This window comes from Sphingobium fuliginis (genome assembly GCF_004152845.1).
Taxonomy (GTDB): domain Bacteria; phylum Pseudomonadota; class Alphaproteobacteria; order Sphingomonadales; family Sphingomonadaceae; genus Sphingobium; species Sphingobium fuliginis.
Genome location: NZ_SEON01000008.1, coordinates 168,579 through 225,131, shown reverse-complemented (window position 1 = coordinate 225,131; position 56,553 = coordinate 168,579). Strand labels below are relative to the sequence as shown.

At 65.4% G+C, this 56,553-nt stretch carries 55 protein-coding genes and 1 pseudogene (2 of these 56 running past the window's edge); 38 read left to right on the top strand and 18 right to left on the bottom strand.

Features of this window, described 5'->3' with window-relative positions:
* Positions 1-738: the 5' portion of a S8 family serine peptidase gene (locus EWH10_RS18335; RefSeq protein WP_130030152.1), read on the bottom strand. It extends 1,350 nt beyond the left edge of the window; the window shows 738 of its 2,088 coding nt (coding positions 1-738); the start codon lies at positions 736-738; its stop codon lies off the left edge, out of view.
* A 94-nt stretch (positions 739-832) separates the two neighbouring features.
* On the bottom strand, positions 833-3,790 hold the full coding sequence (locus EWH10_RS18330; RefSeq protein WP_011627729.1) for a Tn3 family transposase: 2,958 nt from the start codon (positions 3,788-3,790) through the stop codon (positions 833-835).
* A gap of 139 nt (positions 3,791-3,929) precedes the next feature.
* Here EWH10_RS18330 and EWH10_RS18325 point away from each other — a divergent pair, with 139 nt between their 5' ends.
* Positions 3,930-4,523 carry a recombinase family protein gene (locus EWH10_RS18325; protein ID WP_013039114.1) on the top strand — a complete coding sequence of 198 codons (594 nt, stop codon included), beginning with the start codon at positions 3,930-3,932 and terminating at the stop codon, positions 4,521-4,523.
* A 32-nt stretch (positions 4,524-4,555) separates the two neighbouring features.
* Here the strand turns inward: EWH10_RS18325 and EWH10_RS18320 are convergent, their stop codons facing one another.
* Complete coding sequence (locus EWH10_RS18320) at positions 4,556-4,864, bottom strand: TniB family NTP-binding protein (RefSeq protein WP_229742689.1); 309 nt, start codon at positions 4,862-4,864, stop codon at positions 4,556-4,558.
* Entirely contained in the window at positions 4,791-6,191 is a 1,401-nt protein-coding gene (locus EWH10_RS18315; RefSeq protein WP_004212864.1) for a Mu transposase C-terminal domain-containing protein, read from the bottom strand. Before EWH10_RS18315 ends, EWH10_RS18320 begins: the two co-directional genes overlap by 74 nt.
* A gap of 191 nt (positions 6,192-6,382) precedes the next feature.
* Here EWH10_RS18315 and EWH10_RS18310 point away from each other — a divergent pair, with 191 nt between their 5' ends.
* Positions 6,383-6,955 (top strand): recombinase family protein, encoded by a 573-nt coding sequence (locus tag EWH10_RS18310; RefSeq protein WP_009824027.1) that lies wholly within the window; start codon positions 6,383-6,385, stop codon positions 6,953-6,955.
* 289 nt (positions 6,956-7,244) lie between these two features.
* A complete protein-coding gene (locus tag EWH10_RS18305) occupies positions 7,245-8,447 on the top strand; it encodes an aspartyl protease family protein (protein WP_013039112.1) in 1,203 nt (400 codons plus the stop codon).
* Here EWH10_RS18305 and EWH10_RS18300 read toward each other — a convergent pair.
* Positions 8,441-8,857, bottom strand: coding sequence for a MerR family transcriptional regulator (locus tag EWH10_RS18300; protein WP_004212867.1), 417 nt, complete (start codon positions 8,855-8,857; stop codon positions 8,441-8,443). The two genes, EWH10_RS18305 and EWH10_RS18300, sit on opposite strands and share 7 nt — an antisense overlap.
* 78 nt (positions 8,858-8,935) lie before the next feature.
* Between EWH10_RS18300 and EWH10_RS18295 the strand changes: the two genes are divergently transcribed.
* The 13 genes from EWH10_RS18295 (at position 8,936) to EWH10_RS18235 (ending at position 23,580) form a co-directional block, all read left to right on the top strand.
* On the top strand, positions 8,936-9,562 hold the full coding sequence (locus EWH10_RS18295) for a cation efflux transmembrane domain-containing protein (protein ID WP_004212870.1): 627 nt from the start codon (positions 8,936-8,938) through the stop codon (positions 9,560-9,562).
* On the top strand, positions 9,562-11,529 hold the full coding sequence (locus EWH10_RS18290; RefSeq protein ID WP_004212871.1) for a cytochrome c/FTR1 family iron permease: 1,968 nt from the start codon (positions 9,562-9,564) through the stop codon (positions 11,527-11,529). Before EWH10_RS18295 ends, EWH10_RS18290 begins: the two co-directional genes overlap by 1 nt.
* Positions 11,530-11,602: 73 nt before the next feature.
* Positions 11,603-11,899 (top strand): hypothetical protein, encoded by a 297-nt coding sequence (locus tag EWH10_RS18285; RefSeq protein ID WP_007406840.1) that lies wholly within the window; start codon positions 11,603-11,605, stop codon positions 11,897-11,899.
* Positions 11,900-11,959: 60 nt separating this feature from the next.
* Positions 11,960-13,237, top strand: a complete 1,278-nt coding sequence (locus EWH10_RS18280; RefSeq protein WP_013039111.1) for a TolC family protein — start codon at positions 11,960-11,962, stop codon at positions 13,235-13,237.
* Entirely contained in the window at positions 13,237-14,415 is a 1,179-nt protein-coding gene (locus EWH10_RS18275; RefSeq protein ID WP_004212877.1) for an efflux RND transporter periplasmic adaptor subunit, read from the top strand. The genes EWH10_RS18280 and EWH10_RS18275 overlap by 1 nt, the downstream gene beginning before the upstream one ends.
* Positions 14,416-14,418: 3 nt before the next feature.
* A complete protein-coding gene (locus EWH10_RS18270; RefSeq protein WP_004212878.1) occupies positions 14,419-17,664 on the top strand; it encodes an efflux RND transporter permease subunit in 3,246 nt (1,081 codons plus the stop codon).
* Between the two features lie 53 nt (positions 17,665-17,717).
* Positions 17,718-18,206, top strand: a complete 489-nt coding sequence (locus EWH10_RS18265) for an SRPBCC domain-containing protein (RefSeq protein ID WP_013849881.1) — start codon at positions 17,718-17,720, stop codon at positions 18,204-18,206.
* On the top strand, positions 18,203-18,580 hold the full coding sequence (locus EWH10_RS18260) for a hypothetical protein (RefSeq protein ID WP_009824022.1): 378 nt from the start codon (positions 18,203-18,205) through the stop codon (positions 18,578-18,580). The genes EWH10_RS18265 and EWH10_RS18260 overlap by 4 nt, the downstream gene beginning before the upstream one ends.
* A gap of 47 nt (positions 18,581-18,627) precedes the next feature.
* Positions 18,628-19,041, top strand: a complete 414-nt coding sequence (locus EWH10_RS18255; protein ID WP_004212881.1) for a hypothetical protein — start codon at positions 18,628-18,630, stop codon at positions 19,039-19,041.
* A 3-nt stretch (positions 19,042-19,044) separates the two neighbouring features.
* Positions 19,045-19,731, top strand: coding sequence for a ZIP family metal transporter (locus tag EWH10_RS18250; protein ID WP_004212882.1), 687 nt, complete (start codon positions 19,045-19,047; stop codon positions 19,729-19,731).
* Positions 19,728-20,336: a cation efflux transmembrane domain-containing protein gene (locus EWH10_RS18245; protein WP_004212885.1), complete on the top strand. Its 609-nt coding sequence runs from the start codon at positions 19,728-19,730 to the stop codon at positions 20,334-20,336. The genes EWH10_RS18250 and EWH10_RS18245 overlap by 4 nt, the downstream gene beginning before the upstream one ends.
* Positions 20,333-22,834 carry a heavy metal translocating P-type ATPase gene (locus EWH10_RS18240; protein ID WP_004212886.1) on the top strand — a complete coding sequence of 834 codons (2,502 nt, stop codon included), beginning with the start codon at positions 20,333-20,335 and terminating at the stop codon, positions 22,832-22,834. Before EWH10_RS18245 ends, EWH10_RS18240 begins: the two co-directional genes overlap by 4 nt.
* Positions 22,831-23,580 carry an HAD-IIB family hydrolase gene (locus tag EWH10_RS18235; RefSeq protein ID WP_004212890.1) on the top strand — a complete coding sequence of 250 codons (750 nt, stop codon included), beginning with the start codon at positions 22,831-22,833 and terminating at the stop codon, positions 23,578-23,580. The genes EWH10_RS18240 and EWH10_RS18235 overlap by 4 nt, the downstream gene beginning before the upstream one ends.
* Before the next feature lie 196 nt (positions 23,581-23,776).
* On the opposite strand, the gene EWH10_RS18230 is transcribed toward EWH10_RS18235, so the two are convergent.
* Positions 23,777-26,668 (bottom strand): Tn3 family transposase, encoded by a 2,892-nt coding sequence (locus EWH10_RS18230; RefSeq protein WP_130030151.1) that lies wholly within the window; start codon positions 26,666-26,668, stop codon positions 23,777-23,779.
* A gap of 125 nt (positions 26,669-26,793) precedes the next feature.
* Here EWH10_RS18230 and EWH10_RS18225 point away from each other — a divergent pair, with 125 nt between their 5' ends.
* Together EWH10_RS18225 and EWH10_RS18220 are read left to right on the top strand one after the other, a co-directional pair.
* Positions 26,794-27,414 (top strand): recombinase family protein, encoded by a 621-nt coding sequence (locus EWH10_RS18225; RefSeq protein ID WP_008832583.1) that lies wholly within the window; start codon positions 26,794-26,796, stop codon positions 27,412-27,414.
* Entirely contained in the window at positions 27,411-27,941 is a 531-nt protein-coding gene (locus tag EWH10_RS18220) for a GNAT family N-acetyltransferase (protein ID WP_007686150.1), read from the top strand. The genes EWH10_RS18225 and EWH10_RS18220 overlap by 4 nt, the downstream gene beginning before the upstream one ends.
* A gap of 66 nt (positions 27,942-28,007) precedes the next feature.
* Here EWH10_RS18220 and EWH10_RS18215 read toward each other — a convergent pair whose 3' ends face one another.
* The 7 genes from EWH10_RS18215 to EWH10_RS18185 form a co-directional block, all read right to left on the bottom strand.
* Positions 28,008-29,270 (bottom strand): hypothetical protein, encoded by a 1,263-nt coding sequence (locus tag EWH10_RS18215; RefSeq protein WP_007683327.1) that lies wholly within the window; start codon positions 29,268-29,270, stop codon positions 28,008-28,010.
* 281 nt (positions 29,271-29,551) lie between these two features.
* A complete protein-coding gene (locus EWH10_RS18210) occupies positions 29,552-29,956 on the bottom strand; it encodes a copper-binding protein (protein WP_130030150.1) in 405 nt (134 codons plus the stop codon).
* Positions 29,953-33,096, bottom strand: coding sequence for an efflux RND transporter permease subunit (locus EWH10_RS18205; RefSeq protein WP_130030149.1), 3,144 nt, complete (start codon positions 33,094-33,096; stop codon positions 29,953-29,955). Before EWH10_RS18205 ends, EWH10_RS18210 begins: the two co-directional genes overlap by 4 nt.
* On the bottom strand, positions 33,093-34,583 hold the full coding sequence (locus tag EWH10_RS18200; protein ID WP_007406384.1) for an efflux RND transporter periplasmic adaptor subunit: 1,491 nt from the start codon (positions 34,581-34,583) through the stop codon (positions 33,093-33,095). Before EWH10_RS18200 ends, EWH10_RS18205 begins: the two co-directional genes overlap by 4 nt.
* Positions 34,580-35,842 carry a TolC family protein gene (locus tag EWH10_RS18195; RefSeq protein ID WP_013039107.1) on the bottom strand — a complete coding sequence of 421 codons (1,263 nt, stop codon included), beginning with the start codon at positions 35,840-35,842 and terminating at the stop codon, positions 34,580-34,582. Before EWH10_RS18195 ends, EWH10_RS18200 begins: the two co-directional genes overlap by 4 nt.
* Positions 35,843-35,905: 63 nt before the next feature.
* A complete protein-coding gene (locus EWH10_RS18190) occupies positions 35,906-36,163 on the bottom strand; it encodes a hypothetical protein (protein ID WP_007683334.1) in 258 nt (85 codons plus the stop codon).
* Between the two features lie 77 nt (positions 36,164-36,240).
* The gene (locus tag EWH10_RS18185; protein ID WP_007406428.1) at positions 36,241-36,603 is read right to left on the bottom strand and encodes a hypothetical protein; all 363 of its coding nucleotides are present in this window, start codon (positions 36,601-36,603) and stop codon (positions 36,241-36,243) included.
* Between the two features lie 261 nt (positions 36,604-36,864).
* On the opposite strand from EWH10_RS18185, the gene EWH10_RS18180 reads away from it, so the two are divergent.
* The 20 genes and pseudogenes from EWH10_RS18180 to EWH10_RS18075 form a co-directional block, all read left to right on the top strand.
* The gene (locus EWH10_RS18180) at positions 36,865-37,203 is read left to right on the top strand and encodes a hypothetical protein (protein ID WP_007406371.1); all 339 of its coding nucleotides are present in this window, start codon (positions 36,865-36,867) and stop codon (positions 37,201-37,203) included.
* A gap of 140 nt (positions 37,204-37,343) precedes the next feature.
* Positions 37,344-37,823: a heavy metal-responsive transcriptional regulator gene (locus tag EWH10_RS18175; RefSeq protein WP_007406417.1), complete on the top strand. Its 480-nt coding sequence runs from the start codon at positions 37,344-37,346 to the stop codon at positions 37,821-37,823.
* Positions 37,820-38,041: a hypothetical protein gene (locus EWH10_RS18170; protein WP_007406426.1), complete on the top strand. Its 222-nt coding sequence runs from the start codon at positions 37,820-37,822 to the stop codon at positions 38,039-38,041. The genes EWH10_RS18175 and EWH10_RS18170 overlap by 4 nt, the downstream gene beginning before the upstream one ends.
* Positions 38,042-38,100: 59 nt before the next feature.
* Positions 38,101-38,421, top strand: coding sequence for a hypothetical protein (locus EWH10_RS18165; protein WP_007406382.1), 321 nt, complete (start codon positions 38,101-38,103; stop codon positions 38,419-38,421).
* Positions 38,422-38,444: 23 nt separating this feature from the next.
* Positions 38,445-40,355, top strand: coding sequence for a 2Fe-2S iron-sulfur cluster-binding protein (locus EWH10_RS18160; RefSeq protein WP_013039106.1), 1,911 nt, complete (start codon positions 38,445-38,447; stop codon positions 40,353-40,355).
* The gene (locus EWH10_RS18155; RefSeq protein WP_007406424.1) at positions 40,355-41,083 is read left to right on the top strand and encodes a hypothetical protein; all 729 of its coding nucleotides are present in this window, start codon (positions 40,355-40,357) and stop codon (positions 41,081-41,083) included. Before EWH10_RS18160 ends, EWH10_RS18155 begins: the two co-directional genes overlap by 1 nt.
* Positions 41,080-41,802: a hypothetical protein gene (locus EWH10_RS18150; protein ID WP_007406380.1), complete on the top strand. Its 723-nt coding sequence runs from the start codon at positions 41,080-41,082 to the stop codon at positions 41,800-41,802. The genes EWH10_RS18155 and EWH10_RS18150 overlap by 4 nt, the downstream gene beginning before the upstream one ends.
* A complete protein-coding gene (locus tag EWH10_RS18145) occupies positions 41,789-42,232 on the top strand; it encodes a DUF1622 domain-containing protein (protein ID WP_007683337.1) in 444 nt (147 codons plus the stop codon). The genes EWH10_RS18150 and EWH10_RS18145 overlap by 14 nt, the downstream gene beginning before the upstream one ends.
* Before the next feature lie 14 nt (positions 42,233-42,246).
* Entirely contained in the window at positions 42,247-42,687 is a 441-nt protein-coding gene (locus EWH10_RS18140) for a four-helix bundle copper-binding protein (protein ID WP_007683338.1), read from the top strand.
* A gap of 131 nt (positions 42,688-42,818) precedes the next feature.
* Positions 42,819-43,109 (top strand): hypothetical protein, encoded by a 291-nt coding sequence (locus tag EWH10_RS18135; protein WP_013039105.1) that lies wholly within the window; start codon positions 42,819-42,821, stop codon positions 43,107-43,109.
* A gap of 333 nt (positions 43,110-43,442) precedes the next feature.
* Positions 43,443-43,844 carry a hypothetical protein gene (locus tag EWH10_RS22050; RefSeq protein WP_013849877.1) on the top strand — a complete coding sequence of 134 codons (402 nt, stop codon included), beginning with the start codon at positions 43,443-43,445 and terminating at the stop codon, positions 43,842-43,844.
* 442 nt (positions 43,845-44,286) lie between these two features.
* Positions 44,287-45,807, top strand: coding sequence for an aldehyde dehydrogenase family protein (locus EWH10_RS18120; protein ID WP_007683341.1), 1,521 nt, complete (start codon positions 44,287-44,289; stop codon positions 45,805-45,807).
* Positions 45,808-45,833: 26 nt separating this feature from the next.
* A complete protein-coding gene (gene adhP, locus EWH10_RS18115) occupies positions 45,834-46,859 on the top strand; it encodes an alcohol dehydrogenase AdhP (RefSeq protein WP_007683342.1) in 1,026 nt (341 codons plus the stop codon).
* 25 nt (positions 46,860-46,884) lie between these two features.
* Positions 46,885-48,591 carry a copper resistance system multicopper oxidase gene (locus EWH10_RS18110; RefSeq protein WP_007683343.1) on the top strand — a complete coding sequence of 569 codons (1,707 nt, stop codon included), beginning with the start codon at positions 46,885-46,887 and terminating at the stop codon, positions 48,589-48,591.
* Positions 48,588-49,574 carry a copper resistance protein B gene (locus EWH10_RS18105; protein WP_009823975.1) on the top strand — a complete coding sequence of 329 codons (987 nt, stop codon included), beginning with the start codon at positions 48,588-48,590 and terminating at the stop codon, positions 49,572-49,574. The genes EWH10_RS18110 and EWH10_RS18105 overlap by 4 nt, the downstream gene beginning before the upstream one ends.
* A complete protein-coding gene (locus tag EWH10_RS18100) occupies positions 49,568-50,809 on the top strand; it encodes an MFS transporter (RefSeq protein WP_007683345.1) in 1,242 nt (413 codons plus the stop codon). Before EWH10_RS18105 ends, EWH10_RS18100 begins: the two co-directional genes overlap by 7 nt.
* 79 nt (positions 50,810-50,888) lie before the next feature.
* A complete protein-coding gene (locus EWH10_RS18095; RefSeq protein ID WP_130030148.1) occupies positions 50,889-51,326 on the top strand; it encodes a DUF411 domain-containing protein in 438 nt (145 codons plus the stop codon).
* A 384-nt stretch (positions 51,327-51,710) separates the two neighbouring features.
* The gene (locus EWH10_RS18085) at positions 51,711-51,974 is read left to right on the top strand and encodes a type II toxin-antitoxin system RelB/DinJ family antitoxin (protein ID WP_004212689.1); all 264 of its coding nucleotides are present in this window, start codon (positions 51,711-51,713) and stop codon (positions 51,972-51,974) included.
* A complete protein-coding gene (locus EWH10_RS18080) occupies positions 51,961-52,242 on the top strand; it encodes a type II toxin-antitoxin system YafQ family toxin (protein WP_130030147.1) in 282 nt (93 codons plus the stop codon). The genes EWH10_RS18085 and EWH10_RS18080 overlap by 14 nt, the downstream gene beginning before the upstream one ends.
* Before the next feature lie 401 nt (positions 52,243-52,643).
* Positions 52,644-52,958: pseudogene (locus EWH10_RS18075) on the top strand (CorA family divalent cation transporter); the annotation flags it as partial.
* Between the two features lie 62 nt (positions 52,959-53,020).
* Here the strand turns inward: EWH10_RS18075 and EWH10_RS18070 are convergent.
* From EWH10_RS18070 to EWH10_RS18050, 5 genes are all read right to left on the bottom strand, one after another.
* Positions 53,021-53,428: a response regulator gene (locus tag EWH10_RS18070; RefSeq protein WP_007683354.1), complete on the bottom strand. Its 408-nt coding sequence runs from the start codon at positions 53,426-53,428 to the stop codon at positions 53,021-53,023.
* An 81-nt stretch (positions 53,429-53,509) separates the two neighbouring features.
* Positions 53,510-54,133, bottom strand: coding sequence for a response regulator transcription factor (locus EWH10_RS18065; RefSeq protein ID WP_007683357.1), 624 nt, complete (start codon positions 54,131-54,133; stop codon positions 53,510-53,512).
* Positions 54,123-55,658 carry a two-component system sensor histidine kinase NtrB gene (locus EWH10_RS18060; RefSeq protein ID WP_130030146.1) on the bottom strand — a complete coding sequence of 512 codons (1,536 nt, stop codon included), beginning with the start codon at positions 55,656-55,658 and terminating at the stop codon, positions 54,123-54,125. The genes EWH10_RS18065 and EWH10_RS18060 overlap by 11 nt, the downstream gene beginning before the upstream one ends.
* 58 nt (positions 55,659-55,716) lie before the next feature.
* Positions 55,717-56,190: a DUF305 domain-containing protein gene (locus EWH10_RS18055; RefSeq protein ID WP_013039091.1), complete on the bottom strand. Its 474-nt coding sequence runs from the start codon at positions 56,188-56,190 to the stop codon at positions 55,717-55,719.
* 90 nt (positions 56,191-56,280) lie between these two features.
* On the bottom strand, positions 56,281-56,553 hold the end of the coding sequence (locus tag EWH10_RS18050; RefSeq protein WP_030541627.1) for a copper resistance protein B. It continues 846 nt past the right edge of the window; only the last 273 of its 1,119 coding nucleotides appear in the window; its start codon lies beyond the right edge, outside the window; it ends in the stop codon at positions 56,281-56,283.

Here is a 56,553-nt window from a genome sequence, read left to right as displayed (position 1 = left end):
CGTGTACGGAGTCTGCTGCCGCAGCGCTGCCTCGATCGCAGCGCGTTCGTAGAGCGCGCCGTAGCCAAAGGGCGCGGTGGGACTGTTGACGCCGCCCTGATGCCAGATCGCTTCGATACGGCTGCCGTTGGCGCTGCGGAAGTTGAGGTGCGCAAAGTCGCAACCGTAGTCGATGATGCCGACGACCGCGCCGGCGCCGCCGCGCGTGCTGAGCCCGCCACCGAGGCTTGCCGGGTCGCCGCGCGCCTGGGGCACGCTCGCGCTGAGCGCCGGGCGCAAATCCTGTGCGGCCTTCAGGCTGAGCACGAACGGCTGGCGCCGCACCGCCTCGATCCTGGCTAACGGGATGCGCCCCGTGACGATGGCCCCGTCGCTGTCCTGATTGGCGGGCAGGGCGACGCCGGGGCGCACCTCGCTCAGCGCCTCCCATGCCGCCACGTCGGAGACGCGAGCGAGAACCGCTACCTCGCCCGGGACCGTCGAGGCGGTGGCTGCCGTGGTGCCCCCGCTGCGGCGGATGGCGACCAGCTTCTGCAAACGCGGGTCGAGCGTGGGCGCTTCCGCCACTGCGATGGCCGTCGGGACGAGCGTGATATTCGGGTCCGGTGCCGCCTCGCCGGCGGCAACGGCTGCTGCTACGTTGGGGAGATCGTCGGTCGCATCAACGGCGCCGCCGCCAGCATCGCCGACCGCCGCTCCGACGCCGGGAACCCTGCGGGGCCGATCCTGCGTGTTCATCGCTCTCTGCTCCTCCGGCTAATATTTGACGCCTATAGGGGTGACTACACGAAAGTGACGCATCCGCACGCTAAGCGCGAACGTATGGTGAACGTTACGCGGCGAGCAACGAACTGATGGCGCGCAGTGGCCGCAGGACATCCGGATCGGGCCGATCTTCAACATTCCAGCTATAGTCGCCGGTGAGCGAGATATGTTCCCAGCCCAATGGCGCGACGTGACGTGCGATTTCGTCGGGCGTGCCGATATCAGCCAGCGCCACTTCGAGATAGCGGGTGTTCCACAGGATGATGGCGGCGACGAGCAGGTTGAGGCCGGAGGCGCGATAGGTCTGGTTCTCGAACCGCCGATCACGCAATTCGCCGAGCTGGTTGAAGAAGAGCGCGCGTGCGAGCGCGTTGCGGGCCTCGCCCTTGTTGAGGCCCGCCTGGGTACGCCGGCGCAGATCAATGTCGCGCAGCCAGTCGAGCATGAAGATCGAGCGTTCGAGGCGGCCCAGCTCGCGCATCGCGAGGGCCAGTCCGTTCTGTCGCGGATAGGCGGACAGGCGGCGAAGCATCGCCGAAGCGGTGGCGGTGCCGGTGCGTATCGATGTGGCGAACCGCAGCAGTTCATCCCAATGCGCCGCGACATGACCCAATGCGATCGGTTCGGCCGTCATGCCGGCAAGCAAGGGGCCGGCTTCCTGGCCGGGAAGGAGGTGCAAACGACGCTGCTTGATGTCGCGCAGGCGCGGCGCGAAGCGGTAGCCGAAGAAGGGCATAAGGCCGAACACATGGTCCGATGCACCGCCTGTATCGGTGTAGTGCTCCTCGATTGTCAGGCCGGTCTGCTGATACAGCAAGCCATCCAGCACATAGGGAGCTTCGCCGGCGGTCGCCGCGATTACCCGGGTCGCGAAGGGGTCATATCGATCCGAGACATGGGTGTAGAAGGCAACGCCCGGTTCGTTGCCGCTGCGCGCGTTGATGTCGCCGATTGCGGCGCCACGGCCCCCGGCATGGAATTGCTGTCCGTCGCTCGACGAGGTGGTGCCGTCTCCCCACAGCGCGGCGAGCGGCATGGCGCGATGGGCGTCGATCAGCCTTCCCAGCGCTTCACCATAGGCGGCCTCGCTGATGTGCCAGTCGTGGAGATGGGCGAGCTGGCGCAGGCTTGCGCCTCGGCAGGTTTCCGCCATGCGTGTGAGGCCGAGATTGATGCCATCGGCAAGGATGACGGTGAGCAGCGCATTGCGGTCGTCGGCCTCCCGGCCCGAACGCCGATGGATGAAGCATTCGCTGAACCCGGTCCAGGCATCGACCTCAAGCAGGAGATCGGTGATCTTCACGCGCGGCAGTCGGTCATAGGCAGCGCGACGGGCAATCTCGGTGGCGGGTGGCGTTGCCGCTTTCAGCGGCGAGATGATAAGGCCGCTTTCGTCAAGCCTGACCTGGGGCAGCTCGCCCTGTCGGGCGAGGACCGTCACCTGTTCGATCGCCGTGTCGAGCCTGGCGCGCCTTTCCTCGATATGACGATCGAAGTCCGTTTCGATGGCGAGCGGCAACGGCCCCTTCTCGCGAAGCGCGTCGAAGGTGGCCGGCGGGATGAGGTAGCTATCGAAATCGCGGAACTGGCGGCTTCCCGAGACCCATATGTCTCCCGCTCGCAACCGCTCCCGTAGCTGGGACAAGGCGCATAGTTCATAGGCGGCGCGATCGACGATGCCGTCCCGCAGGACGAACGGCCGCCATGCGGAGGGCACAAAGCGCAGCGGCACGCGATCAGGCAAGCGCCGTTTGCCGGTCCGGTATAGCTCCGCGATGATGGTAAGCGCCGACAGGAGTCCCTGCACCGCACCGGCGCCGCGAAATTCGAAGGTGTTGAGAAAGGCACCGGCAAAGAGCTTCACCGTGCGATGCCGCTCGATCAATTCAGCGGTGCGATCGACGGTTTCCGGTCGCCCGAGTACTTCGGCCCGCGCGACCGCCACGGCGAAGCGCTGCCAATCCAGCGCCTCGATCTGCGCCAGAGAGTCCACACCGTTGGTGCGCGCTTCGATGAGAATGCGGCAAGACCCTGTGAGCGTCCGGAGATGGCCTTGCAACTCGCGCACCGTCTTGAGGGCTTTGTCACGGGTCCGGTTCTCGGCGCGACGCGACATGCTGCCCAACAGCTTGTCGAACATCGTCAGGGTGGCATCGGTCAGGCTTTCCTCAAGACGGATGCCCTGCGCCGCCAGCGTCGCATGGCGGCGCAGGGCATTGAGTTCGCCAAGGTGCTGGGGTGTGATCCGGCTGCCTTCGTCCGCCAGCCTGTCAAAAGTCAAAGCCGGGATCATGTCGGCACGGGCGCGATCGAGATCCAGCGCGCGGATATGAGTGAGCCGTTCGATCAGGCGTAGGATGTTGCGCGCTGCCGGCGACTGTGGTGCATTGCGCAGCCAGGATAGCCATGTCGCGGCTTGCCCTGTTCGTCGGGCCAGCAGATCGTCCAGCCCCTGCAGCGTATCGGGCCGCAGGCCGTTCGTGAGCACTTCATAGGTAAGCTGTTCGGCCTGCTGGCGAGCACGCCGGAGTACCGCTTCGAGAACCGATGAAGAAGGCAGGAGGATCTGCCGGCGCCGAAGTTCGTCAACGATGACCCCCGCCATCTGGCCGGGGTGGACGATGGTCTGTGCGATCGGGATCGAGAATGCGACAACTTCGTGGAAAGCCTTGCGGTCGAAAATCCTGAACCCGTGCGATCGTCGGATTTCAACGAGATGTTCGCGACGGGTCTGGTCCCGATGGGCATAGTCCGCGAAGGCTTCGGGCGCGACGCCGAGTTGCTGCGCCACATAGGCGAGCACAGGAGCGGGCGGGACTTCACCCGCTTCCAGCGCACGGCCAGGCCATCTCATATAGAGTAGGAGCATCGCGTAGCCGAGCCGGGTGGCATCGCCGCGACGGCGGCCGACAATTTCCAGGTCGTCACCGGTCAGCGTATAGTGCCGCGCAATCTCGCGCTCATCGAGCGGCGCGCCATAATGCCCTGCCCAGATTTCCGCGCTCACCAGTCGCCGTCTCGCCAAGCACTATCTCCTTCCGCGTCCTTGTCCGTCAGACGGTCCTCTGGCGGCCAGCAGGAATATGTCCGTTAACTCTGGACCTATAACGGCGATTCGGACAAGATCAGATAATGATGGGAAAACGGACAGGATTGGGCTGCATGTGGCGTTGATCGGCTATGCGCGCGTCTCGACGGCAGACCAGAAGCTCTCACTCCAGCTCGACGCGCTGAACGCGGCCGGGTGCGACCGGATATTCGACGATCACGCATCTGGTGCAAAAGCCGATCGGCCCGGCCTGGCCGAGGCGCTCGCCTATCTGCGCAGCGGCGACACGCTGGTGGTTTGGAAACTCGACCGTCTTGGGCGCTCGATGAGCCATCTGATTGAGAAGGTCGGCGAGCTAGCGACGCGAGGTATCGGGTTCCGCTCGCTCACCGAGAACATCGACACCACCACTTCGGGCGGGATGCTGGTGTTCAACATCTTCGGCTCGCTTGCCCAGTTTGAGCGCGATCTGATCCGGGAGCGCACCCATGCAGGCCTCAAGGCCGCTCGCGAGCGAGGTCGCCCCGGTGGGCGGCGGCCAGTGGTCACACCTGACAAGCTCCGCAAGGCGCGCGAACATATCGCTTCCGGCCTCACAGTTCGCGAGGCCGCCGCGCGCCTCAAGATCGGCAAAACCGCCCTCTACAAAGCCCTCGAAGCCACGGAGAAGAACACAAAGTCCCAGCGTTCCCGGTCCGTTCGCTCTTAGCGTGCAGATAAGTCACTTTCGTGCAGTCACCCCTAGAAGACGGCGCGGCAGCGAGCGACCTTTTCGCCAAGGAGCGCGGCAATGGGACGGAGCGCGGCATATTCCCCCAGGTCGGGGAAGCTGGAAAACTCGCGCGCCGATCGCGTCTTTCCGACGCCCGGCCGGCCATGACACACGCCGATATAGCGGTAGTGCGCGCAGGCTTCGGCAAACTCGACGAACCGGGCATGTTCGCGGGTCGCCAGGAACGGCTGCTCGACCAGGAACTCAATCGTCAGCGGCGTAGAGCCGGAGCCCTCGGTAGGTGGTGGGCCGGGAAGCCGTATCCTCTTGGTCGCCATCGAAGGTCTCCGTGGGGGCAGGCACCTGCTTGTCGCGCTCCTTCGCGCCGCGCCGGGCGCGCTGGATCGCGCGCAACGACGGGTGCCCAGCGTGCTCGGAGCTGAGCGCACGGCAGACGAACCGGCCCTGGTGGTAGACGTGGATCTCGGTCAGGTCGCGGGGGTCATAGACCGCCTCGACCTGCTCGCCGACGAAGGCCGCGAGCGTGGGTTCGACATAGCGCCTGCCCATCAGACGGATGCCGTCGCGCAGCACTTTACGGGGCTTGGGCACGTGCACGAGCAGCATGTCGAGCTGTTCAAGGCTGTCGGGCATTGCGGGCAGGAACCCGCCCTTCTGCCAGCGCGTGATCGGCGGTTCGCCGGTGCTGCCATGCGGGCGACGATGATAGACGCCGCACACGAACGCCTCGAAGCGGGCGCGCAGCTCGTCGAGCGTGAGCACTGGCGCCGACAGCGGCTTGCCCGCGATCAGGTGGCCGGGCAGGTCGGGCAGGAACATGTCGTTGATGGTGCGGAACAGCCGCTCGATCTTGCCGCGCCCGCGAGGACGCCCCGGCAGCGAATGGATGAGGCGGATTTTGAGGGCGATGCACGCCTGCTCGATATGCTCGGAGATGAAATCCGAGCCGTTGTCGACGTAAAGCTGTTCGGGAATGCCGCTGACGATCCATTCGGGATTGGGCTTGCGCCAGATCGCCTGCCGCAAGGCGAGCGCCGTGTTGAGGGCACTGGGGGCATCGAGGCTGAGGAAGTAACCGGCGATGGCTCGGCTGTGATCGTCAACGATGACGGTCAGCCAAGGACGCACCGGGGTTCCGGCATCATCGAGCACGAGAATGTCGAGAACGGTATGATCGGCCTGCCACATCTCGTTCGAGGTCGCGGCTTCGCGCCGATGCACTAGCTCGTGCTGGTCGCGGTAGACGGCCGGATCGGAGGCTGCGGCGATCTGGCTTGCCGGTATCGCCCTGACGACACGCGCGACGGCCGCATAGCTGGGGGTTCGGTGTCCATGCGCGATGGCGAGTTCCTGCACCTTTCGGTGAATGGCGGCGACCGGGGGTCGCGGGCGCTTGGTGGCGAGAGTGCGGGTCAGTTCGACCAGATGTTCCGGCAGGTGCAGCCTGCCCCGATCGTTGCGCGGCAGACGCGCGAGACCGGCAAGTCCTTCGGCACGGTAGCGCCCGAGCCAGCGCTGCAACGTCCGCTCGCTCAGCGTGCCGGTGCGGGCGAGGTCCGCGAGCGGGATGCCATCGGCGAGGTGCGGTTCAAGGACGCGGTAGCGCTCGATCGCCAGCGGCGGGACAAGCGCCGGATGCGTCACCGCCGACGGTCCGTGTCGCAGGTAAGGAAAACGGAGATTTGCCTGCCCATCGCCATGCGAGTCCGCTCGCGTTGCCAAACCGGCCTGTTCGACGTAAATCTACCCGGTAAAGAAAACTAGGGCAACATAGACCTGCCGATGACGACTTTCTTCCCAAACCGCGCCCGATCGGGGCGCCACCGGCCCTACGCATGAAAATCGGTTACGCCCGCGTATCGACCGCCGAGCAGAACCTGGACCTCCAGCGTGATGCGCTGAAGGCTGCCGGCTGCGAGAAGGTCATCACCGACAAGGCCTCCGGGGCGACTGCCGCTCGCCCTGGATTGGAAAAGGTGAAGGAGCTGCTTCGCGCCGGCGACACACTGGTGGTCTGGCGCCTCGACAGGCTCGGCCGCTCGCTCCGTGATCTGATCGGATGGATGACCTACCTCGACGAGGAAAAGGTCGGGCTGCTGAGCCTGCACGAGGCGATCGACACGACCACCACGTCGGGCAAGCTTACCTTCCACCTGTTCGGGGCATTGGCGGAGTTCGAGCGCAACCTGATCCGCGAGCGGACCCAGGCCGGTCTCACCGCAGCCCGCGCTCGCGGCAAGAAGGGTGGCCGGCCGGCCGCACTCGGCAAGGACAAGCGCGACCTGCCCGTCAGGCTCTACCACGAGAACACGATGCCGATCGCCAAGATTTGCTCGATGCTCGGCATCTCCAAGCCAAAACTCTACGCCTATGTGCGATCGGCCGAGACCAAGCCGGTAGCCGCGTAGCGACGCTCGCCGACAAATAGCGCGATCAGAATGCCGCCACTTAGCGCGAGCGTTTACACCGTTCGCGGTCCCGATCGGCCCAGCGTCCCCCGGAACCGTTCGTTATCGGGAAGGCATCTAAGCGGTCTGCACCATCCTTCATCTAAAGTTCTCCAAGCGCTTCTGAGGATTTTCGGGCGCACCAAAAGCACTTGCTCCTCCAGTGGCTGGAGCATGTAACCGCAATTTGCTCTCCTGCGGACGGGGGGCTGGAGGTGGCTTTTTGACGGCCCGTGTTGAAGCAATCGGTATGTCTCGACGCTCATTAGTGGCGCGGCTGGTGGCCTGTGGAACCGGCTTGGTGCTCGGTTCTCCAACGCTCGCGCGACAGACTTCCCGGTCTGCGGGCTCGTGGAACTTCGGTGCGGCTCACCTCGAATGGGAGCCGCTGGAAGTCGGCACGGGTGATACCCTCCTTGTTTCGGCACAAGTGCGCGGAGTGCCGGTGCGGGCGGTGCTCGACAGTGGCAGCGGCGCGTCGATCATGAGCACGGCGCTCGCGGCGAAGCTCGGCTTGAACGATGGTGAGCGGCGCATGATTAGCGGGCTGAGCGCCAAGGCCCCGGTGCTGCTGGTCCGCGACATCGACGTACAGCTCGCCCGCGAAACCCGTCGCTTACCCTTTGCCGTCGTTGGTGATCTGAGTTCAGTGTCGGCGGCCTTCGGACGACCGATCGATATCCTCCTCGGTGCCGATATGTTCACGGGTAGCTGCATCGCGCTCGATTTCGCGAAAAGGCGTATGGCGGTCGTCAAGTCAGGCACGTTTCTCGCCGGTCCCGACTGGCGCGCTGTCGCGCTCGGGCGCGGTGCCAAGCAGGAGCTGTTCATTCGAGCTTCCGTCTCGGGTTTGCCTCCCGTGCCCTTGATGATCGATCTTGGCAGCTCGGCCGCGCTGATGCTCTCGTCGGCCTATGCCCGCGATCAAGGGCTGTTGAACGGGAAGCTCGTCTCGACCGCGGCGATCGGCGGCGTCGATGGTGTGCGTATCAACGATGCTTTCACGATCCAGAACATCAACATCGAAGGGCTTGGCGTCTCGAACGTCCCCACACTCGGGATGAGAGCTTGGCTCTCCACCAGCACGGTTGGCAATGTCGGCCTACCGCTGATCGCTCAATTCGACGTGGTGTTCGACGTGACCGCCGGATTCGTGTGGCTCCGGCCACTCGGTCCTCGTCGTCGCCTGCCGATGCTGAAGGACCGTAGCGGCCTTGGCCTCGCAGCCTCACCAACGGCGCTCACCGTTGTTCATGTGGCGGCGAACAGTCCCGCGGAAAAGGCTGGCTGGGCGGTCGGCGACCGGATCGTGGCGGTGAACGGCCATTCGATCGATGCGAACTATACGCGTGGGGAGCTCTGGCAAGTGCGCTCCCGGCCTGCTGGCACCCTCGTAAAGCTGACGATGGCCTCGGGTGATGTGCGCGAGCTCAGGCTGGCCGATTATTATTGATCGGCTTGAGGGTGGCCTTTGCCGATCGCCTTCATGATCCGACAATCGGCCATGCGCGCCTTGGTGCAGCTCTGGCTGAGCATTGCCAACTCATCCCGCAACACCGCGAGTTGCGCCAGTCTCTCCTCCACATCCTTGAGGTGCTGAGCAGCGATAGCTGAGGCGGCACCACAATCCTGGTCCGGGTTCTGCGCCAGCCCCATCAACGAACGGATCTCGTCGACGGAGAAGCCAAGCCGGCGACCGTTGCGGATGAAGTGCAAACGCTCAATGTCACTGGCATCGTAGGTTCTGCGACCCGACGCCGTGCGAGGGGCGGATCGGAGCAACCCGATCGACTCATAAAAGCGGATCGTCGTCACCTTCGTCGAGGTCTCGCTGGCGAGCTGCCCAATCATCACCGGCTTCATCATGCCATCCTTGCTTATGCGAACGTGTCGCACATTTCGCTTGCTTCTACAGCGACTGGAGGTGGTAAGGAAGGCCGCATGAATGCTTCTACCGAAAGCTGCGGGTGCCACGGGGAGCCCGCGCGCGCGCAAACCGATCCGGCCTATCGCCGTGCGCTGCTGACCGTCGTGGTGCTCAACCTCGGCTTCGGAGTCGCCGAGCTGTTCGGCGGGTTCATCGCCGATAGCCAAGCGCTGAAAGCGGATTCCCTCGATTTTCTCGGGGACGGGTCGATCAGCCTTATCGGTCTTCTCGCGCTTGCCTGGTCCGCACGGGCGAGGGCAAAGGTCGCGCTGACGCAGGGGTTGTTTCTCGGTGCGCTTGGCGTGGGCGTAATCGGTTTCGCGATTTGGCGCGCCCTGAACGCAACCGCGCCCGATGCCGAACTGATGGGCACAATCGGCGTTGTCGCGCTCGCGATCAATGTCGTGTCCGCCTTGGTGCTTGCGCGTTTCCGGGAAGGGGACGCCAATGTTCGCGCGATCTGGCTGTTCAGCCGCAACGACGCGCTCGCCAACGTGGCGGTGATCGCCGCGGCCGGTCTGGTGGCGTGGACAGGAAGCGCCTGGCCGGACCTCGCCGTCGCCGGCCTCATCGCCCTCCTGTTCCTCCACTCCGCTTATGAAATCGTCACTGGCGCTCGGCGCGAATTGGGAGAGCGGTAGTGCGTCTGCTCGCGTTGATCCGGGCAATGCTCTCGTTGCGGCTGCTCTCCGCGCTCGCGGCGCTGCTGATCCCTGCTGCGGCAATCGCCGAACCCGGCGACGTGCAAACCGCATGGCGGCTGCTCGACTATATGGCCGTCGATTATGGCGGCGCGGTCGCCAACGGTCGGATCAAGAGCACGTCGGAATATGCCGAGATGACGGAGTTCGCCGCGTCGGTCTCGACACGGCTTCAGGGCCTGCCGGCGAAGCCGGAGCGTCAAGCCCTCATCCAGCGGGCTGCCAACCTCCAGGCGGTGATCGCGGAAAAGGGACCGACTGAACAGGTGGCAACATTGGCGCACGGGCTCGCGGCCGATCTGTTGCGCGCCTACCCGGTGCCGCTCGCGCCCGATAAGGCTCCGAACCTCGTCTCCAGCGATGCACTGTTCCGACAATCCTGCGCGTCCTGCCACGGGATGACGGGCAACGGCCGTGGCCCTGACGCCGCCAAGCTCGCTACGCCCCCGATTGCTTTCACCGATGCCGAGCGCGCGCGCCAGCGCAGCGTGTTCGCGCTCTATCAGGTGGTGACGCAAGGCATCGACGGGACCGCGATGCAGAGCTTCGCCGATCTGCCCAACGATCAGCGCTGGGCGTTAGCATTCCGAGCCGGGAGCTTCGCCTTCACGGATGCGCAGGCGCGCGAAGGCGAGCGGCTTTGGAAATCCGACCCGACCCTTCGCCGGCGCATTCCGGACCTGAAAACCCTGGTCGCGCTCACCCCGGCCGCGCTCGGCGCGGCGATCGGCGACGCCAAGGCTGACCCAGTGCTCGCGTTCCTGCGTCGTCATCCCGAACAGGTGATACAACAGGCTCCCGGCTCGCTCGCGGTCGCCCGCGCCAAACTCGCCGAAAGCGTGGCGGCTGCGCGGCGCGGCGATGCGCGCATGGCGAAAGAGCTGGCGCTGTCGGCCTATCTCGATGGGTTCGAGCCGATCGAGCCAACACTCACCGCGCGCGACGCGACGCTGATGGGTCGAATCGAGGGCGCGATGGGGGAGTTCCGCGCCTCGATCGACCGGGGCGCGTCGCCCGATGATCTCGCGGAGAAGGTCGCAGTACTGGGCGGCCTTTTCGACGATGCGGAAGCGGCGCTCGCGCCTGATGCCGCCACCGAAGCGTCCACGTTCCTGGGCGCGTTCACGATCCTGCTGCGTGAAGGGCTCGAAGCCCTGCTCATCGTTGTCGCCATGATCGCGTTCCTGCGTAAAGCCGAGCGCGGCGAGGCGCTGCGGTACGTGCATGGCGGCTGGGTCAGCGCGATCATCGCGGGCGGGATCACCTGGGCGGTCGCCACCTATGCGATCGGGATCAGCGGTGCGAGCCGGGAGCTGACGGAAGGGTTTGGCTCGCTGTTCGCCGCGGTCGTGCTGCTCTCGGTCGGGATTTGGATGCACGGCAAGGCGCAGGCCGATCAGTGGCAGCGCTATATTCGCGAGAAGATGTCGCGGGCGCTCTCGGGCGGGTCGGGCTGGTTCCTGTTCGGGCTGGCGTTCGTCGTAGTTTATCGCGAGGTCTTCGAGACGATCCTGTTCTATGCCGCGCTTTCGGCGCAAGGTGACAACGGGATGCTTCTCGCGGGGGCCGGGTCGGCGATTGGACTGCTCAGCCTGATCGCTTGGGCCATGCTTCGCTACAGTCGCAAGCTGCCGATCGCGCAGTTCTTCCGCTATAGCTCCTGGCTCATGGCGGTCCTGACCGTCGTGCTGGCGGGTAAAGGCGTCGCCGCGCTCCAGGAAGCCGGCCTTATCAACATCGCACCGCTCGCGGACGTGCCACGGCTGTCGATGCTCGGCGTGTTTCCCACTTGGCAATCGGTGCTGGCGCAACTCCTGATGGCGGTCGCCATTGCGGTCGGGTTCGCCTGGAACGGGCGCGACCGATCCCGCTCGGGTTCCGGCTCAGTGACCCTTGGTTCGAATTAGTGCAATGACATGAAAACCCTTCCGTGATAGAGGCAAGCTAGTGCGAGCCTTTTTGCCTTTCCTGACATGCCTGATGCTGGTCCTGACCAGCTTCTCCGGCATGGCCCATGCCGCCGATCTGGCGGGGGGAAGCATCGCGGGCGTTGAGTTCACGGTCCATACCGCCGGTGACATCGATCAGGTGCCATCGGACTCGGACAAGAATGTCCCGCATCATCACAATTATTGTCACGGACACGACGTCGGCGCGCCTGCGCGCACGACGATGGAATATACCCCCGTCCTCACAGTGCCCAAGCCGACAATCTCCGCCTCTGCGTCGCTCGACGGCCGCACCGGCATGGTCCATTTGAGGCCCCCCCAAGCCTGACGTCCGATTTGGGCGTGCGTTGGCGCGCCCCTGTCGATCATCGTCAGGAGTCCTATTTTCATGAATCGTATCCTCGCGGCCATGCTGGCCGCAGCGTCTTGCGCCACGATGGCGCAGGCGCAGGTCGGACCGTCCGCGCCTGTTGCGCAGGATGCGCCGGTCTACACGCTTGACCAAGCGGTCAGTGCAGCGGGCGGTTCGGCCCCTGCTGCGGAAGCGGCGACAGCTGGAATCGACGCGGCCCGTGCAGGTCGCACAGTCGCCGGCTTGCGGCCCAATCCGGTGGTTCAAGGCCAAGTCGAGAATGTCATCGGCTCCGGGCCGTATCGGGGGGTCCGCAGCGCGGAAACCACGGTCGGCTTTGCGATCCCGATCGAGCTAGGCGGCAAGCGCGGCGCCCGCGTCGCGGTCGCCAATGCGCAATTGTCCCGGGCCGAGATCCAGGCCGCGATCATCGCGGCGGATGTCCGGCTTCAGGTAACGCAGCTCTATGTCGAAGCGGTCGCGGCCGATCGCCGGGTAATGACAGCCCGCGATCAGGCCCGGATCGCCAGCGATGCGCTGCGGGCCGCGAGCGTTCGCGTGCAGGCAGGGCGGGCATCGCCACTCGAGCAACAGCGCGCGGATGTCGCGCGTATCAATGCCGACGCCAATGTGGAGCGGCAGCTTCGCTTGGCCGAGGCGGCCCGCGCCAATCTGGCGCGTCGGATCGGACGGCCGATCGACGGCCTGCTCGATGACACGCTGCTCGATCGCCTTCCCGATGTGAACGTCTATGGGCCGTTGGCACCGGTCAACACGACCGGCACACTCGCGCTGGCGGCAGCCAACGCGGATTTCTCCATTGCCGAAGCCGGCGTGCGGCTCGCGCGCGCCAATCGCGTGCCTGACCTGAACGTCGGGCCGTCGATCCGCCGCCTGGAAGCGACCAACGACATGGCGGCGGTGTTCAGCGTGTCGATCCCGATCCCGGTGTTCAACAATGGTCGCGCCGCGATTGCGCAGGCGACCGCGCAGCGGACCCAGGCGGATGCGCAGCGCCGCGTGACCGCGCTCGACATCGAACAGGCGATCACGGACGCGCAGGCGCAGGCGGCCAATGCCGCAACGACGGCTCGTGCGGCGTCGGGGCCGGCGCTGGCGGCTGCACAGGAGGCCGCCCGCATCGCGCGGATCGGCTATCGCGAGGGCAAGTTCGGCCAGCTCGAATTGCTCGATGCTGAACGCACGCTCGCCGAAACGCGGGTCGCCGCGATCGACGCGCTTGCCAATTACCAGAATGCCCGCGCGCAAGTGGAGCGACTGACCGCTCGTGCGCCCAATGGGGGGAATCAGTGATGAAGAGCTTTTATCTCGCGGGCGCGGCGTCGCTCGCCCTGCTCTTGGCTGCCTGCGGCGGCAAGGATGGCGGAAACGAGGCAACTGCCGAAGGCGCAGCTGCCAATGAGACGGCAGCGGGCACGGAAAAGGGCGGTGCTGAAGGCGGTCATGCCGGTGAAGGCGTCGTCACATTGGGTGCCGACCAGATCGCCACAGCGGGCGTCCAGGTCGGACGGCCGATCATCGGCGGGGCCGGGACGATCGAGCTGCCCGCGATCATCGAGGGCGACCCACAGGGAACGCAGGTCGTCTCGGCCGCAATTGCGGGACGCGTGGTCGCGCTCACCCGTAACCTCGGCCAATCGGTCGGACGCGGCCAGACCATTGCGGTCATCGAAAGCCGCGAGGCGGCGCAGATCAAGGGCGAGGTCGAGGCGGCGCGGGCGCGGCTTCAGCTCGCTAATTCGAACCTCGCGCGCGAACAGCGGCTGTTCGCGCAGAGAGTCTCCCCTGAACAGGATCTGATCGCCGCCCGCACAGCGGCGACGGAGGCGCGGATCGCCCTGACGCAGGCGCAGAGCATGGTTTCGGCGGCGGGTGTCGGCGGCGGCGGGCTCAACCGGCTCGGCATTGCCGCGCCGATCTCGGGCCAGATCATTGCGCGCCCCGTGACGCTGGGACAAACGGTCGCGGCGGATGCCGAACTCTATCGCATCGCCAACCTGAGCCAGGTGTCGATCGCGCTTAATCTCAAGCCCGAGGATGCGGGCCGGGTGCGTCCCGGCAATACGGTGCTGGTGAAGGCGGCAGGCCGTCAGGCGACCGCCCGCGTGACCTTCGTGTCGCCGGCGCTTGATCCGCAGACGCGGCTCGTGCCTGCGCTCGCCACCCTCGACAATCGCGGTGGCGAATGGCGGGTCGGCGAGCCTGTGACGGCAGCCGTGCAGCTCACGGGCAGCGGCGGGAGCGGGGCGGTCCGCGTGCCGACGACGGCGGTCCAGAGTTTCGAGGGCAAGTCGGTCGTGTTCGTGCGCACGCCCACCGGCTTCAAGGCGACCCCGGTCCAGCTCGGCGATGCGTCGGGCGACACGGTGATCGTCCGGTCGGGCCTGACCGGCAACGAACAGATCGCCACCACCGGAAGTTTCACGCTCAAGGCCGAGATCGGCAAGGGCGAAGCGAGCCACGAGGATTAAGCCATGATCGCCCGTATCGTAACCTGGGCGGTCGAGAAGCGCTGGCTAGTCCTGCTCCTCACCGTCATCGTCGCCGCCATCGGCGCCTTTTCCCTCTACCGGCTACCGATCGACGCGGTGCCGGACATCACCAACAATCAGGTCCAGATCAACGTCCGCGCGCCTGCCCTCTCGCCCGAGCTGGTCGAGAAGCAGGTGTCGTTTCCAATCGAAACCGCGCTCGCCGGCACCCCCGGCCTGGAATATACGCGCTCGTTGAGCCGCAACGGCTTCGCGCAGATCACGGCGGTCTTTTCGGACGCGACGGACATCTATTTCGCCCGCCAGCAGGTGGGCGAGCGTCTGCGGGGCGTGCAAGAGAATCTGCCCGACGGCGTGAACCCTGAAATGGGTCCGATCGCGACAGGCCTGGGCGAGGTGTACATGTACACCGTTCGTCTCGATCATCGCGAGGACGACAAGCACAAGCCCGGTGAACCGGGCCAACAGCCCGATGGCAGCTACATCACGCCAGAGGGCGAGCGACTGACGACCGAAGAGGACAAGGCGACCTACCTGCGCACCGCGCAGGACTGGATCGTGACGCCGCTTCTGAAGACCACACCGGGCCTCGCCGGTGTCGACTCGATTGGCGGTTACGCCAAGCAGTTCCTCGTCGTGCCCGACGTGCAGAAGCTGGCCTCGCTCGGCATCACGCTGACGGACCTGGGAAATGCGCTGGAGCGCAATAACACCAGCGTCGGCGGTGGCTTCGTCAATCGCAATGGCGAAGGTCTGGCTGTTCGCTCGGATGCGCTCGTTCGCAATGCCAGCGAGTTGGCCAGGACCGTGATCGCGACACGTAACGGCGTGCCGATCACGGTCGAACAAGTTGCGACTGTGAAGACGGGTCAGGCGATCCGCATGGGTTCGGCATCGGAGAACGGTACCGAAGTCGTCGTCGGCACGGCGATCATGCGGATCGGCGAGAACAGCCGCATCGTGTCGACCGCGGTCGCTGAGAAACTGAAGACGATCAACGCTTCGCTGCCTCCTGACGTCGTAATTCAGCCGGTGCTGAACCGCACCGAGCTGGTCAATTCGACGATCAAGACGGTCGCGAAAAACCTGTCCGAAGGCGCGGTGCTGGTCATCGTCGTGCTCTTCCTGCTGCTCGGCAACTTCCGTGCGGCCCTGATCGCGGCGTTGGTCATCCCGATCACCATGATGCTGACAGGCTTTGGTATGCTGCGCGCTGGGGTCTCGGCCAATCTGATGAGCCTTGGGGCTTTGGACTTCGGTCTGATCGTCGACGGCGCCGTCATCATTGTCGAAAACGCGCTGCGCCGGCTTGCCGAGCAACAGCATCATGAAGGCCGATTGCTCAGCGTCAAGGAACGGCTCGCGACCGTGGCAGCCGCTGCGCGTGAGATGATCCGTCCCTCTGTGTACGGGCAGGCAATCATCATCCTCGTCTACGTACCGCTGCTCACGCTGACCGGCGTGGAGGGTAAAACGTTCGGACCGATGGCGCTGACCGTCATCATCGCGCTCGCCTTCGCCTTCATCCTCTCTCTCACCTTCGTGCCGGCGATGATTGCGATCTGGCTGTCGAAGAAGGTCGAGGAGAAGGACGGCCGCATCATCACGTGGCTGAAGAAGCGCTACGAACCCGGTCTCGACCGGGCCATGAAGCGCCCGACGCTGACGATCGGTGCGGGTGTGGGAAGCCTTGTGGTGGCGGCGCTTGCTTTCACTACGCTCGGCTCGGTGTTCCTGCCGCAGCTCGACGAAGGCGATTTGCTGATCCAGTCGCTCCGCATTCCGGCAACGTCGGTCCAGCAGAGCCAGGCGATGCAGGTGCCGATCGAGCGGATGATGTCGAAGCAGCCGGAGGTGCAATTCGTCTATTCCAAGACGGGCACCGCCGAGCTGGCGGCCGACCCGATGCCGCCGAACGCGACCGACATGTTCGTCATCCTGAAGCCGCGCAAGGATTGGCCGGATCCTGAGCTTCCCAAGGAGGAGCTGGTCAGCCGGATCGAGGGTAATCTCGCGAAGATTCCGGGAAATGCCTACGAGATCACCCAGCCCATCCAGATGCGCTTCAACGAGCTGATCGCCGGCGTGCGCGGCGACATCGCGGTGAAGGTGTTCGGGGACGACTTCAACCAGATGAACCGGACGGCCGAGCAAATCGCGGCGGTGCTGCGCAGAACGCAAGGCGCAGCGGACGTGAAGGTGGAGCAGACGACCGGTCTTCCCATGCTCGACATTCGCGTCAACCGCGACGCGATGGCGCGGTTGGGCGTTACGGCTCAGGATGTGCAGGACACCGTGACTGCGACGATCGGCGGGCGAACATCGGGCCAGATCTTCGAGGGCGACCGTCGCTTCCCCGTGGTGATCCGCCTGTCGGAGGCGCAGCGTGCCGACATCGGCCTGCTCCAACAGGTGCAGGTGCCGGTGGCAGGCGGCGGCTATGTACCGCTGTCCAGCGTCGCCGAGATCAAGGTGGTCGATGGTCCGAACCAGATCAGCCGCGAGAACGGCAAGCGGCGCGTGGTGGTGCAAGCCAACGTGCGTGGCCGCGACGTCGGATCCGTCGTGGCGGATGCGCAGGCGGCGATCGGCAGCCAACTCCGGCTGCCTGCCGGCACCTATCTCGAATGGGGCGGCCAGTTCGAGAACCTCCAATCGGCAAGCGAACGGCTGAAGCTGGTCATTCCGGCTTGCTTCATTTTGATCCTGCTGCTCCTCTACGGGGCGTTGGGATCGGTCCGCGACGCCGCGATCGTGTTCACCGGCGTGCCTTTCGCGCTGGTGGGCGGCGTCCTGTTGCTGTTCCTGCGGGGCATGGACTTCTCGATCTCGGCGGCAGTGGGCTTCATCGCCCTCTCGGGCATCGCGGTCCTCAACGGCCTCGTCATGGTCAGCTCGATCCAAGATCTGATCCGATCAGGGATGAGCCGCGAGGAAGCCGCGCATGTTGGCGCGATGCAGCGTCTGCGACCCGTCATCATGACCGCGCTAGTCGCCAGCCTCGGCTTCGTGCCGATGGCGCTGGGCGAAGGCGCCGGCGCAGAGGTTCAAAAGCCTTTGGCGACGGTCGTCATCGGCGGTCTGATCTCGGCGACGCTTCTTACGCTGTTCGTGCTGCCGACACTCTATGCCCGGTTCGGGCAGAAAGTGATCGAGAAACCCGAGCACTACAATGAGGAGCATGAAGGGGACGACCACGGTCAGACCTTCGTGAACAACTTGGCCTGATGGATGGGCGGGGCGATCCGCGATCGCCCCGCCCATCTCTGGGAGATGGGGATATGCCTCGCACCATAACCAGCTCGATGCTTCACGGCGGGCCACTGCGCATCTGGTCGGCACTCACCGATCCGGATCATCGCCGGGCGTGGAGTCCGCTCGTATTTCTCGATGATCCGTCCCGGCTCGGCGACACAGAATGCACCTTTGCGATCCAGGGCATCACCCGGCCAATTCGGACGCCAGCACGGATTGATCGATTCGATAAACCGCACGCCTTCGCTTGGTCCTGCGGCATCCCCTATCTGTTCACGCTCGAAGAGCGGTACGAGCTGGCGGGGGACGATGGCGGCACCAGGCTAACGCATAGCTGCACGCTGCGCGGGGCGCTCTCCCTGCCGTTCGCGGCGATGATGTTGCGCCGCCTGCGATCCCTGATGGTCGAATCTGACGATCGCCTCGCAACCTATCTCCGCTGGCGGGTAGGTCAGCCTGCCCGGGCTATCAATCGTCAGCGCGTCCCCTTCCGCTGCAGGAGGAAGGCGCGATGATGATGCACTGTAAGCGGGTGCTGCCCGCCGTCATCCTCGTTGTCGGGCTCGCGGCGTGCTCGGAAAGAAAGCCGCCAGCCCCGCCAACGGAGCAGCAGATCCATTCGTCCGACAGCGCCGTGGCGACCGGGGAAATGGGGCGGCATAGATATCGCTGTTCCGACGGGGAACCGCTGTTCGTCGATTACAAGGACAACGGCCTGCAGATCGATTTGCGGCGCTCCAACGGGGGACCGCCGATGATGCTGACCGCGCCAGCGCAGGGCCTGCAATATGTCGGCGAAACAGCCACCGCGACCTTCAAGGGGTCGCAGCTCACCATCGTGGAAGGCGATGGCCGTACCCGGATCTGCGAGCAGGAAGGCACGCGATGAACTGCCCTGCCTTCGAACGCCACAGGGCGCTTCGTCGGAAGAGACCGATGTCTGACACGTCGATTTCAAATGTGACAACCTTGTGCGGCCTGAATCGGGCCGGTCTGGCGATCGCGCGCCTCGGCGTCGTTCTCGTCTCCGGGGCGGTTATAGGGGCGTGTAATCCAGCGCCGACCCAGCCTACCGAGCCGGCGCATGAAAAGCATCTGACGTCGAAACTAATCGCGCAGCGCATCATGTACTGCGACGACGGCACACGCGCCGATGTCGACTTCATCGATGACGGCTTGAAAATGGCCGTCACCTGGCTGCCGAAGGGCAGGACCGAGATCCTGCGCGCGCAGCGAACCGGTGACGAGTTTCGCGGCGACCATTCGCGGGCTGTCGTGGCGGGCGGATCGATCGCGTTCACGCGACGCGGGAAGATCCGCGTCTGCCACCGAACCCCGGAGGAGTCCTAGGAAATGCAGGCACTGCTCTATACGCTTGCGCCTGTGCTGGCGGTCGTGCTCGGCGCGATTGTCGCGAGCCGCACCAAGTTGAAACCTGGCCTCGTGGCGGGCCTACAGCATCTCGCTGCCGGCGTCGTGTTCGCGGCGGCAGCGACCGAAATCCTGCCGCAGGTCAAGCATGAGGCATCGCCCAGCGCGACGTTGATCGGCGGGGCGGCGGGCGTCGCGACCATGCTGGGGCTCAAGGCTCTTGAGGCCCGCTTCAAGGGGCCGATGGCGCTACTCGCCGCGATCGGCATCGACATTCTGGTCGACGGCCTGGTGCTCGGCCTCGCTTTCGTGGCGGGCGAGAAGGCAGGTCTCCTGCTGACGATCGCGCTCACTCTGGAAGTGTTATTTCTGGGACTGACGCTGACCGACGAGCTGGCGGAAACCTATCGCTCGCGCTTGCGCATCATCGTGATCGTCTCGGCATTGGCCCTGCTGCTGCCGATCGGCGCGCTCGCTGCCGTGCCGGTCGCCGCGCTGTCGCCGGTGATGATCGCCGGCTTCCTCAGCTTCGGGCTGATGGCGCTGCTCTACCTCGTCACGGAGGAGTTGCTGGTCGAGGCGCACGAGAAACCCGACACCCCGCTCATCAGCTCGATGTTTTTCGTCGGCTTCCTGGCCCTGCTGACACTTGAGGAGATGATGGGATGATCCCGGGCAACGACAACAATGGCGGGCAGGAGCGCCGCACACTGTGGATCGTCCTGCTGCTGAACGCGGCGATCGCTGCGGGCTTCTTCGTTTCCGGCTTCTTCGCGGACTCGAGCGCGCTGATCGCCAACGGCGTCGACAACCTGTCCGATACGGCTGTGTATGCGCTGAGCCTTGTGGCGCTCACCCGGGGCCAGACATGGAAGACACGCGCCGCGGTCGCTTCGGGCGTCATGCTGCTGATCTTCGCGGGCGGCATCTTGATCGATGTCGGACGGCGCTACGTGCAGGGCAGCGAGCCCATCGGACCTACCATGATGGTCATGTCCGCGATCGCCGGCGTCGTGAATTACCTCTGCCTGCGGCTGCTCCAGCGCCTCAAGGATCCGGACGTCAATCTCCGGGCCGCAACCACCTTCAGCTTCAACGACTTCATTTCCAACGGCGGCATCCTGATCGCCGGCGTGCTGGTGCTGTGGTTGGGTACCAATTGGCCGGACCTGCTGGTCGGCTTCGCCACCGCCATCATCGCCATCAAGGGCGGTGTCGAAATCCTGCGCGACGCGCGCGCCGAAACCAAGAAAAGCGAAAGGAGGTCGTCATGAACGACAAGCTCGAACTCGACATTCCAGTGTTGTTGCCGGACCTTCCTGACGCGGCCGATGCCTGCCTGGACCGTCTCGTATCAACCCTGTCAAAGCGCGAAGGTGTCGAGCGGGCGCATGTGATCTGTCTCGACGGCAACACGCCAGCGGCGCTGTGCATCCATTTCGATGCCGCCAAGCTGCCGCTGCCACGGTTGCGCGAAATGGTGCGCGCCGCAGGTGCCGAAATCACCGAGCGCTACGGCCATGCGATCTGGCAGGTGACGGGGATCAACCACGAACGTCGGGCGCGCACGGTCAGCGATGCGCTGTGCGCCTTGCCCGGCGTGGTCCAGGCAAGCGCCAGCACCAGCGGGTCTGTCCGGGTCGAATATGATCGCCGCGAAACCACCGAAGAGGAGGTGCGCGCTGCGCTTCGCAAGCTGAAGGTGAGGGTGGGCAAGCGGGTCGCTGCCGATGAACATGCCGGCCACGACCACGGCCCCGGGGGCCACGGCGCGGGCGAAGAGAAGCACGGCCCCGGCGATGGCCACGACCATAGCCACGCCGAATTTCTCGGCCCCAATACCGAGCTGATCTTCGCGCTCGCCTGTGGCGCGCTGCTGGGGATCGGCTACGCGATCGAGAGGCTGGTCGCTGGCGCGCCCGAATGGCTGCCGACCGCCTGCTATATCGCAGCCTATTTCTTCGGCGGATTCTTCACGCTGCGCGAGGCGATCGACAACCTCCGGATGAAGAAGTTCGAGATCGACACGCTGATGTTGGTCGCTGCGGCCGGCGCCGCTGCGCTGGGCGCATGGGCCGAAGGTGCGCTGCTGCTGTTCCTGTTCAGCCTCGGCCATGCGCTTGAGCATTATGCAATGGGCCGCGCCAAGAAGGCGATCGAGGCGCTGGCGAAGCTCGCGCCCGAAACCGCGACCGTGCGACGCGGCGGGCAGACCAGCGAAATCCCGGTCGAGCAGATGGTCGTCGGGGACATTGCCATCGTCCGCCCGAACGAGCGCCTGCCTGCCGACGGCTTCGTCATCAAGGGCACCAGCGCGATCAACCAGGCCCCGGTCACGGGTGAAAGCATCCCGGTCGACAAGGTGCCGGTCGCAGATGCCGCAGCGGCACGCGCCAAGCCCGATGCAGTCGACGCGGAAAGCCGGGTTTTTGCTGGTACGATCAACGGCGGCGGCGCGATCGAGATCGAGGTGACACGCCGTTCCAATGAAAGCGCGCTTGCCAAGGTCGTGAAGATGGTGAGCGAAGCGGAGACGCAGAAGTCGCCGACGCAGCGCTTCACCGACCGGTTCGAACGGATCTTCGTGCCCGCCGTCCTGGTCCTGTCAGTGCTCCTGCTGTTCGCATGGGTGGTCGTCGACGAGCCGTTCCGCGACAGCTTCTATCGCGCGATGGCGGTGCTGGTGGCGGCAAGCCCGTGCGCGCTCGCGATCGCAACGCCGAGCGCGGTCCTGTCGGGCGTTGCCCGTGCAGCGCGGGGCGGCGTGCTCGTGAAGGGCGGTGCACCGCTCGAAAACCTCGGGTCGCTCAAAGCGATCGCTTTCGACAAGACGGGCACGCTGACCGAAGGTCGTCCGCGCATCACTGATGTCGTGCCCGTCGATGGCGCCGATGAAGGCGAGTTGCTGGCGCTGGCTGTCGCCGTCGAAGCGTTGAGCGACCATCCCCTGGCCCAAGCGATCGTCAAGGACGGCCGCGAACGTCTGAACGATCGTGCCGTGCCGACTGCCGGCGACCTCAAGAGCCTGACCGGTCGGGGCGTCACCGCGAGCGTGGATGGCGAGACGGTGTGGATCGGCAAGGCCGAGATGTTCGGAAGTGAGGGCATTCCGGCGCTGGGGCAGGGCGCGCAGGACGCAATCGCGAAGCTGCGCGAGAACGGCCGCACGACAATGGTGGTCCGCAAGGGGGACCGCGACCTGGGCGCGATCGGCCTGATGGACACGCCTCGCGAAGCTGCCAAGACCGCGTTGCGTCGGCTGCACGAGATGGGCGTGTCGCGGATGATAATGATCTCCGGCGATCACCAGAAAGTCGCCGAAGCGATCGCCGACGAAGTCGGGATCGACGAAGCGTGGGGCGACCTCATGCCCGAAGACAAGGTTGCCGCGATCAAGAAGCTCGCCGGCGAAGACAAGGTCGCGATGGTGGGCGACGGCGTGAACGATGCGCCGGCGATGGCAAGCGCCACGGTCGGCATCGCGATGGGCGCGGCGGGGTCGGACGTTGCGCTGGAGACAGCCGACGTGGCGCTGATGGCCGACGATCTGGCGCACCTGCCATTCGCAGTCGGTCTTAGCCGCCATACCCGTGGAATCATCCGGCAGAACGTCTTCGTCAGCCTGGGTGTCGTCGCCTTCCTGGTGCCTGCTACCATCCTCGGCCTCGGCATTGGGCCAGCGGTGGCGGTTCATGAGGGATCGACGCTGCTCGTCGTCATCAATGCGCTCAGGCTGCTCGCCTACCGCGATCCGGCAGGGAAGGCGGCATGAAGTGGCTGATCGCCTTCGACCTCGACGGCACGCTTGCCGAGAGCAAGCGGCCGTTATCGGAGGATATGGCCGCAATCCTCGCCCGATTGCTCGCCATCACGGATGTGGCGGTGATCTCGGGCGGGGACTGGCCGCAGTTCGAAAAGCAGATCGCCTCGCGCCTTCCTGCCGGCGTCGCGCTCGACCGTCTCTGGTTGATGCCGACCACAGGCACGAAACTCTATCGGTTCATCAATGGCGCTTGGCGCGCGGTCTATGCCGAACTGTTCGACGACGCGGAGAAGGCGAAGATCCGCACGGCCTTCGATCAGGCGCTGACCGATGCCGGTCTCGCCGACGAACGTATCTGGGGCGAACGGATCGAGGACCGGGGCAGCCAGATCACCTTTTCGGGCCTGGGGCAGGCAGCGCCGCTGAAGGAAAAGGAAGCGTGGGATCCTGACCGAAAGAAGAGGACCGCGTTGCAGGCCACGTTGCGCGCGAAGCTGCCGGAGCTCTCGATCAATCTCGGTGGCACGACATCGATCGACGTGACCAGAGCAGGGATCGACAAGGGCTATGGCCTGAAGCGCCTGAGTGCCGAGAGCGGTGTCCCGCTCGACGGGATGCTGTTCATTGGGGATGCGATATTCCCCGGTGGGAATGACTATCCCGCTGCTGAAATCGGCCTCGACACAGTGAGGGTGCGCGACGTCGCGGAAACCACCGCCGTCGTGACCGCCATCATCGCGTGTCTGCACCGATAGGATCAAGATACATGGTCGGCTCCATCGCGGAATGCCGCATTGTCAAAGCTCTGGCTTCTGTCGCTTAGGGCAGCGCTTCCTAAAACGAAAAGAAGGCAATGTGCGCGTCTCCGCGAACAAAGCCTCCAGCGATCAATCTAAGAGATTCCGCCGCGCTTCTCAATCGTAGGGGGCGTTTGCGGGAGGGGGCGGAATCCTACGCTAAGGATTTGGGCCAGCGATATTCCCCGGTTAGATTGATGTGTTCCCATCCCAACGGCGAGACGTGGGCGAGTAGATCAGGCGCGATATGGGTACCGCTGGCGGCCCGGGTATTGACGACCTCGCCGAGCTTCATGGTGTTCCAGAATATGATGATGGCGGCGAGCAGGTTCATTCCGGCGATGCGATAGTGCTGGCCTTCGCCGGATCGATCCCGGATTTCACCTCGGCGGTGGAAGCTGATGGCGCGCTTTAGGGCGTGGTGGGCCTCACCCTTGTTGAGGCCGATCTGAGCCTGGCGCGGGAGGCCGGCATCAAGAATCCAGTCGATCATGAACAGGGTTCGCTCGATGCGGCCCACCTCTCGCAATGCGAGGGCCAGCTCATTCTGGCGCGGGTAAGAGGCGAGCTTGCGAAGAATCTGGCTGGGGGCGACGATCCCCGCTGCGATCGTCGCCATGATGCGCAGGATGTCGGGCCAGTTGCGCTCGATGAGCGGTTCATTGATCTTACCTCCGACCAGCGCTCGCACATTGGCCGGCGTCGCGTTGGGCGTGAAGGCATAGAGTCTTTTCTGAGGGAGATCGCGGATACGGGGGGCGAACCTGTAGCCGAGCAAGGCGCAGGCGGCGAACACATGATCGGTGAAGCCGCCCGTGTCGGCAAAATGCTGGCGAACGCGGCGGCCCGCGTCATTCATGAGCAGCCCGTCCAGGATATAGGGAGCCTCGCTGACCGTTGCCGGGATCACCTGGGTTGCGAACGGCGCATATTGATCGGACACATGGCTGTATCCCTTGAGGCCCGGGACGTTGCCATATTTCGCGTTGATCAGATTCATCGCCTCGCCCTGCTCGGTAGCAAGGAAGAACTGCCCGTCGCTGGATGCCGATTGCCCTTGTCCCCAGAAGGCGGCCATGGGCAGGGCGGCGTGGGCCTCCACGATCATGGCGAGCGCCCGATCATAGGCGCTGCCTTCGACATGCCAGCGCGCGATCCGCAGCAATTCCCAGAAGCTGTGCGTGTTGGTCGCCGCCGCCATCTTGCGCAAACCGAGATTGACGCCTTCCGCCAGCAACACGTTCATCAGGCCGATCCGGTCGCTGCAGGGCGCGCCGGTGCGCAGATGCGTGAACGCCTCGGAAAATCCGGTTCGCTCATCGACTTCCAGCAACAGATCGGTGATCCTCGCGGGCGGGAGCTGTTGATAGAGATCGAGCACGAGATCCTCGGCCCCTTCGGGCGTGTCGGCCCTCAGCTTGTCGATGTGCAGCTTGCCGTTCTCGATGATGCCGCCTGGGATCGTGCCGGTTCGCGCCGCGCGGCCAAACTCCTTCAGCCGTGTATCCAGTCGAGCCCTGCGCTCGGCCAGCCATTCGCCGGGTCGCAGCGGCACGGCGAGCCGCGCGGTCTGCTCTATCGCCTGTGGCGGGACCAGAAGCTGCTTGAGGTCGCCATAGCGGCGCGATCCCGCCAACCATATGTCACCGGACCGGAAGGCGTCGCGGATGTGGAACAGCACCGCGATTTCCCAAAGCCGGTGGTCGCCGCTGGGCTCAGCGCAAAGATGACGATGCCATTTCGAGTTGGGACGTAGAAAATCCACCGGCGGATCGACCTTGATCCCGTTACGCAGCATCGCAACGGCCGCCAGAAGAGGCGTGGCGATCGGCGCCGCCTGCATGTCGAGCAGGCGCAGCATCCTGGGCGCGTAGAGGCGGAAACGGTGATAGCCGTCCAGCACACGGCTGAGCGGGTCGGCCGCGAGCACGTTGGTCAGCGCGGAGGCCGTGGCGACAAGGGTTCTGAACCGTTCCCAGCCAGGCCCGGTGGCGATTATCCCGTCCAGGGCCGTGCCATCGTCCTGCGCTCCAAGCAAAGCACCACCGATTTCGGCAAAGGACTTCAGCGTGTCCCGAACGGCCGCCTTTTCGTCGGCGATCCTGGTGTTGCAAAGGCGTTCGGAGGCCCGATAGAGACGGCCTACGATGCGATCGTGGGTCTCCACGATGACATCGGCCAGCGATGACCGCCATTCCAGGGTGCAGACAGCGAGGATCGCAAGCCGCCTGTCTTCGGGCAGATCACGCATGCCGTCGGCGTAATAGCGCTCGCCCTGCCGGCGAAGCCGGGTCACACGATGCGCCGGCACGCCGTCCAGCAAATCCGCCGGAAGATCGAACCTTTGAAGATATTCCAGTCGATCCATCAGCCGGTTAGCGGCTGCTGAATTTGCGCCAACCTCGAACTGTCGCAGCCATACGAAGCGCGTGACGCGACCATCCACCGTATCCTCCAACAGGTGAGCCAAATTCTCGCTCAGGGTTGGCGTGATGCGATGGGCGATAAGATCCTCGATCCGGCGCTCGGCCTCAACCAGCGCATCGGCGCAAAGGCGCTCGATCGTCGAGGAGCCGGGAAGGATCGTGCGGGTGCGGCGACACTCCGCAACGAAGCGACGGGCAAGATCCTCATTCGATGTCGCCGCCTCGGCTTCCCGAGCGATCCATTCGCGCAAATCCCGTGCGCCCCGCCCCGAAAAGGAGCGATAGCCGTAGATTCGGCGAAGGTCCGCCAGATGCTCGTGCCGGGTCTCCTCGCGCGCGGCATAGAGGAGTAGATCGTCGCTGGTCAGGCCGAGCTGGGCCGCGATGAAATCCGATACCTGCGCCGGGATCAACTCGCCAGGAGCGAGCACCCGGCCCGGGTAGCGCAGGACGCACAGTTGCAGCGCGAAGCCAAAACGATTGTGGGCGCGCCGGCGCTGGCGGATATGCCCGAGATCCTCATCGCTGAGGGTATAGTGCCGCAGCAGCTCACCTTGATCGACCGGCAAGTGAAGCAGCGCCTCGCGCTGTCGATCGGTCAGGGTCACGCGACGCGGCATACATGCTCCTTATTCTTTCCGAGCTACGGTTTGAGATAGCTTGATTGAGATGCTGGTTAAGATACACAATAGCCCAATCTTATGTGCTCATGTTCGTCACCGCCTCAAACCTTCGTTTGTGATCCATGCTGATCGGCTACGCCCGCGTGTCCAAAGCCGACGGCTCGCAGTCGCTCGACCTGCAGCACGATGCCCTTCGCGCTGCCGGTGTCGAGCCAGGCAATATCTATGATGATCGTGCATCCGGTAGCCGTGATGATCGCCCCGGTCTTGCCGCCTGCCTGAAATCGTTGCGCGACGGCGATGTCCTCATCGTTTGGAAGCTCGACCGGCTCGGCCGAACGCTCACCCACCTGGTCAGCACGGTGCAGAATCTGTCGGATCGCGGTATCGGTCTGCGGGTGCTCACCGGCAAGGGCGCGCAGATCGACACCACGACGCCATCGGGCCGGATGGTGTTCGGCATTTTTGCCACACTGGCGGAGTTTGAGCGGGATATGATCCGCGAGCGCACCATGGCTGGCCTGGCCGCTGCCCGCGCGCGGGGACGCAAGGGTGGCCGCAAGTTCGCCCTCTCCAAGGCCCAGGTGCGGCTCGCTCAGGCTGCTATGGCCCAACGCGACACGTCCGTTTCCGACCTCTGCAAGGAACTCGGGATCGAGCGCGTCACTCTCTACCGCTATGTCGGTCCCAACGGGGAACTCCGGGATTACGGTCAGCGCGTGCTTGCTGCCAAAACGCGATGATGATGACGGGAGCCCCGATCAAACTTACCCAAGCGGACGCCGCAGACGTTGCAGACCTGTACAACCGTTGCAGCGACTATTTCCTGTTGCAGGACGGGGCCGCGCCCACGCTGGACGATGCTCGCGAGCTTTTCTCCGATGTGCCGCCCGAAAAGAGCGCCCACAATCAAGCTGTCCTGGGATGGAAGGGGCCTGGCGGCCTATATGCAATCGCGGCCATCCTCCGCGATTATCCGCGTGATGGCACATGGTATCTCGGCTTCATGATCGTAGATGCCGCACAGCGTGGTCGTGGCGTCGGACGCTCAATTTACTCGACGGTCGAAAGCTGGGCCGCTGCGAGAGGTGCCACAGAGATTCGGTTGGCCGTGCTGGAAGCGAATGAAGCGGCAGAGCGATTTTGGCGTTCTCTCGGCTTCATTGAGTATCGGCGCGTTGGGCCAGACACCTTCAAAATGCGTAGCCATCGCCGGATAGAACTGAGCCGTCGCCTTTCTGGCGCGACCGTAGAAGGCAGCAACAAGTAAGATCTCGCGCCGGCTATCTGGGCGAGCTTGGCGTAGGATTCCGCCCCCTCCCGCAAACGCCCCCTTTCAGGGAAGGGGGCTTGAGATCGCCTTGATGGCCTTCAATCCCGTTCCAAAACGAGCGATCGCGTCCCTGTTTCTCTCCAGCTCGCCATAGGGCAGATAGGCGAAGTCGAGATCGGCAATACGGCTGAAAGCCGGGCGACGGAGTTGCGCGCGAACGTCCTGCTCGCGCGCATTCGGTGCGACCAGGAATAGCCCGGCGGCAGCGTGCAGATCGCTCCCCGACAGCGCCAGATCGAGCATGCGCACGATCCCCGAGTAGATCGAGGTCGAATGTTCAACCTCGAACGCGGCGGCGACGCCGTCGCCACCCTTCGCCAGCCACAACACGTCGATGAGGCGGATCGAGTCCGCTCCGGGAGAGGTCGCAATGGCGTCTGGAAGGCGCTCGAGGCATCCCTGTCCAAGCGGGCAGCCAGCGTGAAGTCGACCGCGGTCATTGGCGGCGATCCACACATCGTAACCGAGGGCATGGCCGAGGTCGCGCAGCCAGGCCTGGATTTCGGCGTGCGTGCGATCGGTTTCGCCCTGCGCGGCGGCTGTCTTGTCGAGCCGGCTTGCCTCCGCTCTGGCATGTTCCAATCTGCCGAGCCAGTCGTCGGCCGCCGTTGCGTCATCCTCCAGCGGTGGCGCGGGATAGCGGCCCGAGCCAATGTCGAACAACAGTCCGCCGATCGCGCCGAGATCGTTGGAGAGCAACTCGCGGTAACGGTCGTTGAGGTCGAGGATGCCGGCGCGCATGGCGAGAAAATGATCCCATGACCCGAGCTTCACCTTGGCGCCGGTGACGGCATTGTAGCCCTTGACGATCGCGGTATTGAAGGGCGGCACCAGCGTCGGGTGAAGGAAATAGAGCAGGTTGGCCGCCGCCGGCCCCAGCCCCTTGATCTTGAGCGCGTCTATGCTGCGGATGTGGCTGATGATCTCCTCGGCGGTATCGCAGCACGAGCAATTGTCGAGCAGGCGACCGAACGCCCGCTGGTTGTCCGGGCTTTCGTAGATGTCTGGAATGCGCAGCTTGGGCTTCCACAGCCAGGCATGGTCGGCGCCCTTGAAGATCTGCCGCTGTTCGGCGATCGAGTGGACAACCGTTTCCAGTGACGAGCCGCGATAGGCGACGCCGAACCGCCCACTTTCGATTTCTGCGACCACCTGCTGCAGCCCGCGACGGATGGAGCGGAAGTTTTTCAGCCGTTCGTCCCACAGAAACCAGGAGCGATAGGTGGCGCCGGGATCGTCTCGCCAACGACGGACAAGCTCGCTCACGAGATCATGATGTGTCGCGGGTAACAAGGTCATACTGGCTGGGTCATCTAAACTGGGCTCCTTGCCGTTCAGGCTATCGCGAGCAAGGGCGGCTTGCACGTTCAATGTGCGATCCGCGAAGCGTGCTCAAATTGTCGGTGATCGCGCAGGGAAACGCCGCTGGCATTGGGCGTTGCCGGTCGCAACCGTCGACCGGGCGCACAGCCAGGCAGACGGCCGGCACGGGCGTCGCCGCCCGGGAGCGGCGCCGCAACCAGCTTTTTCCGGTCGAACTTAGCGGATCACTGCTTTGCGATCGCGGTGACCTCGCCATCGCTGCCCTTGAGCGAGAGGTCGAAATCGACCTTGTCGCCGACCTTGAACGCATCGGTGATCGACGGCGCGGCCTTGAACGCCATCGTCATCGCGGGCCACTTGGCCTCCGGGATCGGACCATGATCGAGCGTGATCGTGCCTGCCGCCTTGTCGATCGCGGTGACGGTGCCATGGCCCTTGGCCTTGATCGCGGCGTTCGCGTCAGGCGCCATCGACATGTTGCCCATGTCGCCGCTCATGGTCGCGGCGGGCGCCGCCTCGTTGGTCTCAGTCGCAACGGGGGCCTCCGCCTTCTTGCCGCACGCGGCAGTCAGGGCGGCGAGGCCGAGGGCAATGGTCAGTCGTGCATGGTTCATCGTCTTCTCCTTCATGATGAAACGGGTTGAGGGATGGGATCGGTCTTGGGCCGGCGCAACAGCAGGTAGGCGGCGGGCAGGACGAACATTGAGAGCAAGGGCGCGGTCAGCATGCCGCCGATCATCGGCGCGGCAATCCGGCTCATGACCTCCGAACCCGCGCCTGATCCCAGCAGGATCGGCAGCAGGCCGGCCAGGATCACCGCCACCGTCATCGCCTTGGGACGGACGCGCAGCAGCGCGCCTTCGCGCACGGCGGCCTCGACCTCGGCAGCGTCCGGATGTGCGCCGCGCTCGGCCAGCGCGTTCTTGAGATAGATCAGCATCACCACCCCGAACTCGGCGGAGACGCCGGCGAGCGCGATGAACCCGACCCCGGTGGCGATCGACTGGTTGAACCCCAGCAGATAAAGCGTCCAGATGCCGCCGGTCAGCGCAAACGGCAGCGTCCCCATGATCAGCGCCGCCTCGTCGAAGCGGCCGAAGATGAGGTAGAGCAGCACGAAGATGATCAGCAGCGTCGCGGGCACGACCAGCTTCAAGCGGTCGACCGCGCGCTCGAGATATTCGAACTGGCCAGAGTAAGCGATGCTGACCCCAGGCGAGAGCCTGACCTGTTTCGCCACCGCACGCTGCAGATCGCCGACCACCGAGGCAAGATCGCGCCCGCGCACATCGACGTAGACCCAGGTCGAAGGCCGGGCATTCTCGGTCTTGAGCATCGGCGGTCCCTCGGCGATCGAGACGTTTGCCACGGTGCCCAAGGTGATCTGCTGGCCCGCGGGCGTCAGGATCGGTAGCGCCCGCAGCCTTTCGAGGCTGTCGCGCAATTCGCGCGGATAGCGCACGCTGATCGGATAGCGGGCGAGGCCCTCGACCGTCTCGCCGATCGTCTCGCCGCCGATCGCGCCGGAGACGATGGCCTGGACGTCGGCGATGTTGAGCCCGAACCGCGCGGCGGCGGCGCGGTCTATGTCGACATCGACATAGCGTCCGCCGGTCAGCCGCTCGGCGAGCGCCGAGCTGACGCCGGGCACGCTCCTGGCCACGGTCTCGACATCATGCGCGATGCGGTCGAGCTCGGCGAGGTCACTGCCCGACACCTTGACCCCGATCGGGCTCTTGATGCCCGTCGCGAGCATGTCGATGCGGTTGCGGATCGGCGGCACCCAGATATTGGCGAGACCCGGAAGCTTCACCCGGCGATCGAGCTCGTCGACAAGGCGTTCGGGCGTCATGCCCGACCGCCACTGGTCGCGGGGCTTGAATTGGATCGTCGTCTCGAACATTTCGAGCGGCGCGGGATCGGTCGCGGTCTCGGCGCGGCCGGCCTTGCCGAACACGCTTTCGACTTCGGGCACGGTCTTGATCAGGCGGTCGGTCTGCTGGAGCAGCTCACTCGCCTTGGCGGCCGAGAGGCCCGGCAGCGCCGAGGGCATGTAGAGCAGGTCGTCCTCGTCGAGATTGGGCATGAACTCGCCGCCGAGCCGGCTGAGCGGCCAGGCCGTGGTGGCGAACACCAGAGCCGCGATCAGCAGCACTGCCTTGGGCCGCTTCATCGTCCAGTCGATCGCGGGCCGGTAGATATTGGTGAGCCAGCGATTGACCGGATTGGCCTGCTCGGCCGGAATGCGGCCCCGGATCAGCCAGCCCATCAGGATCGGCACCAGGGTCACCGACAGGATCGCGGCCGCGCCCATCGCATAGGTCTTGGTGAAGGCGAGCGGCGCGAACAGCCGGCCTTCCTGCGCCTCCAGGGTGAAGACCGGAATGAACGACAGCGTGATGATCAGCAGGCTGAAGAACAGCGCCGGCCCGACCTCGGCCGCCGCCTCGGTGACGACGATCCAGCGCATCTCGCCATCGAGATGTCTGTCCGGGTGATCCTGCTCCCAGCGTTCGATCCTCTTGTGGGCGTTCTCGATCATGACGACCGCCGCATCCACCATCGCGCCGATGGCGATGGCGATGCCGCCCAGCGACATGATGTTGGCGTTCACCCCCTGGAACCGCATTACGACGAACGCGGCCAGCACACCGAGCGGCAAGGTCAGGATCGCGACCAGCGCCGAGCGGACGTGCCAGAGGAACAGGGCGCAGACCAATGCGACGACGATGAACTCCTCGACCAGCTTGCGGGTGAGGTTCTCGACCGCGCGATCGATCAGCTGCGAGCGGTCATAGACCGTGACCACCTCGACGCCCGGCGGCAGGCTTTTCCTGAGATCGGCGAGCTTGTCCTTGACCGCCGCGATGGTCTCACGGGCGTTCTTGCCTGACCGAAGAATAACGACGCCGCCGGCGACCTCGCCTTCGCCGTTCAGTTCGGCGATGCCGCGCCGCATCTCGGGGCCGACCTGGATCGTGGCGACATCGCCGAGCCGGACGGGCACGCCGCCCGCCGCAGTCTTGAGCGGGATTGCCCGGAAATCGTCGAGCGTTTTCAGATAGCCCGAGGCGCGGACCATATATTCGGCCTCGGCCATTTCCAGCACCGAGCCGCCGGCTTCCTGATTGGCTTGGCTGATCGCCTGCACTGCCTGGGCGTGGGTTACGCCGTAGGCCGCGAGCTTCACCGGATCGAGCAGCACCTGGTACTGCTTGACCATGCCGCCGATGCTGGCGACTTCGGCCACGCCGGTCACGGTCTTCAGCTCGTAGCGCAGGAACCAGTCCTGCAACCCGCGAAGCTGCGAGAGATCGTGCCGGCCGGTGCGGTCGACCAGCGCATATTCATAGACCCAGCCGACCCCGGTCGCGTCCGGCCCGAGCGCGCTGCGGGCGCTGGCCGGCAACCGACCCTGGACCTGGTTGAGATATTCGAGCACGCGGCTGCGCGCCCAGTAGAGATCGGTGCCGTCCTCGAAGATCACATAGACGAAGCTGTCGCCGAAGAAGCTATAGCCGCGCACCGTCTTGGCGCCGGGCACCGACAGCATGGTGGTGGTGAGCGGATAGGTGATCTGGTTCTCGACGATCTGCGGCGCCTGACCCGGATAGGAAGTGCGGATCACGACCTGCACGTCGGAAAGATCGGGCAGCGCGTCGATCGGGGTCGAGCGCACCGCCCACAGGCCCGCGCCGACCAGCGCGAGCATGCCGAGCACGACGAAGAAGCGGTTCCTCACCGACCAGCGGATGAGATGGGCGATCACTGGCCCGCCACCTTCGCCATATGCCGCAGCGTCGGTCCCGCCGGGGGCCGGTCGAACCCGAACCGGACCCGGTCACCCGCCTTGAAGCCGCGCGCGATGCCCGGATTGGCGAGCGCGAAGGTCATCGTCATCGCCGGCCAGTCGAGCGCGGGAACGGGCTCGTGGCTGAGCGTCACCGAATTGGCCGTGATCCGCTCGATCTTGCCCGTCGTCTCGTACAGCGTGGCTTTCGACGCCGGCGCGGCGATGGTCGCCGATGCCGCACCGCCGCCGATCGGCCGCGCCTCGATTCCCGACAGGCTCGCCTCGGAATCGATCAGGAACTGCCCCGAGACGACGACGTTCTCGCCGGGCGACAGGCCGGCAAGGATCTCGGTCTCGCCGCCTGCCTCGCGGCCGATGCGGACCTCGGCGGGATGATAGCGCCCGTCGCCTGCGGCCAGCATGACGAGCGTGCGCCTGCCCGTGCGGATCACCGCTTCGCTCGGCACCAGCAGCGCCGGCTTGGCATCGCCGCCAAGCGCGACGCTGGCGAACATGCCCGGCCGCAACCGGCCGTCCCGGTTGGGCAGCTCGATCCGCACGGTGAGCGTGCGGCTGTCGGCCTGCGTGGTCGGCAGGATCGCGATCACCCGGCCGGCGAAGCGCTCGCCGGGGAAGCCCGCCAGCGTGGTGCTGGCATTCTGGCCGACCCGGACATCGCCCGCGCGCGCTTCGGGCACCGCGGCATTGAGCCAGACGGTGCCGAGCCCGCTTACCTGGGCGAGCGTCTGGCCCATGGCGAGCGTCACGCCGGCACGGGCGTCGAGCGTCTGGATCGTGCCCGAGATCGGCGTCGTGATCGTCACCACGCCGTTCGGGCGTCCGCTCCGCTCGACGCTGGCGATGAGGCCGTCGGACATGCCCATCAGCCGCAGTCGCTGGCGCGCGGCCGCGGTGAGGTCGGGCTTGCCGAGCCGCCTGACGCTCAGATATTCGGTCTGCGCGCCGCCCCATTCGGGCAGGAGCAGGTCCGCGATCGGCGCGCCGGCGCGGACCACGTCCCCGGGCGCTCGCGCATAGACGCGGCTCACGAACCCGCCCGAACGCGCCTGGATGACGGCGACGTCGCGCTGGTTGAAGTCGATCGTGCCGGTGACCTCGAGGGCCGAGGCAAGGCTGCCCATCTTCGCCGCGACGACCCGCAATCCCAGGCTCTGCCGCGCGGCGGGATCGACGGCGACCGTGGGGGCCGCGCCGGCGCTTCCTCCGTCCGCGTATCGCGGCACGAGCTGCATATCCATGAAGGGCGACTTGCCGGGCTTGTCGAACTTCTGGTTGGGGAACATCGGATCGTACCAGTAAAGGACTTTGCCTGCCCCGGCGGGCGTGGTCGCCTCCGATTGCGGTGCCTGGCGATGGCCAGCCCAATAGCCTGTGCCGCCGGCCAGCAGCGCGACAGCCAGGATCGATGCGCCCCAGCGCAGCGCGGATTTATCGAGCGTCATGGCCGCTCCTCCCCATAGGTGATAGTGATGCGGACCGCGTCGCGCGCGACGTCGGCTTCGCGGTTGAGCGCCTCGACCTCGGCCTCCGCGAGCCCGAGCGTCGTGAGCAGCGCGGCGCCAAGGTCGAGCTTGCCGGCGCCATAGCTGTCGCGGTCGAGCTCGGCGCGGTGCCTGGCGAGTGGCACCAGCGTCTCGCGGGCATTGCGCAACCGGGAGAGATGCATGGCATGGTCTGCGAGATCGGCGTCGAGCTGCGCCACCAGCTCGCGGCGGATCGCCTCGCGGTCGAACCGACCCCCTTGCGCAAGGCTCTCGCTTGCAGCGATCCTGGGGTTCTGGCGCTTGCCGGCGAACAGCGGCAGGTCGATCGACACGCCGACCGAGGCCATGTCGCCGTACATGGGATCGCGCCGGCCATAGGTGACGCCGACCTTCCAGTCGGGGCGCTTGTCGGCGCGCGCGAGACGCACGTCCGCTTCGGCGACTGCGATCCGCGCGTCCTGCGCGCGCAGGGCGGGAAGCGCATCGATCCCGGCCCGCAGCCGGATCGGATCGACATCGAGCATCGGCGGGTCGCCCGTCGCCTGCGGGTCGGGGTCGCCGGTATAGCGCGCGAGCCGGGCCCGCGCCTGCGCCACCACCGCAGCCATCTCGGCGCGGCGATCGGCGATGGCGGCGCGGAGCTGGTCGGGCTCGAGCGCCTGGCTCGGGCGCGCGCTGCCCGACGCCAGGCGTGCGGTCACGGTCTTCTGCAGGTCGTCGAGGCTGGCATCGAGCAGGTCGAGCTGCCGGAGCCGGCGTTCTCCATAATAGAGATCGACCCAGGCGAGGGCGGTCTCGAGCCGCACGTTGCGGCCTTCGACCAGCTCGCCCGCCTCGGCGATACCGATATCGGCCGCGGCGCGCGCGGCGCGTGCATGGCGCTTGGCGAGATTGGGGAAGGTCTGGCTGAACCCGATCGTCGCCATAGTGAAATCGTCGCGCGTGAAGCTGCCGGCATTGGGGCCGCTCACCGGGAAGTTCTGCAGGCCCAGGTCGAGCGTCGGATCGGGCAGGCGATCGGCCGCGACCGCCGAAGAGCGGGCGCCGGCTGTCGCCGCCGCGCGCGCCTTGAGGCTTGGCGCGTTGGCGGCAGCGAGCCTCACTGCCTGCTCGTAGGTGAGCGGGCCGGCCGACACCGGCACGGCCCAGGCGCTCGCAAGCGTCGCACCGATAGAGAGCAACAGGCGTCGCACAGCGCGCCTCGGCATCATGATCATGGATATCATCCCCTCATGACAGAGGCGGCGCGCCAAGATGTGACGCGCCGCTCCGGAGCGGGTTTAGCCCTTGTCCGACCTGACTGCGCCGCGCATGCAGTCGGCGGCGCTTGCCTGCATCATCGCGCAATCGCAGCTGGCCATGTCCCGGCTGTCGGGCACCCATATGCGGACACGCGCAGGGCCAGTCGCCCGCGGACCATATTGCGGCGCCGACCGCCATTCCCAATGGCCTTGCGGCGTGCGGCTCGCGTCGGTTGCAAGCGCAGGCGCGGCGAGACTGAGGGCCGCCACAAGGGCGGCCGGAAGCAGTTTGATCATCACGAAAACCTTTGACTGAAAAGAAGGAAACCGGGCGCGCACGCATCGATCGATGCGCGCAGCCCGTGCTCGTTCAATCAGGCAAGGCTGGTGGGAGGATCCGGCTCGGGCGCAACCGCCTTGCCGGTCAATATCGTGTCGGTCGTCCAGAAGCTGGGCGCGTCGTAGAGACGCGCAGGCGCAACGCCGCCTGCCAGGTCCGCTGCGACCAGCGGGATCACGCACCCCATCGCGGCGATGCAATCGAGCGTCAGGCCCTTGCAGGGCTTTTCGCTGGGCGCAGGCTGCTGCTTGGCCATCATCGCCATGCAGTCCGCATCCATGCCCTTGGCCAGCGGCGCGCCTGCCGCCTGCGGCACGCTGTGCGCGGCCGCCATCTGGGCTCCGAAGAGACCGGACAGCGCTCCGATGACGAGCAGGAGGGCGAGCAGGCGTTTCACGGGCCTCGATATCTAGCGGGTTTCGCGGGCGCAGCCAACCAAAGTCTCGCGCCGCGCGGATTTTGAAGTGCTGACGGCTGATTCCGTCAACTCCGCGTCAATAAAGATCCGGCCCGGGGAAGAAGATCGGCTGCGGCCTCTACGTATATCGAGGCTGGACCCGGGACCGTAGTCCCAAGCCTGAAGAGACGCTCTTCCCCTCGGCAAAGTCCGGGCGGTGGCTTACCATCCAAGGAGGTGAATATGGTCAGAAAAACTCTCATGGTCGCGCTTGCCGGCATTTCGATGCTTGCTGCCGTCCCCGCTATGGCCCAGGGCATCGGGCACAGCCTGTTCATGCGCGGCTCGATCGTCGACACGGGCAGCAACGGCACGGTCGTCTGCATCGGCAAGGCCGATGGCGCCGAGGTCGGCCAGAAGCTCGAGGTCTATCGCGTCGTGACCCATCCGGGTCCGTCCAAGGGCGTGGCGCCGACCTATCACCGCCAGCTCGTCGGCCATGTGACGATCGACCATATCTTTGACGATCACTTCGCGCACGTGTCCGTCGCCGACGGCACGCCTGCCAGGCACGACATCGTCGAGCTTCGCAAGAACTGACAAGCCGGTGGCCCGGCGGCACGGGCTGCCCTGCGACGCGTCGGGGCAGCGGGCCGCCGGCGACGAGGAGACCGTTCGGGGTCAAAGCGAAACCGCTTGACCCTGGACCATGGTCCAACCGGCATGATCGAGCGGATGACATGGGCAATTTCAAGATCGGCGAACTGGCCGCGGCCGCAGGCGTGGGGCGGGATACGATCCGCTATTATGAGCGGATGGGCCTGCTGCGCGAGCCCGCGCGCACGGCAGCGGGCTACAGGCTCTACGACGCGACCGACCTCGAGCGCGTCAATTTCATCCGCTCGGCGCAGGAGCTTGGTTTCACACTCGAACAGGCCCGGCAGCTGCTGGCACTCAGGGCGTCGGACACCGCGCATGCCCAGGCCGTGCTCGATATCACGCTTGCCAAGATCGCGGACGCCGAAGCCCGGCTCGAGCGCCTGTCGGATATCCGCGACATGCTGCGGATGCTCGCCGACGAATGCCCGGGCGAAGTGCCGGTCTCCGATTGCCCGATCCTCGCCTTCCTGACGGCGCGGCGGAAAGACCAGCAGCATAACAAGAAACATCAGGCAGCGCAGGACGAACGATCACCACGAGCGAAAGGGGTTTTGTCATGAAGAAAATGCGTTTGATCGCCGTCCTCACGCCGGCGCTGCTTCTAGGCGCCTGTGTGACCACGCGGCCGACCTCGGCGCAGGTCGAGAGTTGCCGGGCGATGGAGGGCAATATGGGTCTCCAGACGCCGCATGATCATGGCGAGATGAAGGGGCAGGGGCGCAACCCGATGAACCTCTCGCACGACCGGTGTCTCCGGATTCTGCGCAGCGCGCAATGAGCCGGTCCGGACGCCAGGGATGGCGCCCGGACACAGTTTTCAAGCCAAGGAGCAAAGCCATGATCGACCATGCGAAGAAAGCCCTTCCACTTGTCGGCGGAAGCCTGTTGCTGGCGCTCGCGCTTTCGGGCTGCGACCGCCAGGCCGACCAGACGGTGCCGCCCGCGGCGAACAGCGTCGCCGCCACCCCGGTCCTGACCGACAGCGGCAACGCTGCAGACGCGGCGCCGATGGACGCGATGAGCAACCAGGCCGAGATGGAGCGGCATCACCGTCAGGCGATGGACCATGACGCGATGCGCGCCGGGGCCGGCAACCAGACCGCGCCGGCACCCGATCCCGCGCCGGGCAATGCGGCGATGCCGATGAAGGATATGTAGGCTCGCACACTAAGGGGATGAGGATGTCCAGGCGGATCAGCCTTCGACGCTTGAGCCTCGGCTGCGCAATCGCTCTCAGCCTGTCCGCGAGCGCGGGCGCGCAGGAGGGCGAGGATCATGCCGCGCATCATGGCGCAGGCATGCCGGCCGGCGGGGGCATGTCCGCACCGGCAGAGCCGGGGTCGTCGGACATGGCGAAGATGATGAACCCCATGATGGATCGCATGATCAATGGGGAAGGGGAGAATGAGCACGGCCACGAATCGCGCCGGACCGGCTTCATCTCGCAGCTGCTCGCCTTTCCCGCGCTTGACGAAGCGGCAAGGCAGCGGGTCGCTGCGCAGGCCGGCGAACGGGTAAGCACGGGTCTGGCGATGATCAACGCCGCCTCGGCCGACGGCGCGCGTGCGACCACGGTCTCGGCCCGGCTCGATGCGGCGCGGCGCCTGCGCGAGGGAACCGACCTGTTCCGCTCCGGCACCGCCGCGCAGGGCGCGATCGGGGGCTTGCAGCCGCCCCGGGAGGTCGGGCTTGCCTGGCTGCGCGATCAGCTCGACATCGACCAGGCCGCGCCCGGCCATGCCGATCACTGGTTCGGCATCTCGCCCTCGCACCTCCTTCTCATGCTGTTCCTGGGGCTGGTGAGCGCCACGCTTATCGCGCTGCAGATCTTCCGCCTGCGGCGGATCGGGGCGATCGCCGGCGGTGTCGCCACCGCCAAGGTTCCAGCAAAGCCGGAGCCGAAGGCTGCCCCTCCCGCTACCAGGGTTGCGCCCGCGCCTGCACCCGTTGCCGACAGCGCCGGGCTCGCGCCGAGCAATGCGGCCGCACCCGCTGGGGCGTCGCTGCGCAAGCCCAAAAGCTGGGCGGGGCAGCTGCGCGTGGTCCAGATCGTGCGAGAGACGCCGAGCGTGCTGACCTTCCGGCTCGCGGACCCGACCGCCGACCGGCTGCCGTTCGACTTCCTGCCGGGCCAGTTCCTGCAGGTCGAGGTAGAGCCCGAAGCGGGCAAGACCGCGCGCCGTTCCTACACGATCGCCTCTTCGCCGACCCAGCGGGCCTATGTCGAACTGACGGTCAAGCGCGAGGAGCAGGGCGTGGTCTCGCGATACCTGCACGACAAGGTCGTCGCCGACGATCTGCTGAAGGTCAGCGGACCGTTCGGCGCCTTCACCTTCACGGGAACGGATGCCCAGAGCATCGTGCTGATCGCGGGCGGGGTCGGCATCACCCCGATGATGTCGGTGCTGCGCTATCTCACCGACACCGCGTGGAAGGGTGATATCTTCTTCTTCTACGGCGCACGGTCGACCGAGGAATTCGTGTTCCGCGACGAGCTCGAGCGGCTCGAACGCCGTTTTCCCAACCTCCATGTCGTCGCCGCGATGCAGCGCGCGCCCGGCACCGTCTGGATGGGCCCCGAAGGGCCGATCACGCGCGAGATGATCCTGGCCGCGGTGCCGGAGATCGCGAGCCGGCGCATCCATATGTGCGGCCCGCCGGCGATGATGGGCGCGATGCGCGGCGTGCTGGCGGAACTCGGCGTCCCCGACGCGCAGCTGCACACCGAGGCGTTCGGTCCGGCCTCGCTGCCGGCCGACCACGAGGATCTCGAGGTCAAGCCCGCGCCCCCGCCAGCGGATAAGCCGGCCCCGAGCGCCGAGGTGGCGCCGAGCACGGTGACCTTCTCCGTGTCGGGGGTGTCGGCGGCCTTGCCCGCGGACGAGACCGTGCTGGAGGCGGCCGAGGGCGCGGGCGTCGAGATCCCCTATGCATGCCGTGCGGGCACATGCGGCGCCTGCGTGGTCAAGCTGCTGCAGGGCGAAGTGACGATGGAGGTCGAATCCGGCCTTGCGCCCGCCGACAAGGCGCAAGGCTATGTGCTCGCGTGCCAGGCGAAGGGGACGGGCACGCCGCTCGTGGTCGAAGCCTGATGCGCGAACGCAGCGACATTGCCGTGGGCCTGCTGGTCGCGTTCCTGCTGCTGTTCCCGTTCGGCTATCTCGTGCATGTGTCGCCCCGCTTTCCGGGTAGCCTGGCCGGCGGGATCATCGGGATCGCAGCGCTCGTGCTGATGCTGCTGACGCTTCCTTATGTCGCGGCCAAGCACATCGCCTGGGTCGACAAGGCGCTCTCCCGGGTCGTCAGCAAGCCAACCCTGCTCGCCATCCACATCTATGCCGGCGTGCTGGCGCCGATCCTGGGTCTGGTCCACGCCGCGCACAAGCTCGAAAGCCCGGTCGGCCTGCTTCTGACCGTCCTCCTGCTGATGACGGTCATCACCGGCTTCATCGGCCGCTACCTGCTTGCCCAGCTTGGTCGGGCGCTGCGCGGACGCAGGTCAGAACTGGCCTCGCTTCGCGCCGCCTTCCTCGAGGAGCCGGCGGCGCCGACGCAGGCCGATACCGCAGCCCCGCCGCTGTCGGGCTGGAAGCGCTATCTGTTCGTCGCCGGGGATGCGTCCGCGGGCCAGCGCCCCCAGGACAAGGCGGGGATCGCCGCAGCGCTGGCCGATACCGAATTCGCGATCCGTGCCGAAGAGGCAACCAACACCCTGTTCGCGCGGTGGCGGTTCCTGCACATCCTGCTGGGCTGTCTCATCTTCGCGCTGCTCGCGCTCCACGTCGGCGCGGCGATCTATTACGGGCTGCGCTGGCTATGAGCTGGCAGCGTCTTTCCTACGCCGTCTTCATCGCAGCCCTGCTGGTGATGGTCGCCGCGGTCGCGATCCGGATGCGATCGGACGCGCCGAGGGATGCCGGCCTGGTGGCGCAGCTCGTCTCGCCCGGCCCGCTCTCGAGCGCGCACCAGTCCTTTGCCGGCCAATGCACGGCCTGCCACACGCCGGGCAAGGGCGTCGAAACCCGGACCTGTCTCACCTGCCATGCGGGCACCGATTTCGGGACGAAGCAGTCGACGCAGTTCCACGCGAAAGCGACGCAGTGCACCTCCTGCCACGTCGAACATGAGGGAGAGCGCGGCATCATCCGCATGGATCACGCCGCGTTGCTCGACATGGCGAAGTGGCGGCAGCCTTTGGCGGGCATGTCGACAAACACTCGAAGCCTGACCCCCGAGACCGCGCTCAATTGCGCGAGCTGCCATGCGTTCCGCGATCCGCACCAGGGCCTGTTCGGCACCGACTGCGCGAGCTGCCACAAGACCGACAGCTGGAAGATCGCCAATTACCGCCATCCATCGGTCAATTCGACGCAGTGCGCCGAGTGCCATAAGGCGCCGCCCAGTCACTTCATGGAGCATTTCAGCATGGTCTCGCAGCGCGCAGCCGGATCGAAGGCGCGCGTCGACCAATGCTATGCCTGTCACGCCACCGACAGCTTCAACAATATCCGCAAGCGAGGCTGGTATGATCACCATTGAGGCCGACTGGCTGAGCGCCTTCTTCCGGCTCGCCGTGATCGGCCTGGAACTGGCGGGCACGCTGACCATCCTGGTCGGCGCGGGGCTCGCAACCTTTCTGTTTGCGCGGCGGGCGAGGGCGGGCGACCGAACCGAGGCCTATAGCACGTTCCGCTCGGCGCTCGGCCGCAGCATCCTGCTCGGCCTGGAATTTCTGGTCGCCGGCGACATCGTCAAGTCGCTGGTGATCAACCCGACGCTCGACGATCTCATCGTGCTGGCCGGGCTTGTGCTGGTGCGGACCTTCCTGAGCATCTCGCTCGGGGTCGAGATCAACGGTCACTGGCCTTGGGAGGAAACCCGGATGGCGCGGGAGAAGGCGCGTGCGGCGTCGGATGGGTCGCCGGCGACGGCTGAGGCCGCCGGATGCGGCACACCGCGCAAGGGATAGCCGATGGAGGGTGCATGATGATCGAGAGACGCGAATTGCTGATGGCGGGCGCCGGCCTTGCCGCCGCCGGAACGCTGGCTGCGCCGGCGGCGGGGCAGCAGCATCGAATGGAAGGGATGGCGATGTCGATGACGGACTGCATCGACGATTGCCTGGCTTCACACCGCATGTGCCTCGAAACCGCCGCCTGGCTGACGAAGCAAAGCAGCGCGCTGGCGAGCGCGTCGTTGATCGCCATGCTGAACGACTGTGCGGAACTGTGCCAGGCGACAGCCAACTCGATGCTGCGGGAATCGGCTCTGCACCGCATCCTGTGCCGCGCCTGCGCCGATGCTTGCGAGCGCTGCGCCGAGGAATGCGGGCGTCATAGCGAGGACCAGCGGATCGCGCGTTGCTCGGCCACCTGCAAGAAATGCGCGGCGAGCTGCCGAATGATGGCGGACATGACCGGCTGACCACCCGCTTCGCATATTACGTATACTGCCGGGTCAGGACCGATACCATCTCAAGGGCAAGCTCCCGGAGGAGCGAGAAACGACCGGATCTGAAGCCGGTCGAACGGAAACCAGACTTGAAGGAATCGATAGTGCGCAAGAAAACGGTAGTTATCACTTCGCTCGCAGCCCTCGGCCTCCTTGCCCTCGGTGCCGGGCCTGTTCTCGCCGATGGCATGCCGTCGGACATGCCGGATCTCGAGGAGACGCTCAAGGCCAAGCCTGCGCCGGCTCAGTCCGGCACGGCCCATATGGAGGGCATGCGGCACGGCAAGGACCAGATGCACGGTGAGATGATGCGAGGCCACCGGATGGCCATGCGGGAATCGGGGAGCCAGGAGGGGGCTTCTGACATGTCGCATCGGTCGGGCGGGGGGTGCTGAACCAAAAGCCCATCAGAGGTCGGTTGATCAAAGCCTCACCATACAAGGCGTTGGTATCGTTTGACCGGGCCGCAACGTTGGTCCGCCGTTTCCCCGGCGGGCCAATTGCGTTTCAGAATAAAGGTCTGCACGAGCTTTAATGCGATGCAGTCATGAATCCGCTGGACCCTTGGACCATGGTTTCGCCCGCAAGATCGCGGGCCTGCCAGTCCTGATCCAGTGCGGATTCGTAACTTACGTATTCAGACCAAAGGGCCAAGCCCGCATGAGGGGTCGGTATGGTCGCGGTCGCAAACGGCGATCGGGCAAGGACTCATCATGCGGAGAACCACAATGCGAAAGACGAAACTTCTAGTCGGCGCGATCGGCTGCCTGGCGACCCTGAACTTCGCTGGCGCGGGTCTGGCGCAATCGGCACCCGCCGCGCCCCAGCACGCCCCTGCGCAGCCGAAGCCATCCACCGCCCATGCCCATCAGCAGGGGATGGATCATGGAGGGCAGCAGATGCACGACCAAATGATGCAGGATCACCAAGCCGGCATGCAGAAGCCGCAAGGCCAGCAGGGCGCTGCGGGCATGGCCGGAATGTCTGGTGGCTCGTCGCAGGGGAGCGGTTCGAGCAAGGCTGGCAAGCCCAAGAGCGGTTGCTGCAAGATGCCGATGAAAAAGGCAAAGCCGGCCGCCAAGAAGAAACCGGCCACGCCTATGGCCGACAAGCCGATGAGCGACATGTGAGGTTTCCAGCCCCGAGAACAGACCCCTGGGGCTGAGGGCCCGCCGCTGCCCCCGCGGCGGGCCTGTTCTTCAAGAGGTGTTCCAAGTTTCTAGGATTTCATAACGAGAAGCAGGCGTCCACCGCGAGAGAGAGGAGCCCGCGATGCGTAAAGCTCCAGGAGTTGGCACCGAGCTGCGGGTCCGCGCTTACGATTAAGAGGTCCGACCAAGCATGGCCGGATCAACTTCAGTGACCTCTGCGCCGCGATTGAATGGCGAGAGCCATTGCCTGCTTAGGCGACGAGATAATCTATGAGCTGATGAGAAAATCATCGGCTTCTTTTGCGTGTCCAGCCTGGCGCTTCGTAAAAACTCTGCCTGATTTTTGTCTGCGGAACTTACTTATAGGCCGTCTCATCAGAAGGCCTACTTCATCAGGCATCGGTAAAGATGGAGACAGGCGATGTTCGAGAAGGCGATCGGGACCATCAATGCTGCGGCGTCCTTCCGACACCGCTATGATAATTTCATCGGTGGTCGATGGAGCGCTCCAGCGAGCGGCGAGTATTTCGCGGACACGAGCCCGATCAATGGCGCCCAGATCGCCGAGTTTGCGCTGTCGACGCCGGAAGATGTCGAGCGCGCGCTCGATGCGGCGCACGCCGCCAAGGATCAATGGGCAAGGATCTCGCCCGCCGACCGCGCCAGGATTCTCAATCGCGTCGCCGACCGGCTCGAGGATAATATGGAGTTGCTGGCGCTTGCCGAGACGATCGACAACGGCAAGCCGATCCGCGAGACGCGCGCTGCCGACGTTCCGCTCGCGATCGACCATTTCCGCTATTTCGCCGGCTGCATCCGGGCCGAGGAAGGCGGGATCTCGACGATCGATGCCGACACCATCGCCTATCATTTTCGCGAGCCGCTTGGCGTCGTCGGCCAGATCATCCCGTGGAACTTCCCGCTGCTGATGGCGGCGTGGAAGATCGCCCCGGCGCTGGCGGCGGGCAACTGCACCGTCATCAAGCCCGCATCCCAGACGCCGCTCACCTTGCTGATGTTCGCCGAGCTCACCGCCGACATCCTGCCGCCCGGCGTGCTCAATGTCGTCACCGGCCCGGGACGGACCGTCGGCCAGGCGATCGCCGCCAATCCGCGCATCGCCAAGGTCTCGTTCACCGGCGAGACCGTCACCGGCAAGCAGATCATGCATGCGGCCGCCGACCATCTGATCCCCCAGACGATGGAGCTTGGCGGCAAGTCGCCCAACATCTTCATGGCGGACGTGCTCGACGAGGACGATGCCTTCTTCGACAAGGCGCTCGAAGGCTTCACGCTGTTCGCGTTCAACAAGGGCGAGGTCTGCACCTGCCCGTCGCGCGCGCTGATCCATGAGTCGATCTTCGATCGCTTCATCGAGCGCGCCGTGGCGCGCGTCGCCGCGATCCGCCAGGGCGATCCGCTCGACCCCTCGGTCCAGGTCGGCGCGCAGGCGTCGGAGGACCAGCTCCACAAGATCCTGGGCTATATCGATATCGGCAAGGCCGAGGGCGCGCAGTGTCTGGTCGGTGGCGCCAAGGCGCTGCCGGGCGGTGCGCTCGACCAGGGCTATTTCGTACAGCCGACCGTGTTCGTGGGTCAGAACCACATGCGCATCTTCCAGGAGGAGATCTTCGGTCCCGTCCTGGCGGTCACCACCTTCAAGACGGTCGAGGAGGCGATCGCACTTGCCAACGACACCGCCTACGGTCTTGGCGCGGGCGTCTGGACCCGGAGCGGCAACACCGCCTACCGTCTGGGCCGCGCGATCGAGGCCGGGCGGGTCTGGACCAACTGCTATCACCAGTACCCCGCCCATGCCGCCTTCGGCGGATACAAGGCGTCGGGCTTCGGGCGTGAAAATCACCGGATGATGCTCGACCATTATCAGCAGACCAAGAACCTGCTCGTCTCCTATGACGAGCACGCGCTCGGCCTGTTCTGACCCCTCGCTCAAAAGGAGAAACGGACATGGCGAAAACCATGAAGGCGGCGGTCGTCCGCGAATTCGGCAAGCCCCTGGTCATCGAGGACGCGCCGATCCCGACGGTCGGCCCCGGGCAGATCCTGGTCAAGATTGCGGCAACCGGCGTGTGCCATACCGACCTGCACGCGGCAGAAGGGGACTGGCCGGTCAAACCCAACCCGCCCTTCATTCCTGGCCATGAAGGCGTCGGGCATGTCGCCGCCGTCGGTGCGGGCGTCACCCATGTGAAGGAAGGCGACCGGGTCGGCGTGCCCTGGCTCTACACCGCCTGCGGGCATTGCGTGCATTGCCTGGGTGGCTGGGAGACGCTTTGCCACGAACAGCAGAACACCGGCTATTCGGTCAATGGCAGCTTTGCCGAATATGTCCTCGCCGATCCCAACTATGTTGGTCACCTTCCCGACAATGTCGACTTCCTCGACATTGCGCCGATCCTCTGCGCGGGCGTCACCGTCTACAAGGGATTGAAGGCCACCGAGGCCCGACCCGGCGAGTGGGTGGTCGTCTCAGGGATCGGCGGGCTCGGCCACATGGCGGTGCAATATGCCCGTGCCATGGGTCTCAATGTGGCCGCGGTCGACATCGACGATAGCAAGCTCGACCTCGCTACACGCCTTGGCGCCACACTGACGGTCAACGCGCACAGCGAGGACCCTTCGGCAGCGCTCAAGAAGGCGATAGGCGGCGCGCACGGAGCGCTCGTCACCGCCGTTTCGCCCAAGGCGTTCCAGCAGGCGCTCGGCATGGTCCGGCGCGGCGGCACGGTCGCGCTCAATGGTCTGCCGCCGGGCGACTTCCCGCTGTCGATCTTCGACACCGTGCTGAACGGCATTACCGTGCGAGGCTCGATCGTCGGCACGCGGCTCGATCTGCTCGAGGCACTGGCGTTCGCCGGCGACGGCAAGGTCAAGGCCACGGTCCATGCAGACAAGCTGGAGAACATCAACGACGTCTTCTCCCGCATGCACCATGGCGACATCGAGGGCCGGATCGTCCTCGACCTCGCCTGAACCCGACTTCGCGAAAGTACAGTTCATGTCTCCCTTACATATCCGGCCGATCGCACGGCGCCGTTTCGTCCAGGGGCTGGCGATCGGCGGCGCGGTTGCCGGCTTCGCCCCGGCGCTTCTCGCGCGATCCGCCCCAGTCTCGCCCGCCGAGCTTAGCGGGACCGAGTTCGACCTCGAGATCGCCGAGCTGCCAGTCAACTTCACCGGCAAACGCCGTATCGCGACCGCCGTGAACGGCAGCGTGCCCGCGCCGGTCCTGCGCCTGCGCGAAGGCGACACGGTCACGCTCCGTGTGCGCAACGGCCTCAAGGAGATGTCGAGCATCCATTGGCACGGCATCATCGTGCCGGCGGAGATGGACGGCGTGCCCGGCATCAGCTTTGCCGGCATCGCGCCGGGCGAGACCTTCACCTATCGCTTCGAGGTCCGCCAGAGCGGAACCTACTGGTATCACGCTCACACGCTCGCCGAGCAGACGGGACTCTATGGAGCGATCATCGTGGAGCCGAAACAGGCGCCGGCGGCGCGGGCGCCCGATCGCGACTATTGCATCGTGCTCAGCGACTGGTCGGACGAGCCGCCGCTGCAGATCTTCCTCAATCTCAAGAAGCAGAGCAGCTACTATAATTTTGCGCAGCCGACAGCCGGCGACTTCCTCAAGGATGTCGGCGCCATGGGCCTTGGGAAGGCGCTCGAGCGGCGGCGGATGTGGAACAGCTCGCGGATGAACCCGACCGACTACAGCGATGTCTCTGCCGCGACCTACACCTATCTGATGAACGGCGCGCCGCCCGCCGGCAACTGGACCGGTATCGCCGCGCCCGGCGAACGCGTGCGCCTGCGCTTCGTCGGCGCGGGGACGGCGACGTTCTTCGACGTGCGGATCCCGGGGGTCGAGCTGACGGTCGTATCGGCCGACGGGCAGCCGGTCGAGCCGGTCACGGTCGAGGAATTCCGGATCGGCCCGGGCGAGACCTATGACGTCGAGTTCACCATGCCCGAGGGCGGCGCCCGCACCATCTTCGCGCAGGCGATCGATCGGAGCGGCTATGCCCGCGGCACGATCGCACCGGCTCCGGGCATGGCGGCAGCCGTGCCGCCGCTCGATGCCCGGACCTGGCTCGAGCCGGTCGACATGATGGGCGCGATGGCGACGATGGGCGCAATGGGAGGCGACGCGCATGCCGGGCACGGCATGACCGAGATGCCGGCCAGGGCACAGCACGCCCGCACCGAATATGGCGCCAATACCGACATGCGCGTCGACTATCCCCGCACCAATCTGGACGATCCCGGCGCCGGGCTGCGCGGGCGCGGCTGGCGCGTGCTGACGCTGGCCGATCTGCGCACGCCGGGCGGCGATCCCGACCCGCGCGAGCCCGAGCGCGACATCGAGCTGCATCTGACGGGCAATATGGAACGGTTCATCTGGTCGCTCGACGGCATCAAGCTCAACGATTCCCGGCCGCTGCATTTCAAGCCGAACGAGCGGCTGCGCGTCACCTTCGTCAACGACACGATGATGGCGCATCCGATGCATCTGCACGGCATGTGGAGCGATGTCGAAGGCCCGGACGGCGCCTTCCAGGTCCGCAAGCATACGGTCGTGGTCCAGCCCGCCCAGCGGGTGAGCTTCCGCGTCACCGCCGACGCCATGGGCCGATGGGCCTTCCACTGCCATCTGCTCTATCACATGGCGGCCGGCATGTTCCGGGAGGTGGTGGTCGCATGATCCGGATTATCCCCTCGCGCGGCATTGCTCTTGGCGTTGCCCTCTTCCTGGCGCCGGCGATCACGGCTCCCGCCCTCGCGCAGGATGCCTTGCCCCCGTCGCCCGCCGCCACCCCTGCCCAAACGGCCACTCCCGATCCAAACTCACCTTCCGCGCAAGGCTCTCAGGAGCATGCGGGCATGGACATGCCGGGCATGGATATGACCGACACGAAGGCGTCCGGTAACGGCGCCACGATGGACATGGGCTCGATGCAGGGTGGCAAGGCCCCGCCGGACGCGCGCAACTCGGACGATTATGCCGACGGCTATCGCAACTCGACGCTGCCGGGCTATGAGATGGCCGACAAGCTCTCGATCCCCAAGATACTTGTGGATGAGCTCGAGTTCACCAGCGGCAACGAGGGTCAGGGCGTGGGCTGGACCGTGCTCGTCACCAAGGGTCAGGACAATGACAAGCTCTGGCTGCGCAGCCAGGGGCTCAAGAACTCCCGCGACCAACGTCTCGATCCGGAGAGCAGCGTCGAGGCGCTGTGGTGGCACAGCAAGAACCCGTTCTGGGGCACGCTGCTCGGGGTCAGGCAGGATCTCGGCAAGGGTGCGACCACCTGGCTCGCCGCCGGCGTCGAGGGACTGGCGCCCTATTGGTTCGACGTCCAGCTCACCGGCTATGTAGGAACCGATGGGCGTCTCGCGGCGCGCGCCAAGGCCTCCTATGAGGTCCTGTTCACCAATCGGTTGATCCTTACGCCGCAGGTGGAAACCAATATCTATTCGAAGCGGTCGAGCGATCGGCAGCTCGGCAGCGGCTTCAGCAATGTCGAGCTGAGCGGACGGTTGCGCTACGAGGTGTCGCGCAAGTTCGCGCCCTATATCGGCTTCGTCTGGGAGCGCGCATTTGACGGCACGGCCGATTTCCGTCGCCTGCGCAGGGAAGGGCCTTCCGAACACAGGCTGGTGATCGGCTTGCGCGCCTGGTGGTGATCCGCGGATGGCCACTCGAGGGATCGACCGCGAACGCGCCGCGTGACAAGGCTGGATCGCAAGCCAACGGTCGCTGGCCGGCCTCCTTTTTCGTCTTGTTGCTCGCGGCGGCTGCGGCGTCGGCGGGACAGACGGCCATTCTCGCCTTCCTTCCGGCACTGGTCGACCCGGCTCGTGGCGCGCTATCGTCAAGCGCTCATGATTTTCACGTCGCGAGCCTGACTGCGGTCCATCCCCTGGCAGCCTTGCTGGCGGCGCCGCTCTGGGGCTGGATCGCGGACCGGGTCGACTATCGGGCGATGTTGCGCGCAGCGCTGGTCATCCTCGCGCTGGTGACCGCGCCGATCGGCCTCGTCGGGTTGCCTGAGCTTTATGCATTGCGTCTGGTGGCGGGGATGGCGTCGGCCGCCATCATACCGTTGGGCTTGCTCTGCGCGAGCTTTGCCGCAAGCGGGCGCGCGGACCAGGCGCGCCGCTTCACCTGGCTGACCGCCTTCGTGTTTCTGGGCGATCTCGCCGGTCCGCTGGTGGCGGAGGTCTCGGCCGCGATCCTGCCCCGCGCTCCCCTCATGATCCTCGCTCTCGGCATCGGTGCCGTCGGGGCGGCGCTTTGCGCCGTGCGTCTGCCGCGCTGGTGTGCACCTTGCATCGATGGCGGAGACCTGCCCGCGCCTACGCTCGGCGCGACGTTGATCCTGCTTTTTATCACGATCGTCGCGGGCGGCGGGCTGGCGGCGATGCATGTCAATCTCCTGGTGACGCGGAGCGCCATTTCGCTGAGCCGCGAAGAGATCGCCTGGATGCTCAGTCTCTGCGGATTGGGCATGCTGGCGGCACAGATCTTCCATGCAAAGCTGGATTGGCTGGTCACTGTGCCGAGGCGGCTTGCCGGATTGACGCTGGGCCTGCTGGCTGTGGCACTTTTCATGTTTCCTGTCGCCGCGAGTATGGCCGAGCTCAGTGGGATCATCGTTGCTGCCGGCTGGAGCTCGGCAACCCTTCGATTGGTCACCAGCTTCTGGATCAGCGGCGGCGGGGCTCCTTCAGGCGTGAAGCTCGGTTTCCAGCATTCCGCCGCCAGCATCGGGCAGGCGCTCGCGCCGCTGGCGATAGCCATCGTCGCTCCCGGGGCGCAGCCGCTCGTTCTGTGGGGGATTGGTGGTCTATCGCTAGCGCTGCTTGTGTCCCTGCCGCTAGCCTGGAGGCCGCCCGCCATCGTAAAATCATCTGCGTGATGAGGGGAGGGGCGCATTGATGCGTATAGAAAAGAAGGGGCCTCTGCCCCATGCTTATCGTTCTTCCGGGAGTCATTTCATGAAGACCCGCCTATTCGTCGCCTTGCTGTTCCTCGCCATGCCCGGCGTAGCGCTTGCGGCCATTGATATCGTCGTCCACCGGGATCCGGGATGTGGATGTTGCGAGAAGTGGGCGCAGGCCGTGCGCGCGAAGCTGGGACGCAAGGTCGTCATGCGTGACGATGCGTCGCGCAGCGAGCTTCAGCGCAAGGCCGGCATGCCCCGGACGCTGGCATCTTGCCACAGCGCGATCGTCGATGGCTATATGATCGAGGGCCATGTCCCGATATCCGACGTCAAGCGCTTGCTGGCGACCCGTCCTGCGGGCGTCAAAGGCATTGCGGTTGCGGGGATGCCGATCGGTTCGGAGGGCATGGAAGTGGCAGGCGCTGCCCGCCAACCCTATACGGTGGTGGCCTTCGGCAGCGCCGGTCAGCGAATTTTCGCCCGCCATTGATATCGCGCGGTTTGCAGCATCCTGCAGAATTGCCCGGTGGTAGAGGACCCCGCTGTCGAGTGTAGAACCTTGTGTCAAGCGAGCTGATGGCGTCCCTACCCCTACCTACACTGAAAAATCAACGATTTGTCTTGTAAGTTGTTCGCGGTCGTCTCCCTGATTTGCCTGAATTTGGCCCAAAATGTGGGAACGATTGTGGGACCGTTTGCCCACCGAAAGTGTGAGAACGGCCCCAACATTCCCGATCAGGGCCCCGAACCGATGGCACTCACAGCATTGAAGGTGAAAAACGCGAAGCCCGGTCGCCATGTCGATAGCCGGGGCTTTGCCTGATTGCACTTTGCGTTCGCTTGCATTACATCGTCATGCAGAAAGGAAATCGACATGGCCGCAAACGCTCTTGTGCAGACCCGGATCGACGGAGCGGTGAAGGAGGAAGCCGCGACCGTGCTGGCTGCTATGGGGCTGACCGTCTCCGATGCCGTGCGCCTGATGCTGACCCGCGTTGCCCGCGACAAGGCCTTGCCGTTTGAACCGCTGGTGCCCAATGCCGAGACGATCGAGGCCATGAAGGAAGCGCGCGAGGGAAAGGGCAAGCGGTTCGCCACGGTGGTCGACCTGATGGCCGACCTCAATGCGGACGATTGAACGCTTCGGGCGGTTCAAGCGCGACTACAAGCGGGAGAAGAAGGGGCAGCACGCCAAGACGCTGGACGCTGACCTGATCCCGATCATCGAGGCGATGGCATCCGACGAGCCGCTTGAACCGCGCCACCGCGACCATGCGCTGACCGGCGACTGGCGCGACCATCGCGATTGCCACATAAAGCCCGACCTCGTGCTGATTTACCGCAAGCCCGATGACGACACCTTGCAGCTTGTGCGCTTGGGATCGCACGCGGAATTGGGTTGGTGACGCCCGCGCATGGCGAGCTTATACGTTTGTCGGGTATGTCAGCCAGAGGCACGATTACGGGTTAGGTGTGATCAGCGAGCATCCGATGCCAACAAGCTTTTGCAGAAGACATCAATCGCAGAGATGCATTCGGCAGGCGCTGCTTGAAACAAAAATGAGGGCCATAAATCACTTTCACCCTCAAATTCTGACAAATTTGCCGTTAGTTCACGACTGGTGAGCGAGAAATGAGCCGATCGCGTTGGGCTTGAAGAGCCGACCGCTCGCTCCACCGTCGTGACCCCTACGTTGATGACCGGCGGATGCTGGCCCGGTAGACGATGCTGCCGAGAGCGACGACGACGCCCATGATGGCAAAAGATTCCATGCTCGAATGGCTCAAAAGCCAGATCGTGAGAAGGAAACCCTATTTCCGTGATTTGCTCGATCACATGCTCAGGGTTGAGAGCGCCATCACCGGCATCCGCGACATCCTGATCTCGGTGTTCGAGGCGAGTCACCTGCTCGAACAGCAGCGCCAGGGTGCGATCACGCGTCAGCTTGCCGCCTGGGCCGCGATCCTCGCGGTGCCTACCGCGATTGCCGGAATCTACGGCATGAATTTCGAGAATATGCCCGAACTGAAGACGCAATGGGGATATTTCGTCATCCTCGGCGTCATCGCTGCGGTCTGCATTGGGCTCTACATCCGGTTCAAACGTAGCCACTGGCTTTGACGGCGCAGATCGGCTTTCCACATCGCGCCGGGCTGAGGCTGCCGGGGGCCGGCCGCCATAACTCAATGCTTTCGCAGAACCTCGGCGCGGTGCCGGTCCAACGCATCGAGCAAAGCCCTGCCGATCAAAGGCTTTGCGAGAACGTGATCGAAGCCCGCCTCGGCGGCCCGCCAGGCCAGCAGCGTGTCGTGAAAGCCTGAGATCATGATGGCGCGTCCCGACCATCCGATCTCGCGAAGGTGACGCAGCATCGCGAATCCGTCGATGTCGGGCATGCGATAGTCGAGGATGACGCAGTCTGCCTCCTTCGCGCGGGGGTCGGCCAACAGCGCGTGGCCGGTCGTATATCCCCACACGGCATAGCCGCGCGATCTCAGCAGCAGCTGGAGGCCACGCCGCACGCCGGGATCGTCGTCGGAGACGAGGATGGTGTATCTGCCATCATGCTGAGTGGAACGGACCGATGGCATTGCGAGAAGCGGACACCCGTGTGACGATTGCACCATCGATCGCATATCGCGCCTCGTCCCGTCGCTACGTAGAGGTCGCAGTCACTTCGGCTTGCGGCCCATGCCCGCGGCAAAGGCGATCCGCAGGGCTTCGGACAAATTGCGGACCTCGAGCTTGGCCATCAGGCTCGCGCGATGGACCTCGACCGTTCGCGATGAACAGCCCAGGTCATAGGCGATCGTCTTATTGGGCAGGCCGTTCGCCAGCCCTTCCAGCACTTCACGCTCCCGGGGCGTCAGTGCAGCGACCCGCACGCCGGCTTCAGAGGTTTCCAGAGTGCGAAAGTCGACATCGTCGAGACGCGCGAACGCGCGGCTGACGGCGCCGAGCAGGGCCGCTTTCTCGAAGGGCTTCTCGAGAAAGTCGACCGCGCCGCCTTTCATGGCCTGCACCGCAACCGACACGTCGCCATGGCCGGTCAGGACGATGACCGGCATGTTGACCCCGCGTGCTGCCATGGCGGCCTGAACCTCGAGACCGTCCATCTCGGGCATGCGCACGTCAAGGATGACGCAGCCGACGGCCGCCGACTTCGCCTCCTTGAGAAACTCCACGCCCGAGGCATAGGTCACGACGTCGTAGCCCGCGGTCTTGAGCGCAAAGCTCGCCGCCTTGCGGATGCTCTCCTCGTCGTCGACCAGATGGATGACGCGTCTATCCCCCATGTTCCTCCTCCGCCCGCGCATGGATCAAGGTAAAATGAAAGCGGGTGCCGCCGCGGTCGGGGCGCTCCATCCAGATACGGCCGCCATGCGCTTCGATGATGGTCCGGCAGATCGAGAGGCCGAGGCCCATGCCGTCGGCCTTTGTCGAGTTGAACGCCGTGAAGAGCTGCTCGCGGATTCCGTCCGCGATGCCGGGACCGGTATCCTCCACGGTCACCTCGATCAGCCCGTCAGGGCGCAACCTGGTCGCCACCTTGAGGTCGCGAACCGGACACTCCGCCATCGCCTCGATGGCATTGCGCATCAGGTTGACCAGCACCTGCTGGATCTGCACCCTGTCGACGAGGACCAGCGTCGCGGCGGGATCGACCGCAAAGAAGCTGCGGATGCCGCGCTCGCGTGCACCGACCAGCGCGAGCTGGCTCGCCTCGGCGATGACCTGCGGCAGCTCGTGGAGGCTCTTGTCGACCTCGCCGCGGGCGACGAAATCGCGCAGGCGCCGGACGATATGGCCGGCCCGCAGCGTTTCCTGTGCCGCATCATCCATCACCGACCGTAGCGACACGAAGGGTTCGTCGTCCCGCTCGTCGAGCATGTCGCGGATCGTCTCGAGATAGAGCGCGACCGCGGCAAGCGGCTGGTTGAGCTCATGCGCGAGCGTCGAGGCCATCGTGCCCATCGCGCTCAGCCGAGAGACATGGACCAGCTCTGCCTGCAGTTCCTTGAGCCTGAGCTCATCCTGCTCCTTGGCGGTGAGATCCCGGATAAAGCCGGTGAACAACCGCTGCCCGTCTTCACCGGCCTCGCCGACCGACAGCTGCATCGGGAAGGTTGAGCCGTCGCGGCGCTGGCCGACCACGACGCGACCGAGGCCGATGATCCGGCGCTCGCCGGTCTGCAGATAATGCGCGAGATATTCGTCGTGACGGTCGCGATCGGGCTGGGGCATAAGGCAGGAGACGTTGCGGCCGACGAGCTCGGCTTCGCTGTAGCCGAACAGGCGTTGTGCCGCTGCGCTGAACGACGTGATGGCGCCGGTCTCGTCGATGATGATCATCGCATCCGGCACCGTCGCCAGAATCGATTGCAGATGCTGCTCGCGGGTCTCGATCGATGCGCGGACCGCCGCCTCGTCGGTGACATCGCGGCTGATGCAGGCGAAGCCGCGATGTGTGTCGCCTTCGAACAGTGCGGTGATCGTCAGGCGCGCCAGATATTCCGCGCCGTTCTCGCAGACCCGCCACGCTTCGCGCTCCAGCGTGCCCTCGTGAAGGGCGGCCGCCAGGTCTGCGCCTGGACGCCCCGCCGCAATCTCGTCGGGCGGGTAGAACAGGTCGTGGGGCTGTCCCAGGACGCGATCGAGCGGCCAGCATTCGGCACGCTCGCCTTCTTCATTATAGCTCAGCACCATCCCGGAAGGATCGAGCAGCGTCAGGACGTGGCCGCCAGCCTGTCGCAGGAACAGCGGCGCAAGCCGCGCCACCTCCCTGGCAATCTCGTCCGCCCCGCGCCTCGTGTCGACCATCGGCCGGCTCACATACCTGGCCGGGCGCACGTATCCGGGCGTAGCCCGACCGTGCCACTCAGCGCCGCGCGAGTATGGCCTTCATCTCGTCGATTTCCTGCCGCTGCGAGCGCTTGATCGATTCGCAAAGCCGGATGACTTCCGGATCGCTGAGCTTTGCTTCCTGGCACATCAGGATCGCCCCGGAATGGTGCGGGATCATCGAGCGCAGAAAGGCCGTGTCGCCGATCGTGGTCTGGGTGCGGATGAGTGCAAAGCTGCCGAAGAAGGCGACCAGCGACGCGGCGATCAGCGCGATGTTGGCGGCCTTCGACGCGAACATGTGCCGCATGGCGAGGATCATCAGCACCACCATCGGCGCGACCATCATCAGCGTCATGTAGAGCATGTTGAGGTTGTTGTAGAAGCTGTCGAGCCCGTCGATCATGACGAACATCACCAGATACATGATGACGCCGCTGATGACGGTCTGAACGGCAAGGCTCCAATAGGCGCCCATCTTCCGGGTGTTCATGTGGGACGAATGGTCCATGGCGTATCTCCTTCGCTCGGCGCCGGCCGACCTGGGTATGAGTGTAACGCCCCGCTCTCTTGTTCGCCCCCGCCATCAGCCGTCCTGATGCTAAAACCAGAAGCGAACGCCGGCGACGAAGCTGGTGGCATGGACGTCCTCGCCCGCAAGCCTCGACAGCCGCGCCGTGTCTCCGGCTTTGCGCAGATAGGAAACGCCGATGTAAGGCGCGAACTGGCGGCTGAATTCGTAGCGCAGGCGCGCGCCGAGCTCTATGTTGACCAGCCCCGAACCGATGTCGTTCTCCGGAATATCCTGTGCGGCGAAATTGACCTCGGCGCGCGGCTGGAGGATCAGGCGCTGGGTGATGCGCTGGTCGTAATA

Bases quoted from the DNA above. Each gene is read 5' to 3' on its own strand.
- EWH10_RS18320 (WP_229742689.1), bottom strand. From the start codon at position 4,864: ATGGCGACCAAGAGGATACGGCTTCCCGGCCCACCACCTACCGAGGGC.
- EWH10_RS18310 (WP_009824027.1), top strand. From the start codon at position 6,383: ATGAAAATCGGTTACGCCCGCGTATCGACCGCCGAGCAGAACCTGGAC.
- EWH10_RS18305 (WP_013039112.1), top strand. From the start codon at position 7,245: ATGTCTCGACGCTCATTAGTGGCGCGGCTGGTGGCCTGTGGAACCGGC.
- EWH10_RS18300 (WP_004212867.1), bottom strand. From the start codon at position 8,857: ATGAAGCCGGTGATGATTGGGCAGCTCGCCAGCGAGACCTCGACGAAG.
- EWH10_RS18295 (WP_004212870.1), top strand. From the start codon at position 8,936: ATGAATGCTTCTACCGAAAGCTGCGGGTGCCACGGGGAGCCCGCGCGC.
- EWH10_RS18285 (WP_007406840.1), top strand. From the start codon at position 11,603: ATGCTGGTCCTGACCAGCTTCTCCGGCATGGCCCATGCCGCCGATCTG.
- EWH10_RS18280 (WP_013039111.1), top strand. From the start codon at position 11,960: ATGAATCGTATCCTCGCGGCCATGCTGGCCGCAGCGTCTTGCGCCACG.
- EWH10_RS18275 (WP_004212877.1), top strand. From the start codon at position 13,237: ATGAAGAGCTTTTATCTCGCGGGCGCGGCGTCGCTCGCCCTGCTCTTG.
- EWH10_RS18270 (WP_004212878.1), top strand. From the start codon at position 14,419: ATGATCGCCCGTATCGTAACCTGGGCGGTCGAGAAGCGCTGGCTAGTC.
- EWH10_RS18265 (WP_013849881.1), top strand. From the start codon at position 17,718: ATGCCTCGCACCATAACCAGCTCGATGCTTCACGGCGGGCCACTGCGC.
- EWH10_RS18260 (WP_009824022.1), top strand. From the start codon at position 18,203: ATGATGATGCACTGTAAGCGGGTGCTGCCCGCCGTCATCCTCGTTGTC.
- EWH10_RS18255 (WP_004212881.1), top strand. From the start codon at position 18,628: ATGTCTGACACGTCGATTTCAAATGTGACAACCTTGTGCGGCCTGAAT.
- EWH10_RS18250 (WP_004212882.1), top strand. From the start codon at position 19,045: ATGCAGGCACTGCTCTATACGCTTGCGCCTGTGCTGGCGGTCGTGCTC.
- EWH10_RS18245 (WP_004212885.1), top strand. From the start codon at position 19,728: ATGATCCCGGGCAACGACAACAATGGCGGGCAGGAGCGCCGCACACTG.
- EWH10_RS18240 (WP_004212886.1), top strand. From the start codon at position 20,333: ATGAACGACAAGCTCGAACTCGACATTCCAGTGTTGTTGCCGGACCTT.
- EWH10_RS18235 (WP_004212890.1), top strand. From the start codon at position 22,831: ATGAAGTGGCTGATCGCCTTCGACCTCGACGGCACGCTTGCCGAGAGC.
- EWH10_RS18230 (WP_130030151.1), bottom strand. From the start codon at position 26,668: ATGCCGCGTCGCGTGACCCTGACCGATCGACAGCGCGAGGCGCTGCTT.
- EWH10_RS18225 (WP_008832583.1), top strand. From the start codon at position 26,794: ATGCTGATCGGCTACGCCCGCGTGTCCAAAGCCGACGGCTCGCAGTCG.
- EWH10_RS18220 (WP_007686150.1), top strand. From the start codon at position 27,411: ATGATGATGACGGGAGCCCCGATCAAACTTACCCAAGCGGACGCCGCA.
- EWH10_RS18210 (WP_130030150.1), bottom strand. From the start codon at position 29,956: ATGAAGGAGAAGACGATGAACCATGCACGACTGACCATTGCCCTCGGC.
- EWH10_RS18200 (WP_007406384.1), bottom strand. From the start codon at position 34,583: ATGACGCTCGATAAATCCGCGCTGCGCTGGGGCGCATCGATCCTGGCT.
- EWH10_RS18195 (WP_013039107.1), bottom strand. From the start codon at position 35,842: ATGATCATGATGCCGAGGCGCGCTGTGCGACGCCTGTTGCTCTCTATC.
- EWH10_RS18190 (WP_007683334.1), bottom strand. From the start codon at position 36,163: ATGATCAAACTGCTTCCGGCCGCCCTTGTGGCGGCCCTCAGTCTCGCC.
- EWH10_RS18180 (WP_007406371.1), top strand. From the start codon at position 36,865: ATGGTCGCGCTTGCCGGCATTTCGATGCTTGCTGCCGTCCCCGCTATG.
- EWH10_RS18175 (WP_007406417.1), top strand. From the start codon at position 37,344: ATGGGCAATTTCAAGATCGGCGAACTGGCCGCGGCCGCAGGCGTGGGG.
- EWH10_RS18170 (WP_007406426.1), top strand. From the start codon at position 37,820: ATGAAGAAAATGCGTTTGATCGCCGTCCTCACGCCGGCGCTGCTTCTA.
- EWH10_RS18165 (WP_007406382.1), top strand. From the start codon at position 38,101: ATGATCGACCATGCGAAGAAAGCCCTTCCACTTGTCGGCGGAAGCCTG.
- EWH10_RS18160 (WP_013039106.1), top strand. From the start codon at position 38,445: ATGTCCAGGCGGATCAGCCTTCGACGCTTGAGCCTCGGCTGCGCAATC.
- EWH10_RS18155 (WP_007406424.1), top strand. From the start codon at position 40,355: ATGCGCGAACGCAGCGACATTGCCGTGGGCCTGCTGGTCGCGTTCCTG.
- EWH10_RS18150 (WP_007406380.1), top strand. From the start codon at position 41,080: ATGAGCTGGCAGCGTCTTTCCTACGCCGTCTTCATCGCAGCCCTGCTG.
- EWH10_RS18145 (WP_007683337.1), top strand. From the start codon at position 41,789: ATGATCACCATTGAGGCCGACTGGCTGAGCGCCTTCTTCCGGCTCGCC.
- EWH10_RS18140 (WP_007683338.1), top strand. From the start codon at position 42,247: ATGATGATCGAGAGACGCGAATTGCTGATGGCGGGCGCCGGCCTTGCC.
- EWH10_RS22050 (WP_013849877.1), top strand. From the start codon at position 43,443: ATGCGAAAGACGAAACTTCTAGTCGGCGCGATCGGCTGCCTGGCGACC.
- EWH10_RS18120 (WP_007683341.1), top strand. From the start codon at position 44,287: ATGTTCGAGAAGGCGATCGGGACCATCAATGCTGCGGCGTCCTTCCGA.
- adhP (WP_007683342.1), top strand. From the start codon at position 45,834: ATGGCGAAAACCATGAAGGCGGCGGTCGTCCGCGAATTCGGCAAGCCC.
- EWH10_RS18110 (WP_007683343.1), top strand. From the start codon at position 46,885: ATGTCTCCCTTACATATCCGGCCGATCGCACGGCGCCGTTTCGTCCAG.
- EWH10_RS18105 (WP_009823975.1), top strand. From the start codon at position 48,588: ATGATCCGGATTATCCCCTCGCGCGGCATTGCTCTTGGCGTTGCCCTC.
- EWH10_RS18095 (WP_130030148.1), top strand. From the start codon at position 50,889: ATGAAGACCCGCCTATTCGTCGCCTTGCTGTTCCTCGCCATGCCCGGC.
- EWH10_RS18085 (WP_004212689.1), top strand. From the start codon at position 51,711: ATGGCCGCAAACGCTCTTGTGCAGACCCGGATCGACGGAGCGGTGAAG.
- EWH10_RS18080 (WP_130030147.1), top strand. From the start codon at position 51,961: ATGCGGACGATTGAACGCTTCGGGCGGTTCAAGCGCGACTACAAGCGG.
- EWH10_RS18070 (WP_007683354.1), bottom strand. From the start codon at position 53,428: ATGCCATCGGTCCGTTCCACTCAGCATGATGGCAGATACACCATCCTC.
- EWH10_RS18065 (WP_007683357.1), bottom strand. From the start codon at position 54,133: ATGGGGGATAGACGCGTCATCCATCTGGTCGACGACGAGGAGAGCATC.
- EWH10_RS18060 (WP_130030146.1), bottom strand. From the start codon at position 55,658: ATGGTCGACACGAGGCGCGGGGCGGACGAGATTGCCAGGGAGGTGGCG.
- EWH10_RS18055 (WP_013039091.1), bottom strand. From the start codon at position 56,190: ATGGACCATTCGTCCCACATGAACACCCGGAAGATGGGCGCCTATTGG.